The organism is Paenibacillus sp. MZ04-78.2 (genome assembly GCF_024213375.1).
Lineage (GTDB): Bacteria > Bacillota > Bacilli > Paenibacillales > NBRC-103111 > Paenibacillus_G.
Genome location: NZ_JANAVJ010000004.1, coordinates 1 through 57,671 on the forward strand (window position 1 = coordinate 1; position 57,671 = coordinate 57,671).

Here is a 57,671-nt window from a genome sequence, read left to right on the forward strand (position 1 = left end):
TTGGGTGACATGGCTTCGATACCCTTGAAGCCCCCCGGCTTAACGGGGAAAACTGATGCGCCTTATGGGCGCACAATACTTTGCTTGACGTCCCCAACCATAAACCGGTTGCCCGGCGCGTCCTTGGCGATCAGTTGGACAATCGCTTCCTGCACGCGGTTCGTATCCTGATACTCGTCCAGCAGCACCTCGGCGAACTGCTCCCGGTATTCCAGCGCTGCGTCGGAAGGAACAGGTTTCCCCGGCAGCGACTCGTCGGCGCTGAGGATCTTCAGGCAAAAATGCTCCAAGTCCGCAAAATCGACGAGCCGCTTGCTCATCTTGGCCGTCCGGTACCGCTCGCCGAAATCGATTACCAGACCGACGAGCGCCTCCATAAGCGGTCCCATCGTCCGCAGCTCCGCCTCGTACTGTTCCGGCGTCCGTCCGAACAATTCTTCCTTCAGCTCGCTCAGTCGGTCTTTAACCTCCCCCCGCATGTCCTTCACTTGCTCCTGAAGCGCTTTGTCGAAGCCATCTCCCCGGCAAGCCTTCAGCTTGCCGAAAGCGGCGCCCTGAAACGCTTGATACAGCGGTTCCCAAGAGCCTGCGTCGGCCAACTCCAGCAGCTCGCCGACGACCGCGCCGTCATCTTGAAGATTGGTCAAATACGGCGCCGGTCCTCCGGGCTGCTCTGCGATCCGCACCGCTTCCCGAAGCCTTGATACCATAGCCTGCAGCTCCAAGCGGACGTACGCAAGCAAGCTTGCCAGCCACGGATTATCGCCGGAAGCGACGGGCCGCTCGAACATGCGGACGCATTCGTTCAGCCAATGCTCCGGCCACGGGTGGCTCCGCGAATCGTCATACAGCCGCTGCACAAGCGAGAACAGTGCATCGTCGTTTTTGTCCCCGCTGAACGAATCCGCCAGCCGCCAGAACAAATCGCCTTCTCCGGCTTCGCCGTACCGCTCCTCCAGCAGCTCCTCCAACAAATCCTGCCGCAGCAGCGCGCTCTCCGTTTCATTGGCGATTCGGAAGTTCGGATCGAGTCCGATCCGCTGGTAATGCCGCTGAATAACCTCCATACAAAAAGAGTGCAGCGTCGTAATCGACGCCTGCGGCATCAGCGCAAGCTGCTTGCGCAGGTGATCCGAGCCCGGATTGTCCGCCAGCGCCTTCTCCAGCGCCTCGCTGATCCGGTGGCGCATTTCGGCGGCTGCCGCCTTGGTGAACGTAGCGACAAGCAGCCGGTCTACGTCAAGCGGCTCGCGCTCGTCCGAAATGCGGCGGATAATCCGTTCGACCAGCACGGCCGTTTTCCCGGAGCCCGCAGCGGCGGCGACGAGCGTAGAACAGCCGCGGACCGCGATGGCCTGCCATTGTTCGTCCGTCCAGGTGCTATTCTCCGGCTTGGGCATCGTTTCCGTCATTGTTCGTTCCCTCCATTCTCGTTATCCGGTTCTTCCAAGACGTTCCCTTCCCCCGGCTCCGCTATCCGGCTCTCTTCAGCAGTCGGCCGTTTTGCCGAAGCGCGCGGCCGGTAAGCCGCTCCGGCGGAGGGGGGAGCGGAAGCAGCCTTATGCTCCATCATTTCCCATATGCGGTCTTTGCCGATCGGCGTAAGCTGCTTGTACGCATTGCCGTCGAGCTGCGTATCGAATTGGCATACGGAACGGTACGCGCACATCGTGCAGGCCGTCGCTTGGCCCATCCGGTAAGGCGCAATCTCGATGGTACCGTCCGTCAGCGACGTCCCGATCTCGCGGATCGTCCGCTTGACGTACCGCCGAACGGTGTTCCACTGTTCTACGGAAGCAACTGACGACGTTTTATAGAAGCTGCCGTCCGTCTTAAGCGCTACCGGCAGCAGGTCGGAATGCCCTCCGGCTTCCGCCAGCCCTCTGTCCATCAGCCGGATCGTATCCGCGTCGGCACGAAGCAAACCTCTCATTTTGAACCGCTTCTTCAACTCGCTGTCGATCTCTTGAGCGGAAAGCCCGTTTCTTGCGTTCAAAACCGGATTATGTACATGGAAGTACAACACGCCCGCCGGCTGTGCTTCGTGTCCGAGCCAAATCGGCGCATGCGTCAGAATAACGTCCAAATACGTGAGCATTTGCAGCGATAACCCATAATACACTTCGGTCATATTCAGCGCCTTGGAGCTCGACTTGTAATCGATCACCCGCAGCAGCGTTCCTTGCTCGGTATCCGCCCGGTCGATCCGGTCGATTCTTCCCCGGAGCTCCATGCGTACGCCGTTGTCCAGATCGTAAAGCAGCGGCGGGATCGGCTGTCCGCTTCCGAAGCCGACTTCCAGTCCGATCGGCCGGAACTGCCCCCGCCGGGCGTGCTCGCCCAGCATCAGCGCCGCCCGTCCGATCACCTGCTTGAGCTTGCGCGCAATATACGAATACCGTTTGGAGCTGAGCAAAATTTCGCCCTGCAGCTTCGGCGCAAGCGCGTCGACGACAAGCGCCGCCCGCTGCTCGCATTCCGCGGCCGATAAGCCGCCCCAGTCGAACCCTTCGCGCTCCGCCTGCTCCGCAAACTTGGTCAAGGCGGCGTGAAACAGCTGCCCGATATCGGGCGCTTCCAAGCGAAAAATACGGCGTTCCTTCAGCCGCAGCCCGTGAGAGACGAACTGGGAGAACGGACACGCGACGAAGCGCTCCATCCGGGATACGCTCGTCTGGATGCTTTCTCCGTACAGCTCGCGGCTCGTTGCGGCGCTCAATTCCTTCGCCCCGTTCGAACAGAGCAGCGCCTGCACCATCCGCGACAGCTTCAGAGCATGTTCGGGTTGGCGGGCGAACCAGTTGTACACCGACCACCAGACGGCGTTCATCGGAGCCCCGCCCATCCACTGCTTTAGCTGTACCATTAGCAGGGACAACGCTTTATCCGGATGTGCGACATACTCCATTTGTTCGCCGGCGTGGCTGTCCGGGGTCGGATCGTTCAACAGCAGCCGCTCCTGCAGCGACGGGAACATCCGCTTCACCTGACGGATCACGTCCGAAGGCAGAAGCGACCTCCCTTCCTCGTCGGCCAACGGGTAGCTGAGCCATAATCCGTTCGAAGGCGCGCAAAACGCGCAGTAGATCAGGAACGACTCGTCAAGCAGCCGCCTCTGGCTCCCTTCAGCAGTTTGCAGCCCGTTTCCGGCCAACTGCTCGCGCTCCGCTTCCGACAAGACGCCGCTTTCGGGCATTTTGGCGGGCATGACTCCCTCGCTCACGCCAAGCACGAACATGTGCTTGACCTGGCCGGAACGGGTCCGGTCCATGCTGCCGACCAGCACTTGATCGAGAGTGGGCGGGACATGGCCGAGCTTGATGCTTTCAAGCCCCGTGTCCACCAGCTCCGCGAACGTCTCCGGCGTCATCGTCTCGTCTCCCATCAGCTCGGCGAGTTGATCGAACATATCCACGATCCGTTCCCATACTTGGGCGTGCTCCCGCGCTTTCTCCGCTCGTCCTTGCGTAAGGGCCGCTTGGCTCCAAGATTCCAGCCGCTCCGGCACCCGCAGCTGCTCCAGCAGGCCGTACAGCGCCTCAACCCGCTGAAGCACTGTCGCTTTCCGGCGCATGCGTTCCTGCAGCGCCCCGAGCGGCTCGGCCACCAGCCTGCGGCAGGCGTTGAGCTTTCGCAGAAACGCCTCGTCCGCCTCACTGGCTCGCGTATCGTCCTGCTCGAGCGTGGTCCGGTACGAATACGTCCAGTCCTTCGTCCATTTGTGTCCCTGAATGCCGAACGCCAGCGCATAGTTTTCGAGCTGGTCCATCGCATGCCGGTCGATGATCAAACCGTCCTCCCGCTCTCTCGCCTCGCCGAACGGCAGGAAAAATCCAGTTTTGACCGCGCGAAAAACCGCTTCGTATTTCCAATAACGGTTGACCGTTTCGAGCGCGGAACGAATCAATTCGACGAGCGGGTGATGCACGACCGGCCGCTTATGATCCAAAAAGTGCGGGATGCCGTAGTCGGCAAATGTGCCCGAGATCAGCTCGCCATACGATTCCATGTTGCGGACCGACACGGCGATGTCGCGCCATCTAAGCCCTTCGTCGCGGACGAGCTTGACGACGTCCCGGGCCAGCGCCTCCACCTCCGCCCTGCGGCTGACCGCCGCCGATATGCGAACGGCCGGCGGCCTGTTATCCCCCGCCTCGGGTCGGTAAGGCTTTTTCACCCGCTCCTCCCATTGCGCCTCCAAAAATCCGAGTGACGGCGTCTCCCGGAACCTTGCCGGAGGCGACGGCGGCAGGATGATCGAGGCTTCGGTTTCGACCTCCAAGGCATCCAGCCGCTCCCGCAGCGTCTTCATCGTCCGGGCGGTCGGATGGAACAAATCCAGCTCGTGCGGCTGCTCCCCGCCCGTGTACGGACGGTTCAGACAGAGCGTCATCGTAACCTGGCCAGCGTACAGCGCAAGCTGTTCCAGGACGGCAAGCTCCTGAGGGGTAAACCCGTGGAACCCGTCGACCCATAGTTCCGCGCCCCGTAAATACGCCGATTCGCCGACTTGGCGGGCCAGCAGCGTCAAATAATCTTCCCCGTCCAGATACAGCTTGGACAATTCGGCCTCGAATTCGCTGTACAGAAGCTGCAAATCGTGCAGCTTGTCCGGAAGCGTGCCGGAAGCATTGCCGCCGTCGGATGCAAAGCGCGACGAATAAAACTGCTCAAGCTGATCGGGGCTTATACAGTACCGTTTCAGCTCCGCAAACAGCTCGTTCAATTTATCCAGAAAGCCCGTTTGTCCCGCCGACGCTTGAAAACGGCGCAGACGTTCTTTTTGTTTATGTAAAATGCGGTGCAGCAGCAATTTTTTTCCTGTTTCATCAATCGGCAGGCGCGAGGCGCCGCCTACCTCCTGCATGACGCGCCAGGCAAGCCGCCGAAAGCTGAGCACTTGAGCGCGCAGCGTGCCTCCGAGTTCTGGAGAGGACACCAACGCGTATTCCGCCTGAAAGGTAGCCTGCTCCGGCACGAGCCAGATCAGCGGCGCACCGTCCGGCTGCTCCAGCAGCTTTTGCTTGATCGCGCTTAGGCAATACGTCGTTTTGCCGCTGCCCGCACGGCCGAGCACAAATTGAAAAGCCATAGTCGCTCCTCCAAATTTAACTTCAATTCACGTAACTCTATTATTCTACCAAAATGTCGGACATTGCGGAAAAGACAGGTTTTGGTATAGTATAGCACAATCGAATACACCGGAACACTCGTTCCGCCCCGGCGTATCCTTTGGCTGCGGCATTGGCTCGGCACAATAGGAAAAGCCAGGAAAAGGGCCGCCCTTTAGGACAGCGCGCTTTTCCCGGCTTTTTCCACAGAATCGAAGCTTGAAGTTTCCTACAGGCGTTCCCGCTTTTGCTGAAAACGGGCGATCGCCTCGTATTCTTCCTCCATGCTTCGCGCAATTTTAATGTAGATAGGCAGAAGCTCATGGTAGATTTCGGCATGCTCCCGTATCGGCTTATGCACATGCGTTGCGCCGACCATCCGGGAAACGATTTGCAGCGAATCCGCTCTCCCTGTCGCGTATAACCCAAGCACGACGGCCCCGAGACAAGAGCTTTCGAAGCTTTGGGGGACAACCACTTCCTGATCGAAAATATCCGCCATGATCTGACGCCAGAGAGAGGAGCGGGCAAAGCCGCCGGTAGCTTGAATTTTTTTGGGCCGCCCGATCCGCTCCCCCATCGCCAGCAAGACGGTGTACAGATTAAAAATAACCCCTTCCAGCACGGCGCGGATCATATGCTCCTTGCGGTGGTGCATCGTCAAGCCGAAAAAGGAGCCTCTCGCATTCGCATTCCATAAAGGGGCGCGTTCCCCAGTCATATAAGGATGAAAAATCAGGCCATCGGAGCCTGGGCTCACCTTCTCCACAATTTGCGTCAGCAGATCGTAGGCATCAATTCCAAGACGTTTGGCCGTTTCGACCTCCGATGCGGCAAACTCGTCCCTCGCCCACCGGAACAGCATGCCGCCATTGTTGACCGCTCCGCCGATGACCCAATGCTTTTCCGTCAGGGCATAGCAGAAGATTCTCCCCTTCGGATCGGTTGAAGGCCTGTCGATCACGGTGCGGATCGCGCCACTGGTGCCGATGGTCGCCGCCACAACTCCGGGCTCAATCGCATTCATGCCAAGGTTGGAAAGCACACCGTCGCTCGCGCCGACAATAAACGGAGTCGTTCCGGCAAGGCCCGTTTCTTCCGCAAACCCGGCTTTCATTCCTTTCAGCGCGTACGTCGTCGGGACGAGTCTGGACAATTGATTTCTCGATATCCCGGCAACGTCCAGCGCTTCCTCGTCCCAGTCCAGCTTCTGCAAATTCATCAGTCCTGTCGCCGAGGCAATGGAATAGTCGACCACGTATTCGTCGAACAGCTTGGCAAACACATATTCCTTGATCGAGATGAATTTGCTGGCGTTTTGAAACAACTCCTGATGATCATGGCGAAGCCACAGCAGCTTGGAAAGCGGCGACATCGGATGGATGGGCGTTCCCGTCCGCAAATAGATCTCATGGCCGTTCATGTCCCGTTTCAAGCGTTCCGTCCAGGCGGCGCTTCGGTTATCCCCCCATGTGATGCAGCGCGTTAGCGGCCTGCCTTCGGCATCAACCGCGATGACGCTGTGCATAGCCGAGCTGAAAGAGACAAACAGGACTTGCTCGGGCCTCGCGGCGCTTTGCGTCATTACGCGCTTCAGCGTTTGGATTACCGCGCGGAAGATGCGGTCCGGGTCCTGCTCGGCTATAGACGAAGTAGGCGTATACAAAGGATATTCCTCGTCCGCCTTGGTTACGACTTTTCCGCTTTCCTCGAATAAGACAGCTTTCGTGCTGGTCGTTCCGATGTCAACGCCAATCATATAGTAGGCTGGCTGGCTCAATGAAATAACCCTCTTTCTTAAACCACGGCGCTCTGGCAATCAGAACAACAAGAAAAATAATGGAAAGTAACGCCCATGATCAAGGTCAAGTTGGGATCGAGACCAAAATACGGTTCATAAGCACTCTCCTTATTATTCAAGCGAGCATGATTCGGTATCCAGAGTATGCCCTTTTTATAGTATGGCAATGAATTCATGTGTACTTGTCGACAAGTATGACAATGAAAAGCCTGCAAAGCAGTGGCCTTTTAAGGAAACCTGCTATGCAGCGTTTTATGTGAGTCGGCAAAATATTGCTGAACGACGGTTTGAATGACGGTGACATCCTTCGATTCGAGCCCGGCGACAAGCGAGCGGTGCTTATCGATGACGGACTTGAGTTTGTTTTCGCCTTTGGAGAATATCTCCGACGTCGTAAGGAACATGACGGTCAACACGATTTGGCGGATGCTTTTCCACAAATGCAAGATCCTTGTATGCTTGGCCTCCACGATGATCGCTTCGTGAAAAGAAAAGTCCAGATACGAAAATTCCTCGATATCGCGATGCTTCATCGCCAATTCCATCTTATCGATGTTCCGTTTCAGATTGGGGAGCAGCGACTCGTGGTTTCCTTCGGCCAATCGCTGCTGCGCAAAGCTCTCGATCAAAAACCGGACGTCATACAGCTCTTGGACATCCTGTGAGCTGAGACCGTTCACGACGGCGCCCATTCTTTCCAGACGAATGAGACCTTCGTTTGACAATGTTTTCAACGCTTCCCTGACCGGCGACCGGCTTGTTCCGAAATCCGCGGCCACCTTATTTTCGGATATGACTTCGCCCGGTTTTATGTTCCCGGCGATAATTTGCAATCTTAATTCGCAAGCCATTCTTTCTCCCAAAGACAACCCTTGCAACCATGCAGCAGGATAACGCATGAACAACTCTCCCATTCAGACCGTTTTTCGATAAGCGCGATAAGGTATCGTAGACAAGTATTTCTAGATTTTATCACATCGTTATGAAACGAATCCATCGGGAAAATCGATCTTACGAATTTCGTACGACTTCATGACCGCCAAACTCATTGCGCAGAGCGGCCACCACCTTGCCATGGAACGTATCGTCTTCCATCGACCGGTACCGCATCAGCAGGGACAACGCAATGACAGGCGTGCTGATTTCCATATCAAGCGCCGTCTGAACCGTCCATTTTCCTTCACCGGAGCTTTTCATAATTCCCCGAATCCCGTCCAGCTTGGGATCTTTGGAAAACGCGTTTTGGGTCAGCTCCATCAGCCATCCCCGAATCACCGAGCCGTTCGCCCACACCCGCGCAACCTCTTCGTAATTGAAATCAAACTGACTTTTCGATAAAATTTCAAAGCCTTCGGCAATCGATTGCATCATACCGTACTCGATGCCGTTATGGACCATCATGAGAAAATGCCCGCTGCCGTGGCCGCCGGCATACAAATAGCCTTGGTCGACCGCGATGCCTTGAAACAGCGGTTCAATGATTCCAAACGCGTCCTGGTCGCCGCCGATCATGAAGCAGCCGCCGCGAGCCGCGCCCTCCGTGCCTCCCGATGTTCCCACGTCGAAAAAATGGATGCCCCGCTCCTTCAGCTTATCCGCACGAGCCACCGATTGCTTGTAGTGGGAGTTCCCGCCGTCAATCACGATATCCCCTTGCTCCAGCAGCGGACCAAGCGTATCGATCACCTGATCTACAATCGGACCGGCCGGTACCATGATCCAGACGATGCGGGGAGCTTCCAGCTTCTCTACCAGCTCGTTGACGGAAGCGGAGAGCTCTGCGCCGCATTCTTGCAGTTTCTTTCCCGGTTCGGGATTGACGTCATACACCACCACCTCATGCTGCTGCTGAAGCAAATTTTGCACGAGGTTGAACCCCATTTTTCCAAGTCCGATCATTCCTAGCTTCATCATTATCACCCCAACAAATATTGTGTACTTGTATACAAGTATTCATGTGTTTAAAGATAATATACCTCTATCCTGCTTGTCTGTAAACTACGAATTGCTCTCCTCCTCTGTCTTGAGAGCATCGGATTTCGGAACAGCTTCGTCTTGCGCCGGAACAAATGCCTTGCCCGCAGAACGTATGTTTGGTAATATCGTGGTAAGATATAACAACGAAACGTTTGAAACGGAGGAATTTATTATGATGCCGCTTGCCGAACAAGACTGGACGCACGATGTGGCGGACGCCGCCTCCCGCGGCTCGGTTTCCGCCTTAACGGCTGTCTTGGGCCCGGTCCTCAGCACGCTGCCCGATAAACAGGCGCGCGCCGTCAAGCATCAAGCGCTGCAAGTGATCGAAGCCGCGCTGCCCGATCCGAAGCGGCTCGTCCGCTTGGCTTCCGGACTTGCGCAATCCGGGGACGAAACGGCGCAGGAGCTTGCCGTCTTTCTATTGTCCGGCCAGTACACAGCAGCTCCCGACGAGACAGCTGAACGGCTGCGCTTCTTGACCGAAAGCCCGCACGCTACCGTCCGGCGCTGGACGGGCGAGGCTTGCGGAACGCTGTTGGTCAAGCAATTTCACGCGTTTTATCCGCAGCTAACCGCATGGTCTACCTCGCCTCTACCGCACGAGATCACAGCCGTCGCTCACGCCGTCCGAATCGCGGCAAAAACCCGCAACCCGGCATGGAGCCGGCCGCTGCTGGATTTGACCGAGCTGCTGATGTCGGGCGCCCCGGTCTCCGCCGGAAAAGCAATAAGCCCGCTCACACTCGGTGAGGGGCTGCTCGCTTCGTATCCAGAGGAAACGGCTGCACGGCTTGACGTATGGATCGCCAGTGCGAACGAGGCGGTTCGCATCCACGCGACGAATATGTATGCCTCAGCCGCAGCGGCTGAGCATTGGGACCTGCTCGCGCCCGCTTTCACCAAGCTGGAGCAGGATGTATCGCCAGCGGTCCGAAGAGCCGTCACCCGGGCCCGCAAGCAGTTGCTGAAACGACTGCCTCCGGACCGTTCTGCCGGACTCGCTCTTTAAAAGATCGGCCGGCATCAGCCTTTCCAAACACGCCCGATCCGTTCAAATCCGAAGTCAGACGGATTCGGAAAAGCCCCTGCGAAGGTACGGGAAGCAGGTTACAGCTTGCTGTCGGCCTCGCCGGTCATCCATACCGTTTTATCCGCTGCCGGACGGCGCTTGCCCTCGGATGCCGTCGCCTCTGGAATACCAACGTACACTAGCCCTACGATGGCATCGGCATCGCCGAGACCGAACGCCTGCTTCATCCGCGGATGATAGGCCGGTTCCCCGGTCCGCCAGATCACTCCAAGTCCGAGCGAGTGCGCCATGAGCAGCATATTTTGCACGGCGGCATGCGCTGCGGCAAACTCCTCGATGCGGCTGACCCCTTTCGCCGCGGACGGAGACACGGCAACGGCGATTACCACCGGCGCACGGAATGCTTTTGCACCCTGCTTCGCCCGCAGTTCCTCCAGCTCTTGCCCCGACACGCCAGCGGCCCCTTCGGCTGCAATATCCGCATACGCGTCAGCCAACGCTTGCCGGCCGCCGCCGGTCATCACATAAAAGCGCCAGGGCTCAGTCGCATGGTGGCTGGGCGCCCAGTTGCCTGCTTCCAGCAGCTGCTCGATCAGCTCCCGCGCAATCGGATCGCTCTTAACGCGCCCTACGCTTCTCCGGCCACGAATCGCCTCGGTTAATGACATGTTCGAATTCATCTGACCAGCACCTCCGAAATCATCTTATGAAGAAGTTACCGCAAGGATCATAATACAACGGTCTCCCCGACGTCAAATCTATTGTTCAAAAATTCAAAAAAACCTTAATTCGGTGTGTACCGAACTAAGGCTTGTTCCATGCTGATTATCTTATCGCTTGCTTCGAACCTCAAAAATAGCGAACTTCAAATAGTTGCCTTCCTCCACCCCGAGAATACGGGGATGGTCCTTGCCGGCATTACGGAATTCGATCAGACGCAGCGTTTTGCCCGCATCGTAGGCGGCCGCGTTGATCGTTTCGAGGAACAACTCCGGCTTCATATGGTAAGAGCAGCTTGCCGTCACCAAGTATCCGCCTTCGTTCACCAGCTTCATGCCGTGCAGGTTAATATCCTTGTAGCCCCGGCAAGCCCCTTCGACCGCGCTCCGCGACTTGGCGAAGGCCGGCGGGTCCAAAATGACCACGTCCCACGTTCTGCCTTTCGCAGCAAGTGGCACCGACGTATCGACCTTCCGTTCGCCCGATTTTCCCCGCTCCTGCCGAAGCTCCAAGCCACGAGCCTGCTCACGCAGATAATCGAACGCGTCGGCGACAACGAACTCCACCCGATCGCTGAAACCGTTCAGCTCCACGTTCCGCTTGGCCGTTTCAACAGCATGCTCGGAAATGTCGAGGCACGTCACTTTTTTGGCGCCGAATTGGCATGCATGAAGCGTAAAGCTGCCGGTATGCGAGAAGCATTCCAGTACCGTCGCGCCATCCCAAAAAGGAAACGTCACTTCGCTGCCATTCCGGTTGACCGGCACGCGCTTTACCGTCCCGTCGTCCAGCACCCGCTCCTGCAGTTCAATGCCGCCCCGTTGGCCCCAGCCCTTCATGAGCGGTTCCAAGGCGGCCCGGTTTTCCCGCTGGTCGAAAAAATAACCGGTCTTCTGCCCCTGCGCAATATCCACTTCCAGAACGATCCCGTTCTCACGGATCGTGACATGCTGCGGGCATTCGCCGTACAGCACGCCGGTCCGCTGCTCCAGACCTTCGAGCTGCCGCACGGAGACGTCGCTGCGCTCGTAAATGCCAGCCGGCCTCATGACCTCCACCAACGCGGAGACGACCGCCTCCCGCACCCGCTCCATGCCAAGCGTTAAAATCTGTACCACCAGCACGTCCTCAAACTTGTCCACGATCAGGCCCGGCAGGAAATCCGCCTCGCCGTAAACGAGCCGGTACGACCCTGCGTTCGGCAAAAACCGTTCCCGGTGCTCCTTGCATTCTTGAATCCGGCGGACAAAGTAGGCGTGTGTCATTTCTTCCATCGGTTCGTAGGAAACAATCCGAACGGTCAATTGCGAAGCCGGATTATAATACCCGGTCGCTAAATATTGACCGGCGTGCGTATGTACGGATACGAGCCCTCCTACCGGCGCCTCGCCCTCCACGCGTTCGATTTCCGAGCGGTACACCCATGGGTGGCCTTCTTCCAACCGTTTTTTTCTTTTTTTCTGCAATACAACGACAGCCATGGCCGAAGTCCTCCCAATGTTTAGTACGGCGAGGTGCCGTTGAGCCCCCGCTTCAGTTGAATCCGGTCATTGTCCGTTCACTTCATAGCCCAACGCATTCAGCGCCTTTTGCAAAACGGAATCGTTGTTCCCGTATCCGGAATGCGTCTGCTGATGCCATGCCTCAAGCGGATGAAGCCATTCGACGCCGCGGATTTCCTCGACCTGCGCCTGCAAGGTGCCTCCGGTCGCTTCCACAAGAAAATAGTGGACCTCTTTGTCGATGAGCCCGCCGTTCATAGCGAATTGGTACGTGATCGTCTCCAGCGGACGCACGATGGTTCCCGTAATTCCCGTTTCTTCGAGAATTTCGCGCAGCGCCGTTTGCTCTATCGTTTCCCCGGCTTCCATCTTGCCTTTCGGCAGTGTAATTTTGCCGTACCGGTCCTGGATCATTTGCACCTGCACGTCGTTTCCGATTTTGCGAAACACTACGCCCCCTGCCGAAATTTCCTTCATCGACATCACCCTTTCCTATTGGAAATCGAAAGGACTTCACCCGTCGGAAGCAGGCGGTCTTACCGCGGCTTGAATCATGGATGCCGCAGGAAAACGCACTTGATTCTCGTCGAATGAAATCCTTCGTTCTTCAGCTTATACGATCGCTTTAGCCGCTTGTCCCGGAATCGTCTCGGCCGAAACGCCCGTGCCCGTCGCTCTGGACGACAGGTGAACGGCTCCCGCTTCGGGGGCGCGGACAAGCTGGCCGCGGCACTCGTTAACTCCGGCTTCGGTGACCTTCACCCGGCACACTTGGCCGATCCAGTCCTCGCTGCCTTCGAACACAAGCTGCAGGTAGTTGTCCGAATAGCCCATGAGCAGGCCGCTTCCCGGCTGACCCTTGTAGTCCCGCTCCGGAATGACCTCAAGCACTTGGCCGACAAACGTCTCCGCGTAGCTGAGCTGCATCCTTTCGGACAAATCGATCAGTTCGTGTACGTGGGCGTTTTTGATTTCCTCGTCAATCTGATCCTCCATCCGCGCGGCCGGCGTACCGGTCCGCTTGGAATACGGGAATACGTGCATTTCCGAAAATTTCATCTGCTCCATAAACCGGTAGCCGCGGCGGAACATCTCATCCGTCTCCCCAGGGAAACCGACGATAACGTCCGTCGTAATCGCAACGCCCGGCATAATCCGGTGAATATGCTCGATTTTGGAAGCAAATTGTTCCGTCGTATATTTCCGGCGCATCCGCTTGAGCACCTCGTCGTCTCCGGCCTGCAACGGAATGTGCAGATGACGACACATTTTGTCCGAGGCTTGCAGCACCTCAAGCACCTCGTCCGTAATTTGGCTCGCCTCGATCGAGCTGATGCGAATCCGCTTCAGGCCGTCGACCTTGTCCAGATCCCACAGCAGCTTGGCGAGGCTGTAATCCTCCATATCTTCCCCATAGCCGCCGGTATGAATCCCCGTCAGCACGATTTCCTGATAACCGGCGTCGACGAGCATGCGGGCTTGATTCAACACGCTTTGCGGCTCGCGGCTGCGCATCAGACCGCGCGACCACGGAATGATACAGAAGGTGCAGAAGTTGTTGCAGCCCTCCTGAATTTTCAGGAAGGCGCGCGTACGATCCGAAAAGTCCGGCACGTCCAGCTCTTCGAACGCACGTGTTTTCATAATATTGCGCACCGCGTTGATCGGCTGGCGCTCCTGCTCCAGCTGTTTCACGTAAGGCATGATTTTGTCCCGGTCCTGCGTTCCGATGACCAGATCGACGCCCGGAATCGCCAAGATTTCGGCCGGCGACGTTTGCGCGTAGCAGCCGGTCACCGCGACGATCGCTTCCGGGTTTCTCCGAATGGCGCGCCGAATCATCTGACGGCTTTTTTTATCCCCGGTGTTGGTCACCGTACAGGTATTGACGACGTAGACGTCGGCTGTCGATTCGAAATCAACCTGCTCGTAGCCTTCCTGTTTAAACAACTGCCAGATCGCTTCCGTATCGTAGAAGTTAACTTTGCATCCGAGCGTATGAAAAGCGACGGTTGCCATTTATTGTTCTCCCCCCATTTCTCCGGATTCGTATAAAATGCATGTGAGCCCGACCATGGCGGCCGTCTCCGTTCGTAAAATTCGTTTGCCCAAACCGACCGCCACGCAGCCGGCCGCCTCCGCCTCCGAGACTTCCCGCTCGCTGAACCCGCCCTCGGGTCCTACGATAAGCATCAGCTTGACGCGGCTTCCTTCGGTCCGGTCGTTTCTCCGCGAAACCGCTTCTCGTATCGCCCGGCGAAGCTGCTGCGCGTCCTGCTTCTCATAGCAGATCCAGGCGGCATCCGCCTCCGAAGCTATCCGCAGCAGCTCCTTCCACGAGAGCACGGGCTCGACCGCGGGAACGCGGTTGCGGTGGGCCTGCTCAGCCGCTTCTTTGGAAATTTTCTGCCAGCGTTCACGCCGCTTGCCTTCCTTTTTGCCGTCCAATTGAACAACCGTGCGCTCTGAAACGAACGGCAAAAAACGGACTGCGCCGATTTCCGTCCCTTTCTGGATGACAAGCTCCATCTTGTCTCCTTTGGGCAGGCTTTGAGCAATCCATACATCGACCGCCGCTTCGTTCTCCATCGGCAGACGGTCCACAATATCCGCCGTCACCTGCCGGTCTTCCAAAGAACGAATGCACACAAGCGCCTCCCGGCTTACGCCGTCGCTTACAATGAACGTATCTCCCGGCTTCGCCCGCATCACGCGAATCAAATGATGCGCATCGTCCCCGGTTATCGTAACCACAGCATCCGCAAATTCGTCCGGATGAATGAAATATCGCTGCATTTCGTATCCTTCACTTCCACAAAAATAGGTTGACCGCTTTTACGAAACGTAGAAACGGTCATCCTCCATCATACACTTTTTTCGTTCCAAACGCCAGTTTCCGATGAAAATTAACCGATTTTACCGAAAACGGTCACGCCCGGATGCCTACCCCGAAAATCAGCTGCGCTACGGAATCGAACGCCTCAAAAATCGGCCGCTGCAGGGCAAAGATCGGCCCGAGCGTAACGTTCCGGATCGGCGGTATGAAGAACATCAACAAAATCGCGTAAAACAGCCACTGCTCGTAAGGCTTGATCTTCATCATGATTTTTGGCGGCAGCAGATCCTCCACGATGCGGTAGCCGTCCAACGGAGGGAATGGAATCAGGTTGAGTATGAACAAGAAAATATTCATCAGGACCATCTGGGTGAAAAACAGTTGAATTGCCATGCTTACCCCTTGCGACGTTCCGGTTAACGCGCCCATACGGATCAGCGCATAGAACAGGATCAAGCTAACGAAAGCAAGCACCAGGTTGCTGAGCGGCCCGGCTAACGACACGATAATGCCCATCAGCCGGGGCTTTTTGAAATGGCTGCGGTTGACCAGAACCGGCTTCGCCCATCCGATGCCGACGACCAGAAAAAAGATCATCCCCAGCAGATCGAGGTGTACGCGCGGATTCAGCGTAAGCCGTCCCATCGACCGCGGCGTCGGATCGCCGAACCGGTCGGCGAAATAAGCGTGCGCGAATTCGTGCACGGTAAAGCTGAGCAACAGCACAAGGAAAACAAACGGCAATTGCTCCAACGGGTATGCGAAAAAATTCCAATTCATGTCCGCTCACCTACGGCTTTCTGACGACGAGCACAACCCAATCCTGCTCCTCGGTTTGCTCAATCAACTCGAAGCCGGCCGAGGTCAGCGCTTCTTCCACCGCCTGCTGCTTGCTCTTGATCACGCCGGATACGATATAGCGCCCGCCTGGCTCCAGCACCTCGTACACGTCTTGGACGAACAGCAATATAATTTCGGCCAAAATGTTCGCTACAACGACCTGCACAGGCAGCTTGACGCCGAGCGCGCCGCTTCCAGCCGCTTCCGCCTTGTGCTCGTTAAGCACCTGTAGCAGGTCACTCAGCTTCACGGTGATCTGCTGATCCAGCCCGTTCAGGTGCACGTTCTCCGTCGCGCTGGACACGGCCACCGGATCGAGGTCAAGCGCCAGCACATGCTTCGCGCCCAGCTTGGCGGCCGCAATGGCCAAAATGCCCGAGCCGGTGCCGACGTCGATCACGTCTTCGCCGCCTTGGATCACACGTTCGAGCGTGCGCAAGCAAAGCGACGTCGTCGCATGCGTGCCCGTGCCGAAGGCCATTCCGGGGTCCAGCTCCAGAATCAGCTCGTCCGCTTCCGGCGTATATTCTTCCCAGGTCGGCTTAATCGTCAGCCGGTCCGTTACGCGCAGCGGCTTGAAGTACTGCTTCCACGCGTTCGCCCAATCCTCGTCGTCCACATCGTTCAATTCGTAGACAGGATTCCCGGTATCGATATCGTATTCCGCAAGCTGATCGACGGACCGCTTCAGTTCCTCCAGAATTGCTTCCATGTCGGTCCCTTCGGCGAAATAGCCTTTAATGACGGCCCGGCCTTCCGGGATATCGTTCAGCGGCAGCTCATACCATTGCCCGAGCGACGTATCCCTCTTCTTGTTGAGCGTCCCGGACTCCTCGATCGACACGCCGCCTGCCCCAAACTCGTGTATAAAATTCGAAATCATCTCGATTGCTTCTTCTGTCGTATGTACCGTTAATTCATGCCAACGCACCGGGTATTCCCTCCCATATTTTGCTTATGCAAGCACACATAAGTCCTAGTATACAACAATTACGGGCGCGGGTAAAACGGCTCGGACGCATGCGAAAAACGGTTCCCTGCATGTCGGACATGCAAAGAACCGTTATCACTGGCTGCGAATGCCGCCTTTGCCGGGCTTCAAATGTTGCCGCCCGCCTCGCGGATGACCCGCAGCGCTTGGTCGTAGGTCGCTTCATCCAGAACGACCGTCAGCAGAATGTCCCGGCGCGTCATATCCTCCGGGTCCGCTGCCAACAGCTCTCTGCTGCCGTCGGCCATGCCGCTGGCATCCACATCGACGGCGGTCAATATCCGCGCATCCTGACTCATACCGGACCCGCCGAGCGTTAAATAGGCCAATCCCGGAAAATCGCTGTTGCTTAAAGGATTGAACGTTTCCTCCACGCCATGCCCCGGATACTCCCCGAATTGATCGATTTGAATATCGGCGGCACGCAAGGCTTTCAGCTTCGGCACGCAGCTCTCCGCTTGCTGCCTGGATTGGAAATAAGCCAAGATGCTTTTTTCAGCCATAAAAAATTACCCCGCTTCCCTACGCTTGCCCTTGTTGTCTCTCATCGGCATCCGCCGCACGCTCGCGCGCTTCGACGTCCGCTTGATCCGCCAACTCGGAAGCAAATTCGACGTCTTCGTTCGTGGCGATGGGAAGCTGCCGATTCGCTTGATTGGCCTGACGTTCATTTTCGCTCATGTCTGTATCCTCCTTCACTTTGTTCATTCGGTTTGAATAACCACCTCCTGTATTGTTCGCCAATGAAACGGAAAATATGCAAAAAGACACAGCAGCGAAAAAAAATCGCCGCCGTGCCTGCGTATGCCTGTTGAACTGCCTATTCGCCTAAAAAGGCCTTTTTCATCCGCTCGAAAATCGATTCATTTTGCTCGTGCGTATGCTCGCCGCTGTGCCGTGCGAATTCGCGCAGCAGCTCCCGCTGCTCGTCGTTCATGTTGGTCGGCGTCACGACGACCACCTTCACGTGCTGATCGCCTTGACCGTACCCGCGAAGCCGTGGAACGCCTTTGCCTTTCAGGCGGAAATACGTATCCGTCTGCGTACCGGCCGGAATTTTCAGCTTCACTTTCTCGGTCAGCGTCGGAATTTCGATCTCGTCCCCAAGCGCCGCTTGCGCGAACGTCAGAGGCACTTCGCAATAAATATCGTCGCCTTCCCGCTCGAAAAATTCATGCGATTTGACGCGAATCACGACGTACAGGTCTCCCGGAGGACCTCCCCGCGTCCCTGCTTCGCCTTCTCCCGTGACGCGAAGCTGTGCCCCATCGTCCACGCCCGCTGGAATGTTCAGGCTGATCGTGCGCTGCTTCTTGACTTTCCCCGAGCCATGGCACGTTCCGCATTTGTCTTTGATGATTCTTCCCTGCCCTTGACAAGCAGAGCACACCCGGCGGTTGACGATTCGCCCGAAAGCCGTATTTTGCACGACTTCCTGCTGTCCCGACCCGTGACAGACGCCGCACGTTTCAGGCTTCGTTCCCTGCTTCGCTCCGCTGCCGTGACACGTATCGCACGTTTCCGTGCGGGGAATGTTGATTTCGGTTTTTTTGCCGAATACCGCTTCCTTGAATTCGACGGTCAGCGTATATTGCAGGTCGTTACCCCGTTGCGGCGCGTTCGGGTTGCGCCGCTGGCCGCCGCCGAAGAACATGTCGAAAATATCGCCAAAGCCGCCGAAGTCGGCGCCGTTAAAACCGCCACCCATACCTTGATTCGGATCGACATGGCCGAAGCGGTCGTACTGCGCTTTCTTCTGATCGTCGCTCAGCACGTCGTACGCTTCCTTCGCTTCTTTGAACTTGGCCTCCGCATCGTCCGCCTTGTTCACGTCCGGGTGGTATTGGCGGGCGAGACTACGGTAAGCTTTCTTGATATCCTCTTGGGAAGCGTCCTTGCCTACGCCAAGCACTTCATAGTAATCGCGTTTACTCATCGTTCCACTCCCACTCCCCGGGCGACAAACGGAAAGTCAAAGCCGAATGCCGGCTTTGACTTCCTGCTAACCGCAAGGGTTATTACTTCTTCTTCTCGTCGACCACTTCGTAATCCGCGTCTACCACGTTGTCTTTGCCTTTGGCCGCTCCTTGCGCGCCTTCTGCGTCTGCGCCGCCGGCCGCTTGAGCCTGCTGTGCCGCCTGTTCGTACAGCTTCGTGGAAAGCTGCTGAACGATCTGCGTCAGCTCCTCGGTCGCTGCTTTGATCTCGTCAAGGTTGTTGCCTTCAAGCGCTGTTTTCACTTTGTCTTTCGCCGCATTCGCCTTGTCGATTTCAGCCTGATCGACTTTGTCGCCCAGATCTTTAATCGTCTTGTCGACGGAATAAACGAGCTGATCCGCCTGGTTGCGGGCTTCAACAAGATCCTTGCGCTTGCGGTCTTCGTCGGCATGCGATTCCGCGTCTTTCATCATGCGGTCGACTTCCTCTTCGGACAGACCGCTGGAAGACGTGATCGTAATTTTTTGGCTTTTGCCTGTGCCTTTATCCAGTGCGCTAACGTTGACGATACCGTTGGCATCGATGTCGAACGTAACTTCGATTTGCGGCACGCCGCGCGGCGCGAGCGGAATATCGCCCAGGATGAAGCGGCCCAGCGTTTTGTTGTCGGCCGCCATCGAGCGCTCCCCTTGCAAAACGTGGATTTCCACGCTCGGCTGGCTGTCTGCGTAAGTGGAGAACACCTGCGATTTCGTTGTCGGAATCGTCGTGTTGCGGTCGATCATTTTCGTAAATACGCCGCCTGCGGTTTCGATCCCCAAGGACAGCGGAGTCACGTCGAGCAGTACAACGTCTTTGACGTCGCCAGTGAGTACGCCCGCTTGCACGGCAGCGCCGAGCGCGACGACTTCGTCCGGGTTAACGCCTTTGTGCGGCTCTTTGCCTGTCAGCCGTTTCACGGCTTCTTGAACGGCCGGAATCCGCGTGGAACCGCCGACCAATACGATTTTGTCGATTTGGTTCGCGCTAAGGCCCGCATCGCTCAAAGCTTGACGGGTCGGTCCCATCGTTCTTTCCACCAGCTCGGCGGAAAGCTCTTCGAATTTGGCGCGGGTCAAGTTCATCTCCAAGTGCTGCGGCACGCCGTCCACAACCGTAATAAACGGAAGGGAAACTGTCGTCGTCACAACGCCAGACAGCTCTTTTTTCGCTTTTTCGGCAGCGTCTTTCAACCGTTGAACGGCCGCTTTATCTTTGCTCAAATCGATGCCTTGCTCTTTTTTGAACTCGGCCACGAGGTGGTCGATGACCACTTGGTCGAAATCGTCGCCGCCCAGACGGTTATCCCCGCTGGTCGCTTTAACTTCGAAGAAGCCGTCGCCAAGCTCCAGAATGGAGACGTCGAACGTACCGCCGCCAAGGTCGTATACGAGAATCGTTTGGTCTTCGCTTTTCTCCATCCCGTACGCGAGAGCGGCCGCCGTCGGCTCGTTCACGATCCGCAGCACTTCGAGGCCTGCAATTTTACCTGCGTCCTTCGTCGCTTGACGTTGACTGTCGTTGAAATAGGCCGGAACGGTAATAACGGCTTGCGTGACCGGCTGGCCGAGGTAAGCTTCCGCATCGGCTTTCAGCTTTTGCAGAATGATCGCCGAAATTTCTTGCGGCGTGTACTCTTTGCCGTCGATTACTTCTTTGTGGTTTGTCCCCATATGACGCTTGATGGAGATGACCGTACGGTCAGGGTTCGTAATGGCTTGGCGTTTCGCCGTTTCGCCGACGACGCGCTCGCCGTCTTTCTTTAAGCCTACGACGGAAGGAGTCGTACGGTTGCCTTCCGGGTTCGGGATCACGACGGCCTCGCCGCCCTCCATGACGGCTACGCAGGAGTTCGTTGTCCCAAGGTCGATACCAATTACTTTACTCATGAGGGTTAGCCTCCTTAATTTCGCTGTGCATTGTATGGGTATACGCTTATCGCGTTCATAATTTATGCTTTATGAGCTCACTTTGACCATGGCTGGTCGGATGACTTTGTCTTTCAGCAGGTAGCCCGCTTGCACTTCTTCCACGACGATGCCTTCCTCGTACTCATCGGATTCCACCTGCATGATGGCTTGATGGTACTCGGGATTGAAAGGTTGACCGACCGCTTCCATCTTTTGCAAGCCTTCGCTTGTCAGCACTTGCTCCAGCTGGCGGAAAATCATATCGATCCCTTTCGTCAAAGCTTCGTAATCACTGCTGTCCTTGCTGGCGGCAAGCGCCCGGTCGAAGTTGTCGACCACCGGAAGCAGCTGCTCGATCAGCTTGAACGAAGCATATTTGGCAAACTCTTCTTTTTCCTTTTGCGTGCGGCGTCTGAAGTTGTCAAAATCAGCCTGCGCCCTCAAAAAACGCTGGTGATTTTCCTCCGCTTGTTTTTTGAGCTCTTCCACTTCCAGATGGACTGCCTCCTGAGCCTCCGATTGGCTGGTTGCCTGTTCTGTATCGGCAGCGCCTTCGGTCGATGCTCCGTCGCCATATGTAGCTCCGGCTTCTTGCTCCTTAGTTTCGACGTCCGTCTCCGGCCGTCCGTTCGCTTGCTCTTTTTGTTCCGCGTTCAATTGTGTCACCTCCTTAACCGAATCGACCGTCCGGCCTGTCTATCTCTACTTATTGTAACCATCCCTTGCGGGCGGGAAACGCCCGGCATGCTTGGCCCCTACTCTTCCGTGCGCGGACGCATCTTAATGACCGTATGGATGCGAAGCACCGCGCACGCCACCTCGCCGGCAGCCTTCAACGCATGCAGCTTCACCTCCGCCGGGTCGACGACGCCGGCGGCCATCATATCCGCGACGCTTCCGGTATCGCAGTCGATACCGAGCGCGTCGTTGCCGGAAGCGATTTGCGCCGCCTTCACCTCTTCGACTTTCTCCAGAGGGTTGTAGCCCGCGTTCACGACGATTTGGGCCAGCGGCTTGCGCAGCGCCTGCGCGACGGCGGCAATGCCGAAACCCTCCATGCCCTGCACCGTCTCCCGGTGGCGGTCAAGCTCGTGGGCGACGGCCATTTCGGACGCCCCGCCGCCGGGCAAGCAGCCGCCTCGCAGCGCGGCCTGCACGCTTGAAGCCGCGTCACGAGCGATGCGCAGACGCTCGCCGACCACCTCGCTCGTGCTGGCGCCCACGACGATGGATACTTGCGTGCGGCCTTTGCCTTCGGCCATCCGTACGCTTTCCAGACGCTCGTCGTAAGCGACGTGCCCGGCGAAGCCGAGATAGCCCGCCAGCTCCGAGGCAGGCTTGCACAGCCCGCTGCGGCGGATCGGCCGCGCGCCGGTGTATTCGGCGATGCGGCGCAGCTCCGCGCGCGGCAGGCGCTGCAGCACCATGATCCCATGGTCGGTACAAAACTGCTCCGCCTCGGGGTCGACGCCCCGCTCCGAGGCCACGAAGCCGACGCGCAGCTCGACGAGCTTCTCCAAGAGGACACGGAACTGCTCCCGCAGCTGCGTCTGCTTGTGGAAGCCCGCATCGGTCATGAGCGCTTCCTCATCGACCGTCTCCGGCTCGAACGCATCCTGGAACAGCAGCACCTGCGCCGTATCCGGCGGAAAATCAAGCTGAGCATTGGCCGGCTTTTTGTTAATCAACAGGCCCGGCCACACTTCGTTCGCCGCTTTTCCGTGCGACATTACGACGTCGGAGAAGCGGAAGTGCGGCTCCCGCAGCTTCGCCGGGCCTAGACGCTTCGCTCCTTCGACGATCAGCTTGGCGAGGTCGGCGTGTTCCCGCCCGGCAACGTACGCGATCCGGTACAGCAGCGGATCGCTCATTCCTTCCAGAGGACGCGCCCGGCGGGCCAGCGACTCCAGCGCCGCGGCCACGCCGTTCTGCACCCCGCGGACGACCTTCGCCACCGGTACGCCCCGCGTGACCTGCGCCACGCCTTCGGTGACCAATGCGCCCGCTAGCACGGTAGCCGTCGTCGTGCCGTCCCCAACCTGATGCTGCTGGGAACGGGCGACTTGAATGAGCAGTCTCGCAGCGGGGTGGGTGACGTCCATCTTTTCCAAAATGGTCACGCCGTCATTCGTAATGACGACTTCCCCCTGCGTCCCGACCAGCATCGTATCGAGCCCCTTCGGTCCGAGGGTCCCTTCCACCGCGGAGCAAATGGCGCGGATCGCATTCGCGTTGTTCCGCAGCGTGGCAAACGCCTCTTCGCCTTCCTGACCTGTCGGCTTGATTTGGCTCATTTGTACCAACGCCCCATTAACTGATTCAAATCTTTCGTCAAATGATCGAGCAGCTTGATGACTTTACCGTAATCCATCCGCGTCGGTCCGAGGATGCCGATCGTCCCAAGCAGCTGCCCGTCTATCGAGTACGAAGCGGTGATCAGACTGCAATCGTTCACGGCTTCCAGCTTGTTCTCGCTGCCGATCCGCACCAGTATCCCGTTCGTTTCGCCGGTTCCGTCAAACAGCTGCACCAGCTTAGGCCCTTCGGCGAGCAAGTCCAGAATGCTTTTCACTTTATCGACATCCTTGAACTCGGGCTGCGTCAGCATGTTCGTCGTGCCGCCAAGGAAAATCCGCTCTTCCTCTCCGCGGTCCATCACGTGATCCAGCATGAGCAGCAGCTCTTCGTAGCCGGAGACGTAACTGCTCAGCTCCGAGGCGATCTCCGTGTAAAGCTTCGACTTGAAATGAAGCAGCGGCACGTTCTTGAGCCGGGCATTGAGCAGGTTGACGAACTTCTCGATCTCCGACATCGGAACGCCCTCGGGAATCGTGACGGTCTTGTTCTCCACCTGTCCGGTATTGGTCACGATAATCGCAACAGCCGCCCGCTCGTTGAGCGGAACGATCTGCAAATGCTTCATTGTCGTGCCCAGCATCTCCGGTCCCATGACGATGGACGTATAGTTCGTCAATTGAGACAAAATTTGCGCCACATGCTGGATGGTACGTTCCATCTCCTGCATTTTTTCGGCAAAAAACTGCTTGAGCATGTCGACATCCTGAACAGGAAGCTGGTTATAATGCATCAGATGATCGACGTAATATCGGTAGCCCTTGTGGGAAGGAATTCGGCCGGCCGACGTGTGCGGCTGCTCCAGAAAGCCCATTTCCTCCAGGTCGGACATTTCGTTGCGGATGGTGGCGGGGCTGAATCCCACGTTGCCGCGCTTGGATATGCTGCGGGAGCCGACCGGCTCAGCAGAACGGATGTAATCATCGACGATGGCACTTAAAATATGACGTTGTCGTTCGGTTAGCACACCAAGTCCCCCCTACTTTTTTCGGCCGAATGGAGGGTTGACTGCGTGAAAGGAACTGCAGCCTCCGGAAGCATAAGCCCCAACTGCAGTTCTTTCCTCCGTCAAAAACATATCAGCCGAAAAACAAATATATTTAAAAGAAAATAAACCAAGGCATACCTCGCTCGCCTTGTATCTCAACATTCAAACCGCTCTTTCGTTAGCACTCCGTGTTAGTGAGTGCTAAGCTAATACAAAAATAACAGACCCATAGGGTCTGTGTCAAGTCAGTCGAGCCGTTTCAGGACGGCGATTTCGTCGCAGCAATGCTGCTTTTTGCAGTGGATGCAGTCACGCCATACCTTCTCGGGGAAAATCTCCTTCTCAACAACGGCAAAGCCGTTTCTTTCGAAGAACGCCACCTCGTAGGTCAGCGCCATCACTTTCGGAATGCCCTGCTGCTTCGCTTCGTGCAGCAGCGAGTTGACGAGCGCCTTGCCGATACCTTGACCTTTATATCCGTCCGAAACGCCGAGCGACCGGATCTCGACCAGATCCTGCCCGAGCCTTGTGAGCGAGCCGCAGCCTACAAGCTGACCGTCGATTTCCGCTACGACGAACGTATCGAGTTGCACAGACAGCGTCTCCTTGGAACGCGGGAGCATAATTCCTTTTTCAGCATAGCCTTGAATAATGTCGTATAATGTGTCAATGTCCTGCGCGGTCGCTTTTCTGCAGGTCAAGGTCGTCGTCATAGCGGTTCCCACCTATCGCCTAGTAATATCTCATGGAGAAAATGATATGAATAAATATACAACAAGACGTATAAAGGATCAACCTATTTTGACGTATTTTTTACAGCTCCCAAAAATTCGCCGAACACTTCGTTTCCGAGCAGCACGCCGCGCTTACTCAGCTTATAGCCCCCGGCGCTCGCCTCCAGCAACCCGAGGCTGCATTGCCGCTGGAGCACGTGCCCGAACACGTCGTCCAGTTCCATGCCGAACTGCTCGTTAAAATCCGCCTTGCGCACGCCGCCGAGCATCCGCAGCCCGACCATCATGAAATCTTCCATCGCTTCATGAACTTCCACCGCGTTCTTCTCCAACAGCGGCAGCCCGCTGCGCGTCGCGTCGATATAAGGCTGAACGCCTTTAATATTCACGTGCCGCTGACCGTGGACATAACCGTGAGCCCCAGCTCCAAGGCCGTAATAGCTCTGATTGCGCCAGTACATCGCGTTATGCCGGCTCTCGTATCCGGGTCTGGCGAAGTTGCTGATCTCATACTGCCCGTAGCCAGCCGAGCACAGCCGTTCCATAATCAGCAGAAACATGCCGATTTCCTCATCTTCTTCGGGAAGCGGGAGCTGTCCGCGCTCATAGAGCGTGTGGAACAACGTATTCTCTTCCACCTTTAAGCTGTAGATCGAGTAGTGCGGCAGGTCCAGCGCGAGCGCTTCCTTCAGCGTCGCTTCCATTACCGTCTTGGTCTGCTTCGGCAGTCCGAACATCAGATCGATGGACAGATTCGTAAACCCGGCCTTCCGCGCGTTCTCCAAGCTCCGGTATACGTCGTCGGTATTGTGGATGCGCCCGATACCTTCAAGCAGCCCGTTGTCGAACGATTGCACCCCGAAGCTGATCCGGTTGACGCCTCCTTCTTTCATCGCTTGCAGCTTCTCCAGATCGGTTGTGCCCGGATTCGCCTCCATCGTGAATTCCAGCTGCGGCGACCAGGCCGGGAAATAAGCGCGGACACGGCGCAAAAATACTTCCATCTGCTCCGGCGTCAACACCGTCGGCGTTCCGCCTCCGACGAAGATCGTCTCGATCTCCCCCGGCGGGACCGTCTGCACCGTCCGTTCCATTTCGCGCTCAAGCGCATCCAGGTAATCCATGACAGGCTGGCCTTTCAACACGTAGGAATTGAAATCGCAATAGTGGCACTTGTTCGTGCAAAAAGGGATATGAATATACACCGCTTGGGGTGTCTGGGTTCGCTGCAGCATTTAGGTTCCCCCTAATGGCAAAAGCAGGCGTTCGGAACTCCGAAGCACCTGCCTGCTTTTTTCTTAGTTATCGTCGATCTTCAATACGGCCATAAACGCTTCCTGCGGCACTTCCACGCTGCCGACCTGCTTCATGCGCTTTTTGCCTTCCTTCTGCTTCTCCAGCAGCTTCCGCTTCCGCGAAATATCGCCGCCGTAGCATTTGGCAAGGACGTTCTTGCGCATCGCCTTCACCGTCTCACGCGCGATGACCTTCTGGCCGATCGCCGCCTGTACCGGCACCTCGAACATTTGGCGCGGAATGAGCTCCTTCAGCTTCTCACAAATGATGCGCCCGCGGTGGAACGCCCGGTCGCGGTGAACGATGAACGAGAGCGCATCAACTTGCTCCCCGTTCAGCAGAATGTCCATTTTCACCAGATTGGAACGCTTGTAGCCCGAAAGTTCATAATCGAATGAAGCGTAGCCTTTGGTGCTCGATTTCAATTGGTCAAAGAAGTCGTAGACGATCTCCGACAGCGGAATATCGTAAGTGAGCGTCACGCGGGTCGTGTCGAGATATTCCATATTGATATATTCGCCGCGCTTGGATTGGCACAGCTCCATGATGGCGCCGACATAATCGTTCGGGACAATGACGGACGCCTTGACGTAAGGCTCCTCAACGAAGTCGATTTTGCCCGGTTCCGGGAACAGCGACGGGTTCTCGATGTTCAGCTCTGTGCCGTTCGTCTGCGTCACGCGGAACACCACGCTCGGCGCGGTCGTAATGAGCGGAATGTTGAATTCGCGCTCGATCCGTTCTTGAATGATCTCCATGTGGAGCAGCCCCAAAAATCCGCAGCGGAAGCCGAAGCCGAGCGCCGTGGACGTCTCCGGCTCGAAGCTGAGCGACGCGTCGTTCAATTGCAGCTTCTCCAGCGCTTCGCGCAGATCGTTGTAATCGCTCGTTTCGATCGGATACAGTCCGCAGAATACCATCGGGTTGATTTTGCGGTAGCCCGGCAGCGGCTCGGTTGTCGGATTTTTGGCGTCCGTTACTGTATCCCCGACCCGGGTATCGCCGACGTTCTTGATCCCCGCGACGACGAAGCCGACATCGCCGACCTCCAGCGAAGGAACCGAGTCCATGCGCGGCTTGAATGCGCCGACTTCGATGACCTCGAACGTTTTATCCGTCGCCATGAATTTGATTTTCGAGCCCGCTTTGATCGAGCCGTCGATAACGCGGACGTACACGATAACGCCCTTGTACGGGTCGAAGTGCGAGTCGAAAATGAGCGCCTTGAGCGGGTTGTCCGGATTTCCTGTCGGTGCGGGGACCTTCTGTACGACCTGCTCAAGAATTTCCTTAATTCCGATTCCGGCTTTGGCAGAAGCCAACACCGCATCACTGGCGTCAAGTCCGATCACGTCCTCGACCTCCTGCTTCACCCGTTCCGGCTCCGCGCTTGGGAGGTCGATTTTGTTGATGACCGGCAAGATTTCCAGATTGTTGTCCAAAGCCAAGTAGACGTTGGCGAGCGTCTGCGCTTCAATCCCCTGCGCCGCGTCCACGACGAGCAGCGCGCCTTCACAGGCGGCAAGACTGCGGGAAACCTCGTACGTAAAGTCGACGTGTCCCGGCGTATCGATCAAATTCAATATATATTCTTCACCGTCGTCGGCCCGGTAGCTAAGGCGAACCGCCTGAAGCTTAATCGTGATGCCCCGCTCGCGCTCCAGATCCATCTGATCGAGCACCTGCTCCTGCATTTCACGCGACGTCAGCGCGCCGGTATATTCGAGGATGCGGTCTGCAAGCGTCGATTTCCCATGGTCGATATGGGCGATGATACAAAAATTTCTTATTTTCTTTTGTCTGGCTTGGATATCCATCGGCAGCTTTACCCTCACTAACCTGCAAATTTACAATACTTCTAATTATAGCAGTTGTGAAGGCAGGCAGCAATGGAAACCCCTAAAACTTCCAAGCCTGTTCCGTTGCCGAAGACGGCAGCGCTTATGGACTTAACGCTTCAAATAGAGAGACGACGAGGCGGATGCCGTAGTACGCCGCAATCTGCAGCAGTTCTCCCGTCTTGTTCCCGACACGGTTGATGCCCATGTTCGCAGCCGGGTCTTCCGGCATGGCCGGCTTCGCTTTGGCCTCCGCAGGCCGTTGCGCTTGCGGTTTAGGCGCCGGCCCCGCTGCATTCGCTCCGGCCGGTGGCGCGGCGACCGGTTTCCCTGTGGGCGCGGCGGTATACGCGTGCTGCTTCGCTTCCCCAGCCCCGGCCTGCGGCTTGGTCAGCGGGCCGTGAATCCGCTCAGTTCCTTGCGTGGCAAGCGCGACTCCGAAAAAGATGCAGAAGGCCATCGCCAACCCTACGGCGCCGACTTTGACGAACGTATTTCCTCTCACCGCGCTCTCCTCTCTTTCTCCCCGGGGGCCCGGTACCGGCCGTTACTTTTTCCCGTCTTTCCTGTCTGTGATCGGCGCATCGACCTTCTCCGCATTCAGGATGACTTCGGAAACAGCTTTGGCAAGAGCATCCACGGTGCGATAGCATTCCTCCAGGCTGTTGTCCACCCCGCCGACTTCGATCAGCACGTTGTTCGGGGAGAAGGTCTGATTGTAAACGCCGTTGCCTTCTCCGTTCTTGGCATGAATCCCCTTGGAGAGGCCAGGGTACTTCGCTTCGAGCACGCGGTCGACTTGTTCGGCGAACTGGTAGTTTTGCTTCCAATTCGGATTTTTGCCGCCGATGATAAAGTAGATTTGCGCGTAATCTTTTCCGTTGATCGTCGCCGTCGTCTTGTCGCGGCGCTGAGAGTCGCGGTGAATGTCAAAATAAAATTTCAAGTCCGGGTGTCCGGATACGGCCTCTTCCAGCGTTTTGAACGAATATTTGTAGGAGTAGTAATAGTTGAAGCTTTTTTCGATAGCCGGATAGTTTTTATCCGAATGCACGGCGCCGATGCCTTCCTTTTCCAGCATTTGGGCGAGCCGCAGCCCGACCAGCGTTACGTTCCGTTTCGGATCATACGCCTTGTCCGGATCTCGGACGCCCGGCAGCTCCGGCAAATAAGATTCCTGATTGTGCGATTGATAGACGAAAGCGACATTTTTGCCGGCCATTCTCGGTCCTTCGGCCGCAGGCAGCGGGATGGCCGGTCCCTGCACTTTCCCTTCATCGACGGATTTTGCTCTAGGATTAGCCGTAATCGAACCCGCTTCCCCCAGGTCCCCGCGCTGAAACACGTCCGATTTGGGACCGTAGTCCTCGGGAGAATCGACGACGAAGCCGTCGGCGCCGCTCAGCAGCACGGAGCGCTCCTGCGACAGTCCGGGCACTTCCCGGGAAATGAGCGTCTTCGGGTCCTTCGGATTCAGATCGGTGAACAGCGAGAACAGGAAGCCCGACACGTTCGATTGCGAAAACGTAAACGACTTGCGGTCCTGTTGAAGACCCGGCACCTCCATCCCCATCATATCCATGAAGAAACGGCTGGACACGGAAGCTGCAAGTCCCTTCATCGACGTGGAAGGAGAAGGGTTCGAGACGGTCGAATGCACGTACCCTAGCAATCCGATGGCTATAAAAAACAACAGACATCCTGTCACCAGGATAGTCAACGTCCTTGAATACATGCCGATGGCTTGTCCTATTTTCCGGTACTTGCTTAAATTGACGGTGACGGCCGGCCACTTCATGATCCATTCCTCCTTGTTCGGCTTCTGTTGCATCTTCGGCTGAGCAGGCACCTTCCGACGCTTTTATTACCGCCCGGAAGTCCCACTTCTCTATTACCAACTCTATGAAGCCGCGCTAGAAGATAGAACCTGAAAATCATAGCCATAAGGAAATTGACCGGCATAATCAAAAACGCCCGGGGCGGAGGATCGTCATCCTGCCGTGCCCGGACGTTCGTTCAGATTAATGCGTATACGCAGATACGTTGCTCGTATCGACCGCCTCATGCAGCGCGGCATTCAACCCGCTGGCAATCATATTGGCGATGTCTTCGATGAACTGATCGATCTCCTTCGGCGTGACGAGCAGATCGTGGCCGAGCGGGTTCAGCACTTCCTTCACCAGTTGCAGCCGCTCCTGCTCCTGCATATTGTCGAGAAGACCGAGAATATGTCCGGTGTTCGTCGTCTGCTTGCGGAAATGGTTATGCATCATATCGAACGCATTGTTCACGATCGTCGACGCATAGACGACGGTCGGCACGCCGATGGCGATAACGGGCACCCCAAGCGTATCCAGCGTTAAGCCTCTGCGCTTGTTGCCGATGCCCGACCCGGGATGAATGCCCGTGTCCGCAATCTGAATCGTCGTGTTGACGCGCTCAAGCGAACGGGACGCCAGCGCGTCGATGGCGATGACCAGATCGGGCTTCGCCTGCTTCACGATTCCCTCCACGATCTGGCTCGTTTCGATCCCGGTCGTCCCAAGCACGCCCGGCGCCACGGAACTGACCGGGCGATAGCCCGGACTGACCTGATCCGGCATCAGCTCGAAATAATGACGGGTCACCATGACATTCTCCACGACCATCGGTCCCAGCGCATCGGGGGTCACGTTCCAGTTGCCGAGTCCGATGATCAACACGCTCGCCTTCGGCCCGATATTCAACTTGTGCAGAAATTTCTCGAACTCCTGCGCGAATATCGTGGCTACCCGGTCCTGTAGATCGCTGTCTTTTTGACGCAGCGCCGGCACGTCCAAGGTTATATAATGACCCGGAAGCTTCCCGACCGCCTGGGAGCCCTCCTGGGAAGTAATATCGATCACGCTGACCCGGACGCCTTCCTGTTCGTACTGCGTCCGCTCAATGCCCGGTATCGTCATACCGCCGGCCGATGCCAAATCGTGCGCCTCAAGGGCGAGATCCGTCCGCACGGAGTAAGCGCTCAAATCCAATCCCATGCTCTCGTCTCCTTTCATTCTGGCTCGCCAAGTTATTGTGTGAAAAAGCCAAATTCGTTATGCAAAAGTTTTACAGGCTCCGGCCGGCCGTTTCTATTGCATTTTCATATGGCCCATGTTAGAATATTAAGAGTTGTCAACAAAACATGACCTATGTTTTTTTGCAAGTTGTGGTAGGAGGTGAACGTCATGCCAAACATTAAATCCGCGATTAAACGCGTGAAAGTAAGCGAGAAGCGCCGTCTTCGCAACGCTTCGCACAAATCCGCGCTCCGCACGGCTGTAAAAACAGCTGAAACTGCAATCGCAGGCACTAACGTGGACACGGCTAAAGCCGCTCTGATCGCTGCCAGCAAAAAGTTGGACAAAGCAGTGACCAAAGGATTAATCCATAAAAATGCCGCTGCCCGCAAAAAGTCCCGTCTCGCGAAAAGACTTAACGTGCTTTCCGCACAATCGTAAGGTACTTAAGCGGCGTTGCAGCAGGTACGAGACTTTGTTTCCGTACCCGTTGTCAACAACATACATGCGATCAAGAAAGACCTTCAGGCCATTCGTCCTGTCGGTCTTTTTTATTTGCATTAGCGGCATGACCGTCCCTTTCCGGAACGATCATGCTCACCAATTGTATCCTCAAGATGCCAGCCGCAGCAGAAACATTTCCAAGCCCAGCACCTTGTCGATTTTCCCGCTCTTCATCTGGTAATCGAGATCCGCCAGCTGCCGCAAAATGTCAGCAAGCTGCTTCAATTCGAACTTGTTCGCCTGACCCGCCGCAACCTTTACACCGTACGGATGGAGACCGAGCTGGCCGGCGATTTGCTGCTGCGAATAGCCCTGCTGCATTAAATCCTTCACTTGGAACATGATGCGGAACTGCCGGGCGATCAGCATCACGATTTTGATCGGCTCCTCCTTGCGGCGGATGAGCTCGCTCAGCATCGTAAATGCCTGATCCAGCTTGACCTGAACAATATGCTCAATTAGCAGAAAGATGTTCTGCTCGATGCTTCTCGTGACGAGCTGCTCCAAATCTTCGGCTTGAAGCGTCCCGCCCTGACCGACGTAGAGGGCGCATTTCTCCACTTCCTTGACGAGCGCCTGAAGGCTGGTGCCCGTGTACAGAATGAGCCGCTCCGCGACCCCGGGACCGAACGAGAAACCGGCTTTCCCCGCTTCCTGATTGACCCATCCCGTCAATTCGTCCGCAGACAGCATGGCGCACGGGACGAGCGCATCGGCTTCCTTCAGCGCCTTGACGATCTTTTTGCGCTCGTCCAGCTTGTCCGCCTCAACCGTAAAGACGATGATGGAGAAATCCACCGGGTCTTTTAAATAGTTCGCAAGCCGTTCGAGTGAATGCTCCACTTTGCCGCTTTCCTTGGCGCCTGTCAGAAAAAGCGCATTCGTTGCGACGACCAACTTGCTCGGCACCATAAAAGGCAGCGTTTCCGCCTCCTCGATGACGACTTCGACCGGCGTCTCCGTCAGATCGTATCGCGATACGGCAAACGCTTTATGCTCCGGCGCGACCAGCTTGTCCGTCAACCGGGCGATCAGCTCCCGAATCAAATAGCTTTCCGCCCCGTAGGCTATATATACGGGCTTAAACTGCCCCTTGTTGATGTGCTTCATCGCCGTTTTGTAATCCATTGTGCCGCCCACCGTTCCTTCCCGCTCTGCTTACGTCCTTCATGATACCAACAACAAAGGGATTACGTCAAAGCCCTGAGGCCCGACCTAATCCCTTTGTCCGAAACGCATCTATATAAACACCTGCCGGCAGGCTCTAGAAACCGGCCGGCAGATGGTCATACGACGTGAATCGTCTTCCGTCTTCATCTGTTGTATATATACGTGAATGTACGCTGCGGGGTGCAACAGTTCCCTGTACCAAATACGTTAAACTTTCATGAACTTGCTGAAATCCGCTTTCGGTTATGGCTTGCTTGGCTTGACTTCCGTTTCGGTCTTGGCTTTGAGGTCGATGACGAACGTCCTGGACTGTTCGGCCATCATAACCCGGTACGTCAATTTCCCATCGCCGGACAATTCCACAAGCTCGATGCGATCCGCGTCCTTCCAATTGTAGCCGGACGCATACAGTTCCTTGTCGTCTTTATCAAAAATAACAATTTTCTCTTCCCGGACCGATGCCTTGTACTTCTCGTCCGGGGATGCAAGCTCGTGGGCTGCGGGCTTCGAGTCCGGCTTCGTGGCATTGCCCATATTCGAGCCGTCATTCTTCTTAGCAAAGTTTTCCGGCCGCGGCTGCCCCGTCGCTCCGGCACCGCCCATGTCGGCCGACTCAGAGGCGACCGCTTCTTCTGAAAGCTGGGACGGCTCCGAGGCGATGAAGCCCTTGGCTTGCTCGCCATTGCCGTTCATCGGAGCCCCGGACCGAATCCCTTTGTCTTCTCCCGGAGGAGACGCAGGCTGCTGAGAAGGCACCGCTGCACTATTGTGTTTCTCTACCGGAGCCTTCGGCAGCTTCTCCCGAACGGGCTGCTCCGGTTCTACCGTCTTGTTCCCGCCTCCGGGCGTCTGCTGCCGCGGTGCGGCCGTCTGACTTGCGCTACGGTCTACATCCGCTGCATCGGAGCTTCTCGATTGGGCAGAGGCTTCTTTGTTTGTGTCGCCGCTTCCTGCCGACGAATTTTGGGGCTTGTGCTCCTGGGTGGCCGCTTTGTTATTGGGGCCGCCTGCGGGAAGAGTCTGCGCCGCCGGCTTGCTTTTGGCCGCTTCAGTCGCTTGGCCGGCCGCCGGCAGACCTTCGCTGTCCGTTTTCTTATCCGTCATCGAGAGCAGCAATCTTCCCGCATCCGACTCGGGATTGGACTGCTGGCTCTGGAACAGGAAAAATCCGAGTACGAGCCCGACCGCTACAACACCGCCGAACACGGGGAAGGAAATCCATTCCCGCACATTTTTGCGCCAGCTTCCCCAAGCTGGACGCTCGTCTGCCGGATCGGCGGTGGCCCTTGCCCGCAGCGCTTCCGTCTCGCGCTCTAACTTTCCGGAAGCGGCATACGCGGCATCCGGTGCGGCTCCAGCCGCCTCAAGCTGCTCCAGCTTCGGCAATATGGCGTCGACCAAGCTGAATGGCGGCGTTACCTTAGGCAAGCACTCCAGCTCGTTCGATAAATTAACAAGACGTTCGAACAATCCCGTGCAATCCGGGCACTGCTGCAGATGCTGAAGCATCCGGCCGTACTCCGTTTCATCGAGATCCCGGTCCAGGTATCTCTGCATCAGTTCGATCACCTCTTGACACATCATCCCCGTACACTACCTTTCCGTAACGATTCGTATATCCTCTTCATGCTGCGCCGCTTACCCTCGAACCGCGTCTCCGCTTGGCTTTTTGTACTCCCTAAGGATGGTTTGGAGCTGCTGTCTTGCCCGAAACAAATAAGATTTCACCGTGTTAATCGGCAAATCGAGCGATTCCGCTATTTCATTATAGGAAAAATCCTGCAAGTATCGAAGCACGACGACGGACCGATGGTGCTCGGGGAGCTTGTAGATTGCATCTCGGATGTCCTGAGCGATATACGAGGACATCACTTCGTCTTCCACCGTCTTATGGTCGGTAAAGCTCAAATCGTGCTGCTCGATCGAAACCGTAGGCTTGGCCCGGCGGAATTTATCGATGCACAAGTTGGTCACGATGCGCTGCACCCACGTTTTAAACTGTGCCTTTTCTTCGTAGGAGTTAATCTTTGTATAAATTCGGATTAACGCTTCCTGAGCCGCGTCCATCGCATCCTGCTCATTGTTCAAAATGTAATAAGCGGTACGGTAGACGTGGTTTTCAATCTCGCGCAATAGGGTAATTAGAGCGTCGCGATCGCCCGACTGGGCAGCCTTGATAACTTCAGGCGCTACCACTGGGACCCCCCTCTCTTGCAACCTTATAAACGAGTGCGTGGGGCGAAATGTTGCAGCCCGGGACACAATTCTATCAGCATATCAAATTTTGACTTCGAGGTACATAGAAGTTTTCGCCTTTAACAGCCGACTTATGTCGTTGAATTATACGTGAAAGGGGCTTTTTTGTTTCGTGGCAAAAAAAGACCGGATTCCCCGCGGCTCCCCGGCTGACGATGTCCCGTTTAACGGCTCGTGCCCGGTGATTATCTCGTTAAATACAAGTTATTTTTGAATGAGATGAAGAATCGCTTTCTAATGCCTGACGGTCCCGGCCAGCCATCTTCATTTGAGATGACGGGTATCGGCTATTCCGATTTCACTTGACAAAACAGATGGGTTATGATGAGAACATAGCAGGCTTAGATATGCCATTATAATGTTGGAAGGAGTGCTGTACTATGTTTACTACTCCCATGACAGACATCGTCGGATGTTCCTATCCCATCCTACAAGCCGGCATGGCCGGGGGGCCGACGACTCCGCAGCTCGTTGCCGCCGTGTCGGAAGCCGGCGGTCTGGGAACGATTGGCGCCGGATATCTCCCGCCCGAGCAAATCAAACGCGCCATCGAAGAAGTCCGCCGTCTGACAGATCGCCCTTTTGCCGTCAATTTATTCGCTCCCGAGTCGTTCGGTCCGCCCGACGAGACCGCAGCGCGCATGAACGAATGGTTAAACCGTTACCGGGAACGGCTGAACCTTGCGCCGGGGACAATGCCCGCTAAGTTTCAAGAAACGTTTGAAGAGCAGCTTCAAGTCGTTCTGGACGAACGCGTGCCCGTATTCAGCTTTACCTTCGGCATCCCTGCACCAGAGCTTATCGACAAGCTGAAAAGCCGAGGCATTAAGCTCATCGGGACCGCGACCACGGTGCGCGAAGCGCTGGCGCTTGAGGAGGCCGGGATCGATCTTATTGTCGCCCAAGGCAGCGAAGCCGGCGGACACCGTGGCACGTTCTTGGGCCATTACCAGGACGGACTGGTGGGAACGATGGCGCTGGTCCCTCAAATCGTCGCTAAAGTCCGCACTCCCGTCATCGCCTCGGGAGGCATTATGGATGGCCGCGGGATCGTCGCCAGTCTGGCGCTGGGCGCTTCCGGCGTGCAGATGGGCACCGCTTTTCTGACCTGCGACGAAAGCGGCGCCCACGAGCAGCACAAGCGTGCGATCCTTCAAAGCGGCGAAGAGGACACGACGGTGACCGTTGCTTTTTCGGGGAAAGCGGCTCGGGGGATCAAAAATGATTTTATTTCGGAGATGAAGCAATATCCGGGCTCCATTCCCGAGTACCCTATTCAACATAAATTAACGCAAGACATCCGCAAGGCCGCGGCGAACGAAAATAACCCGCAATATATGTCGCTCTGGGCCGGGCAAGCGCTGCGCTTGCATAGGACTCGGCCCGCAGGCAAGCTGATCGCCGAGCTGATGAGCGAAGCAAGCGATACGCTGCAGCGGCTAAGTCAATACCGGGAAGGATGATCGTTCCCGGTATACAAAAAAGAGGCTTCTTTTCAAGCAGCTTTTGGTCTACTTGGAAGAATGCCTCTTTTTGATTTACATAAAACGGTTGATGCCGGTCGCTTATCGCGGCCTGTCCATTTCGGGGGCCTCAAGCTTCCGTTCGCTTTGGCTGGCGCGCTTGCTTTTCCATTCGGATACGACGACGCCAGCAAAAATAAGGCCGATGCCGAGCCACTGGAGCAAGCCGGTCTGCTCTTGAAGCAGCAGGCTGGAGCACACAATGACGACGGGCAGCTCAATCGCCCCGATGATGGAGGCTAGGCCGGTACTGAGGTGCGGAGCGCCCTTGGCAAACAAGTACGACGGAAGGACCATGCCGAACAGGCTGAGAATGACCGCCCATCCCCACAGGCCGTTCGTCAGCGCGCCGCTCCACAGAAACGTCGGCGGATAAATAAGCGACACGACGATAACCGCCCCCGTCAACATCCAGGAGCTGCGCAAAATCGCAGGCACCTCCGTCGCGACTCTACCGCTGAAATAGAGGGTTATCGTATAGCTTGCGGCCGCAAGCAGCCCAAGCCCGATACCGGTCCAACTGAGCTGAGGGATGCTGCCTTTGAGAAAACCGGAGGCCAACAGCGTACCGGCCAGCACAACGACAACGCCGATGAGCTGAAACCGATTCGGCGCTTTTTTCTGCAGCAGCCAGTCCGCGAGCAGCCCCATCCAGGTGAATTGGAACAGCAGCAGCACCGCGAACGACGCGCTCAACGTCTGCAGCGCGTAGTAGTAAAAGACGCCGGTCAGGCCCGTAAACACCCCGCTGCCGAGCAGCTTCAGAAAGACGATCCTCGGCATCTTCTTCATGTAGCCCCAGCATGGAATGCCCAGAAGCCATAGAACCACAAAGCCGAACAACACTTGGCTGCCCGTCACTTCGGCGGGCGAAAAACCGTCCTTATACGCCAGCTTGACGAAAGTGGACAATATCCCGTACGATGCAGCGCCGGTCAATACCAATAGGGTTGCTTTTAATCGTTGCGAAACAATCATGACTGATCCTCGGTTCTAGTTAACCCTCACCCACCCGCGGCGGCTCCGGCTGTTAAAACCGGAAGCCCCACAAACAAAAAATATAGCAGAACCCGGGCCGAGTTTCAAGACTTGTTTTAATATCGATAAACTGACTGAAGTAAGTTTTTTGTTTGAAAATGGCTGGAAATGTGATAATATTACAGATGTGTTTGCCTGACTCTAGTAAGGTAAACAAAGTTATAAGAAGCCAAGGTGGGTACGATGAGCCGAAGAGAAGAGATCAAGAAAACCGCCGTGGGACATCTTCTGCAATACGGTTACGAGGGCACGAAGCTGGCGGATATTGCCCGAGAGGTAGGAATTAAGAAGCAGTCGATGTACGCTCATTTTGAGAACAAAAAAAATCTGGTTGTGGAAATCCACGAGAACGCAACGAAGCAGGAAATCGCCTATTTGACCACGTTTTTTCACGAGCATAAGGGAGAGCCGTTGCGGACGCTGCTGCGCACTTTCGTTGAGGAGATGAAAGACCGCTACGCGACCAACCGGAATGTGAAGCTGATGTTTCTAATGGCGTTTATGCCCCCCGAGCCGCTGCAGGAGTTATGCATCACGATGTACGAATTGTATTCGCATCATTTGCTTCATCAGTTGGAGCTTGCTTTTCAGCTCGATTCGACCCTTCGGGTCAATCCGAAGGAAGGCGCGCTCGCCGTGCATACAATTTACGAAGGCTTGACCACCAAACTGATTTTCGACAGCCCCGATTATTTTATCGAAGCGGCCGAAACAACCTTTTCCTTGTTGTGGAAAGGAATACTTTATAGAGAAGATAGCTAGAGGTGTATTATGCAAAATGAAAACAGCAAGCTGACAGCCCTGGAATCCGATTCCGTAGGCAAAGTATTCGTCCGTTATTTGGTCCCGTCGATTGTCGGTATGTTTATGATGTCCATTAACGTCGTGGTCGACGGCATTTTCGTCGGGCGGCGGCTCGGCGAAGTCGCACTGGCGGGGGTTAACGTCGCCTTTCCCTTATTTTCGATTTATTTAGCCATATCGCTATGGGTCGGCATCGGCGGCGCGGCTCTGTACTCCAGATCGTTAGGCGCCAAAGATGCGGAGCAGGCACGCTCGATCTTTACTCATTCGCTTACGCTCATCTTCAGCTTGACGCTCGTCGTGGCAGGGATTGCTTATTTGTTCCGGGAAAATCTGGCGTTGTTTCTTGGAGCCAACAACGAGACGATGCCTTATGCGATGGAATTTATGAACGTGCTGCTGACCTTCGGTTTCGTCATCACCGTTCAAAATGCGTTCAGCATCTTTGTCCGCAATGACGGCAATCCGAATCTGGCGATGATTTCTCTGATCGCCAACGCCCTCAGCAATATCGTGCTGAATTACGTGTTCTTATTTGTTCTCGACTTCGGCGTAGCCGGGTCCGCATGGGCGCTCATTGGCGCATCGGCCATCGGGGCATGCGTGCTGTTCACGCATTTTCTGCGCAAGGACAGAACGCTCCGCTTCGTCAAGCTGCGTTTATCGTGGAAGCTGGCCAAAAGCACGTTCACAATCGGCTTTCCGAGCTTCGTCGCGGAATTGGGCATCGCCGTATTTACGGCAGGCTACAACATGGCGATGGTCCGGTGGGCAGGCACGTTAGGTGTTTCGGCCTTCTCCATTGTAAATTATGTGCACGGCGTGATGCTGATGTTGTTCATCGGCATGGGATCGGGCATTCAGCCGCTGATCAGCTACTATCGGGGCGCGAAGCAGCAGGCCCGGGAGCGGGAAACGATCCGCCTCGCGGTAAAAACGTCGATCGGCATCGGGGTGGGCGTATTTCTGATCGGCTTGATTACGGCAGACGGCATCGTCTCGTTGTTCGGCTCGTTTACCCGAGAGGTTCATGAATTAGCCGTTACCGGTATACGTCTGTTTTTCACCGCCTATTTGTTCATGGGCGTCAACTTTGTCATGATGACGTACTTTCAATCGACCGACCAAGTCAAAATGGCGACTTGGATTACCATAGCGCGTGAGATGCTGATCATGGTCGCCCTGCTGTTCACCCTGCCCCATGTCATGGGAACGGCCGGAATTTGGCTCTCCATTCCGCTTTCGGAGCTGATTGTCGTCCTTACCGTGTATGCTTATATCCGCAGGCGTTCCCGCAGTGTCGCTTCGGTCAATGCCGCCTCGTAACGGAGGCCACACTTCTAACAGCTTTTCCGCAGCGAATCAGCCGCTCGGCCCCATCATCGCATGGACCGGGCGGCTTTCCTCGCGTTATGGCGTACAGTGGGCGGGCCCGTCCCGCTCTACCTTCAGGGCCGGAGCTTCGTTCGCGTATAAATTTTACCGCCACGCACGGTCATCTGCACCTCCCCGTCCCTGTCCGTCCGCTGCACGCTTATACCGTACGACGTCAACCGATCCAGCACCTGCCGGTTCGGATGCCCGTAAATATTATTCACCCCGGCGGAGACGACCGCGTGCTTCGGCCTCCAGGCGTTCAGCCACTCTCCGGTCGTGGACGACTTGCTTCCGTGGTGGGCCACCTTCAGCACATCAACAGGCTTGTATACTACCGGTACCGGCGCTGCCGCCCCCGGCGACGACGCAGGTTCACGGGCGACAGGAGCCAGTGCGTCCTCTTGAGCCAGTTCCCGCGATACCGCCGACCATCGGTCGAGCAGATTTCGCTCCTCGGCCCGCCCGATATCGCCTGTAAACAGCCAGCGAGTACCCGCCATCTCCATTAAAAACACGATGGAGCTCGGATTTTGATCCCGCTCTACCCGTACTCCCTCCCGCTCCCCCTCCGGCAGCGGGTACAAGAAATGAAGCGTCGTGCCGGCGTCGACTTGCAGCGTATCTCCCGCCTCCACCTCGACCAGCTCCGTTCCCTTTTCCAGCGCGGTTTGAAACAGCTTTTCCACGGACGGCAGCGGCTTTAAAGTCCCGTTAAACAAAAATCGCCGCACCGGAATGTGCTCGAGCACCGCCTGTAAGCCGCCGAAGTGATCGGCATCCTGATGCGTCAAAATCAGCTCGTCGATTTGCTGCACGCCGCGTTTTTTGAGCAGCGGCACCAGCAGCTTCCGGCCTACTTCGTACGGGTTTTTCCTTTCCTTCCACGCATCCTCCGGTTTGCGGAAGGAGACGGTTCCTCCCCCGTCCACCAAGATCGTATGGCCTCCCGGGAGCGTCTGGATCAGGATGCTATCCCCCTGCCCCACATCTAAAAACTGCACGCGCCCTTCGGCTGCTCCGCGTTCGGGATCATAGCCGTACCAGAGCAGTCCCGCAAAGCCAAGCAAGCTGGCGGGCAGCAGGACGTACCGGTTCATCGTTTGCCGGGTTAGAAACGGCAGCTTGTTGGTTTTGACCCCATAAAGCATCGGTTCGGGCGCAGCCGACTCATCCTTGGCCGCAAACGGCTGCAGCAGCACAAGCGCCGCGCACAGCAGCCCGTAATAAGCCAATATCCATACCGGCGAAGGGCTCGGCCAAATCGTTTGGAAAGCATCCAGCTTGCTCGCTTGCTCTATCACGTAAAACAGCAGCTCGTTCGTCTTGGCAATTAACCACCCGAGCCAGCCCGCTCCTGTCCTCCAAAGAAACCCAAGCAGCATGGCGGCCGTCCCGCCCGGCATCACCCATACGCTGAACGCTGGAACCAGCGCAAAATTGGCAGCGAATGACATCAGGGAAAATTGATTGAAATAATAAATCGACAGCGGGAACGAGATCAACTGCGCGACAACCGTAATCGAAAGCGCGTCCCTCAGCTTCGCGCGCTTTATCGGCAGCAGCTTGTTCATTTGCGGAACGCCGAGAATGAGCCCCAACGTCACGAGAAACGAAAGCTGAAAGCTGACATCCAGCAAATAATACGGATTCCAGACGAGCATGCCGACTCCTGCGATCAGCGCGATGTGGAGCCCGTCCTTGAGCCGGTTCCGGTAAGCGGCATACAAGCCGATCATCGCCATTATGCCGGCGCGGACGATTGAAGGCGAAGCCCCGGTGACGGCGATATACAGCGGCATGAGCGCCAGCGCGGTAAGCAGAACCGTTTCCCTCGTCAATCCGAAGCGGCGCAGCAGCCAGATCAAGCACCCCAGAAAAATAGCGACATTGAGGCCGGAGATTGCGATAATATGGGTTAAGCCCAGCCGGGAAAACTGCTCGAATTGCTTCGGTTCGATCTCATCCGTCAGGCCGATCAGCATGCCTTTCATAAAGCCGCTTTGATCCGGAGGGAACAATTGGTCGATCTGTCCCGCCAGCCGGTCCCGAAAGCGGTCAATGCCGCGCATGGCAAGCCAGCCGCCCCACTCGCCGGAGTCCGGTGGCGTTACAATGAGTTCCGCTGTCCCTTTTGCCGTCATCTGCCAATGAATATGCTGCAGCCGCAAATAGTTCCGGTAATCGAAGCCGCCAAAGTTACGCGCTTCCGCCGGGCGGCGCAGCGTTCCGTCCAGCTCGATCCGGTGGCCCCGCTCCCAACGTCTGGCCGTTTCCTGCTCCTCCCGGGCAAGCAAGCGGATCGAAAACTGCATCCGCTCGCCCTTGCCGCCATTCCGTGGTACACCAAGGTCGGGAATCGCTACGGACTCGGCTTCGGCCTGAAAGGAAACGCGGTCTCCGTTTACCGAAACCGGCGTCACGATCCGCCCTTGAAAATGCACGCTGCTTACTTCATCGGTCTGCAATTCGACCAAGCTCCGGTTTCGGGCATCATGGTCGCCGTATACGCCCGCCGCTGCCGCGACGATCAACAGACTGCGGAGCCAAACGGTCCCCTTTGGTCTTAAGATCATCGCGGCGCAATACAGCATTCCTGCAGCCATAGCCAGCCACAGATTCATCCATGGCAGCCGCACGATCACCGCAATGGCATAGCCTATACCCCAGCATACCGCGAACGCTACGATCGGTCTTTGAGACATCCGCTCCTCCTTCCAGCAAACAAAAAAAGAACCTCTTCCGGGCGCATGCATGACGCACGCCCAAAAAGAGGTTCTTCCTCCTAAGCTTTGGATCGCTCTAATTTTTCACTTCGCTGACCGTTCCGACCGGAGGCTCGTAGTTTTCAAGCTGCCGGAACGTCATTTCGCGCTGCTCCATCAGCGCTCGCACCTTGTCGGTGTCTTTCGGATACGGCCGATGGAACACGATTTCCGACACGCCGCTGTTCGCGAGCATATTCGCGCACGTCCAGCACGGCTGATCGGTCACATAAACGACGGACCCTTCGCGGTCCTCCCGGTCCGTAAACAACAGCAGGTTTTGCTCCGCATGGATCGTCCGGATGCAGCGCTGCTTCTTGACCACCTGCTCCTTGCCGTCCGATGCGACCAATTCGTACTCTTCCACGAGCATGCAGCCCGCTTCCGAGCAATCCGGCACGCCCATCGGAGCACCGTTATACGCCGTGCCGAGCAGCTTCTTCCCCTGCACCAGGACGGCCCCAACATGCCTTCGGCTGCATTGGGAGCGGGTGGAAGCCATATAGGCGATGTCCATAAAATACGTATCCCAATCTTTACGCGCCATCATGCTGCTCAAGCTCCTTTATGTTTTGCGGCTCTATTTCTTGCTTGCCTGGATCGCTTGATCCAGGTCGTAAATAATGTCGTCAATCGCTTCCGTCCCGATGGACAGACGAATCATCCCCGGCGTTACGCCTGCCGCCGCCTGCTCCTGCTCGCTAAGCTGCTGATGTGTGGTGCTGGCCGGATGAATGATGAGCGACTTCGAATCGCCGACGTTCGCCAAATGGGAGAACAGCTTTACCGCATTGATCACTTTGCGCCCTGCTTCCACACCGCCTTTGATGCCGAACGTCATGATGGCGCCCTGGCCTTGAGGCAAATACTTTTTCGCCAGCTCATGCGACGAATGGCTCGGAAGGCCGGCGTAGCTCACCCAATCCACAGCTTCGTGCTTTTCCAGGAATTCGGCAACCTTTTGCGCATTCGAGCTGTGGCGCTCCATACGAAGATGAAGCGTTTCGAGACCTTGCAGCAGGAGGAACGCGTTGAACGGCGAGATCGTAGCGCCCATGTCGCGCAGAAGCTGCACACGCGCCTTGATAATGTAAGCGATCGGCCCGACGGCGTCGGTATACACGACTCCGTTGTAGCTCGGGTCCGGTTCGGTCAGGCCGGCAAATTTGCCGCTGGCCTTCCAGTCGAAACGGCCGCCGTCGATGATAATGCCCCCGATCGAGGTGCCGTGTCCGCCGATAAATTTAGTCGCGGAATGAACGACAATGTCTGCCCCGTGTTCGATCGGACGGCAAAGATACGGGCTTGGGAACGTATTGTCGATGATCAATGGAACGCCGTTCTCATGCGCAATAGCCGCTACGGCAGCAATGTCGAGCACATCGCCCTTAGGATTGCCGATCGCCTCCGCGAACACGGCTTTCGTCTTCGGCGTAATGGCTTTCCGGAAATTTTCCGGATTGCTCGCATCGACGAAATGCACTTTAATTCCGATTTTCGCCAGTGTATTTGCAAACAAATTGTAGGTACCGCCGTACAGGGTGGACGATGAGACGATCTCGTCGCCCGCTCCGGCAATGTTAAGGATCGAGTACGTGATGGCCGCTTGACCGGATGCTGTCGCCAGAGCTGCGGCCCCGCCTTCGAGCGCAGCAACGCGTTTTTCGAACACGTCGGTCGTCGGATTCATAATGCGCGTGTAGATGTTGCCGGACTCTTTGAGAGCAAATAAATCGGCGGCGTGATCCGTATCGCGAAATCCATAGGACGTCGTCTGGTACAAAGGAACTGCTCGGGACATCGTCGTCGGGTCAATCTCCTGTCCTGCGTGAACGGCCAACGTTTCCAAAGAAAGCTTGCGCTCTTCTGACATACTGCATCCTCCTTATAATCAACAGAAATGATGGATAATCGTACCTATTTTCGCACATTCCGCTGCAAAACGAAAGCTTTCTCCGCAAAACAATTTCAGACATAATTGCATGGCTTGGCCGACTCAAGGCTCCAAAGTGACGAGAGGCCTTATTTTTTGCAGCGTTTTTTTGCCGATTCCCTTCACTTCCAGCAGTTGGTCCACGGATTTGAACGAGCCGCCGAGCTTCTTGCGAAGCGCGACGATCGCTTGGGCCCGGCTGGGTCCGATCCCCGGGAGCTCGTCAAACTGTTCGGCGGTAGCCGTGTTCAAATTGATTTTGCCCGTAGCGCTCTCCGCCGGCTTCCCGGCAGCCGCCTTCGCCGGTTCGGAAGCCGTCCCGGCGGCAGAAGCTTCTTGCTGCGGAACGTCCGCTGCAGGAGGCTTTGCCGATGACTCTGCGGCAGCCTTCTCCGCGACCGGACTCCCTTTCGGCTCCGCCGTAGCGGTTTTTTCTCCTTTCTGTGACTTCGCATCGTCCGGAAGCGCGCTCGCCTGCCTTGCTTCGTTCTGCTCCTGAAGCAATTTTCTCATTTCCTCGTCCGCCGCCTTAAAGCCCGCCGGTACGCCGTTCGAGGTCCAAGGACGCCAAAGCAGCAGTAGAATGACAACGCCAGCGGCGAGCGCCAGACCGGCAAGACGAACCAAAGCTTTTTCTGAAAAATGGGGCATGGCTCCACCTCGTTTCTTCATCGAATCTTGGTCGAAAAATCGAATGCATGGTTTTACGCACCGCCTCATATCCATGTAGAAGGCTGCAATCCAGTCAGGGGGGATCGTCATGCAAATAGGATTTATCGGAACAGGCAGCATGGGCAGTATTCTCATCGAAGCGTTCATTCAATCCGGCGCAGTCAGTCCGGAGCAGCTCGTTGTGACCAATCGCACCGCCCGCAAAGCGGAACAGTTAGCGGAAAGCTACCCGGGCCTGCAAACAACCCGTTCCAATAGAGAAGCTGCAGCCGGAGCCCGGATTCTTTTTCTGTGCGTCAAGCCGATGGAATTCAAAGCCGTCATCGATGACATCCGGGATGCGGTCGCTCCCGAAACGGTCATCGTTTCCATTACAAGCCCGGTGCAAATTCGTCATTTGGAAACACTGCTTCCCTGCAAAATCGCCAAGGTCATTCCAAGCATTACCAACTATGTGCTCAGCGGCGCGACACTGTGCATTTACGGAGAGCGGATGACCGACGAGGATCAAGCGCGGCTGGAGCTGCTGCTGTCCCATATTAGCGCCCCCATTCGCATCCGCGAGGAGCATACGCGCGTCTCTTCGGACATTACAAGCTGCGGCCCGGCGTTTCTGGCCTTTTTCGTGCAAAAATTCGTCGAGGCCGCCGTTGCCGCCACCGGCATCTCCGAGACGGAGGCCACGCAGCTTGCGGCCGAAATGACGCTCGGCACCGGCAGGCTGCTGACCACCGGAGGCTTTACGCCCGCTACCCTGCAGCAGCGGGTATCCGTTCCCGGCGGCATTACCGCGGAAGGTCTCCGCATCATGCAAAAAGAGTTGTGCGGGGTCTTTGACGACCTGATCCGCACAACTCATGCTAAATACGATGAAGATGTGGAAAAGGTGAAAGCCCGTTTTTTCGGCCCGTAAGCCGAACAGAACGCGATGCTTTCACGTCCTTTTCCGATATGAATCGCCGTGCTCCGATTCCGGAGGGCGGTTTTTTGTTTTCCCGAACGATGTTGCTTCTTACCCTACGACGATATTGACAAGCTTGCCTTTGACGGCTATCACCTTGCGGACGGTTTTACCCGCCATCGCTTCCTTGACTTTGGCCAAGCCAAGCGCCAGCTCCTGCATCGTCGCTTCGTCGGCATCCGCCGCGATCGTGGCGCGGTCGGCGATTTTGCCGTTCACTTGGATGACGATTTCCACTTCGTTGTCGACCGTCCACGCTTCATCGTATACAGGCCATGCCTCATAAGCGACGGTACCGGAACGACCGAGCTTCTCCCACAGCTCTTCCGCCAAGTGCGGCGCGATCGGAGACAGCATTTGCACGAAGTTTTCCATCGCCGCTTTCGGCAAACGGTCCGTCTTGTACGCTTCGTTGACGAAGATCATCAGCTGGCTGATCGCCGTATTGAAGCGCAGCGCATCATGGTCTTCGGTTACTTTTTTAATGGTACGGTGCCAGGTCCGTTTGAAGGCTTCGCTGCCCGCATCACCGTCTTCTGTAATTTTCGCGCTCAGCCCTCCGTCTTCGCCGACGAACAAGCGCCAAACGCGGCTCAGGAAGCGGAATGTGCCTTCTACGCCGTTCACGTTCCAAGGCTTCGTCGCTTCGAGCGGCCCCATGAACATTTCGTACATGCGCAGCGTATCCGCGCCGTACTCGCCTACGATTTCGTCCGGATTGATGACGTTGCCGCGCGATTTGCTCATTTTCTCCATGTTCTCGCCGAGAATCATGCCTTGGTTGACCAGCTTGTAGAAAGGTTCTTTCGTTTCCACAACGCCGAGGTCGTACAATACTTTGTGCCAGAAACGGGCATACAGCAGATGAAGTACGGCATGCTCCGCGCCTCCGATATACAGGTCGACCGGCAGCCATTTGCGCTGCAGCTCTTTGGAACAAATCTCGTCCTTGTTCTTCGGATCGATAAAGCGCAGGTAGTACCAGCAGCTTCCCGCCCATTGCGGCATCGTGTTCGTCTCGCGGCGCGCTTTGAGACCGGTTTCCGGATCTACCGTGTTCACCCAATCCGTCACATTGGCCAGCGGCGATTCGCCCGTGCCGGAAGGCTTGATTTCGTCCACTTCCGGCAGAAGCAGCGGCAGCTGATCTTCCGGAACGGTTTTCATCGTGCCGTCCTCCAGATGGAGGATTGGAATCGGCTCGCCCCAGTACCGTTGACGGCTGAACAGCCAGTCGCGGAGACGATAGGTTACTTTGCCGTGGCCTTTGCCATTGCTTTCAAGGTGCTCGATCATTCGCGCGATAGCCTGCTCGTTATTTAAGCCGTTCAGGAAATCGGAATTGACGTGCGGGCCATCGCCGGCGTATGCTTCTTTGGTTACATCGCCGCCCTGCACCACTTCCACAATCGGCAGGTCGAACTGCTTCGCGAATTCCCAGTCGCGCTGGTCGTGCCCCGGCACCGCCATGATCGCGCCTGTTCCGTATCCGGCCAGCACATAGTCGGCGATCCAGATCGGCACTTTGCTGCCGTTCACCGGATTGATCGCATAAGCGCCGGTAAAGACGCCCGTTTTTTCCTTCGCAAGATCGGTACGCTCCAAGTCGCTTTTGCGGGCTGCGCGTTCCTGATAATCTTTCACCGCTTGAGCCTGCTCTGGTATCGTAATACTTGCTACAAGCTCATGCTCGGGTGCCAATACGCAATAAGTCGCCCCAAACAGCGTATCCGGACGGGTCGTGAATACTTTCAGACTATCATTCCCGTGTCCGTCGATCGCAAACGTCACTTCGGCGCCCGTAGACTTGCCGATCCAGTTGCGCTGCATATCCTTGATGCTTTCGGACCAATCGAGCTCTTCGAGATCCTCCAGCAGGCGCTCCGCATACTCGGTAATCTTCAGTACCCATTGACGCATCGGCTTGCGGATGACCGGATGGCCGCCGCGCTCGCTCAAGCCGTCGATGACTTCTTCGTTGGCCAGCACCGTACCGAGCGCCGGGCACCAGTTCACCGGCACCTCATCCACGTAGGCGAGACCTTTTTTATACAATTGAACGAAAATCCATTGCGTCCATTTATAATATTCGGGATCGGTCGTGCTGAATTCGCGGTCCCAATCGTAAGAGAAGCCGAGCGACTTGATCTGTCTGCGGAAATTATCGATATTGCGGAACGTGATATCGCGCGGGTGCTGTCCCGTATCGAGCGCATGCTGCTCCGCCGGCAAACCGAAGGCGTCCCATCCCATCGGATGCAGAACATTGTAGCCGCGCATCCGTTTATAGCGGGATACGATGTCCGTTGCTGTGTAGCCTTCCGGGTGCCCGACGTGAAGGCCTGCGCCGGAAGGATACGGGAACATGTCAAGCGCGTAAAACTTCGGCTTGCTCTCGTCGTCCAGCACCTTGAACGTTTTATTTTTCTCCCAATATTGCTGCCATTTCGGCTCAATCGCCAAGGGGTTGTACCCTTGCTGTTCTTTGGCTTCCTGTGCCATCTTGTGTAGACCTCCTTCGATTCAAACAAAAAAGCCCTCATCGCTAGCGCAACGCTAGGGACGAGAGGCTTATTTCCCGTGGTACCACCCTAGTTGACTCAGGCATGCTTTGCCCGGGTCCACTCTCCCCTTAACGCGGGGGACGTTTGCGGCTGTGACCGGTGAAGCTTGCGCTCGGTTACGGTCTTTTGGCCTAACGGCTCGAAGATGAGTTCGCTGCCTGCTTCTACCGGTTCCCACCTGCCACCGGCTCTCTGAAAAAAAGCGCTGCAGTTACTAGTTCTTGTCACGGCCTTTTGCATATATGATCCAATTAGGTCTCATTATATGAAAAACGATTCCTCCGTGTCAAGCCGGGCCCCCCGACTTTCCCGAAGCTGCCGGATAAAACACCGCCGACCCCATCGCAAACGGCCGCCTCCCGGTTACATCCTCCGCAACTTGGCCATACTTTCTAATAAATGTATTCTAATTCGAAGCTTATTACGGAGGTTGAGCCGCATGAAAGGATTCGTCAACGGGGTCATGCTGTCGCTCCCGCTATGGGGGATGATCCTGTGCCTGCTGCAACTGATTATCCATTTATCACGTTAACGAAATAACCCGCCTCCGTTTCCCCCAACATCAAGCTCAATCCAGCGGTTTCACTGCCACAAAAAACGCCCGCTGCGTATCGTCCGTCGGCGCTTTGAACATAAAATCGGCATAGCATGCCGTCTCGGAAAATCCGGCCGCACGTAACCGCTCCTGCACCCAATCGAGTCGATACGCCCGCTGCACATGAAGCTCCTCAATCCGGTGATACCGCTCCGTCATGGCGTCGTCAGACCCTTCCGCCCAAGCGTCTCCTTCCCGCACGAACAATGTCAACTCATGCTCGATTTCGCAGCGGCCTGGATCAAAATCACAGGTCCAGATGTAGGCGACATCGTCATCGTTCAAGAAAAACGGCTGCGATTCCGCATAGCTCTGAAGCTGGCTCTGCGTATGCATGTCGAACACGAACCCGCCGCCCGGAGCAAGCCCGTCGTATACCTGCTTGAAGGTCCGCTCGATGTCTTCTTCTTCCAGCAAATAGTTCAAGCAATCGCAAAACGAGATGACCGCGTCGACCTGGCGGCCAAGCTCCCATTCGCGCATGTCCTGCTGGAGCCACATCACGCTTCCGCCCGCAGGAAAAGGCTTGCTCCGCTGGGCGCTTTCCGATTTTTGACTGGCCATAGACAGCATATCCTCCGACAGATCGATGCCGACGACTTCGTAGCCGAGCTGCGCCAAAGGGACCGCTATGCTCCCGGTGCCGCAGCCCAAATCGACCACGCTTCGGGGCGTTCCGAACTTGTCCCAGCATTCCCGCGCAAAGCGGAGCCAATCGTCATAGGGCATATCCTCCATCAGCCGGTCGTATAAATACGAAAATTGTTCGTAAGCCACGGCTTGCTCCTCCTTCACCGAACAGACAAAGGCCGGCTCCGAAGGGTCTTTATTCGGATGCCGGCTGCGATGCCGCTTCTTTTTTCAAATAAGTCCAGCTGCCTTCCTGATAAACCAGACCTTCCTTCATCAGCTTGCCGATGGCGCGCTTGAAGGCGGATTTGCTCATGCCGAACCGCTGGCTAATCAAATCGGCCGGGGTTTCGTCCGAATACGGCATCGCCTGATTCGGGCGCTCTTTCAGGAAGGCCAGCAGCTTCTCCGAATCGGTGTCGCGTCCGACTTCCTTACGCTCGCGCATCGAGCAGTTGACGTTGCCGTCCTCGCGTACGAACGTGACGCGCACCTTCACCTGTTCGCCGAGACGAAGCAACTGGGTTCTTTCGGACGCATGAATAAAGCCGATGACGCCGAACCCGATCACACCGCCGTCGCAAACGATGAACGAGCCCATTTGCAGCGGCTTGTAGACGCGGGCGTCGACCCAGGTGTTGCGCCAGCTTGCTGGAGCATCGAAGCACAGCTGCTTAAGCCGGTCTTCTCCGGCCACTTTGGCGACGAGCCGTCCTTGCCGGTCGTGAGCGAGTACGACGAATACGCGGTCTCCGACTTCAGGACGCAGCTCCTTGAGCTCAGGCAGCTCTTTAAAAGGAAGCAGCAAATGACGTCCGAGCCCCATTTCGAGAAAGCATCCGAAGCGCGGATGGATGTCGACCACTTCGAGAAGCGCGACTTCTCCGAGCGTTACGAGCGGCTTTCGCATCGTCGCCGCCAGTCGATCCTCGGTGTCGTGAAACAAGAATACCTCGACCTGCTCCCCCGGCTTCACTTCTCCAATGGCTTCGCTGTAATGGAGCAGCACGTCCTGCGTGCCGTCCGTCAAAAAATAGCCATGCGGCGAGATTTCTCTCGCCACGTCCAAACGTCGGATCGTTCCGGCTTCCAGCCTCATACCCGTTCGACCACTTTCGCGTCGGACCACAGCCGCTCGATGTTGTAATATTCGCGGTCGTCGCGGTGGAACACGTGAACGACGACGTCGCCCAAGTCGACAAGCACCCAACGGGCCGTTTCCATGCCTTCGAGGCCGCGAGTTCGTGCGCCGCGCTCTTCCGAACGTTTCTTAATCTCGGTCGCGATTGCTTGCACCTGCGTTTCGGAATTGCCGTGGCAAATGACGAAGTAATCCGCAATCAAAGAAATACCGCGCAGGTTCAATGCCGTTACGTCCATCGCTTTCTTATCTTCGGCCGCATCGACCACGAGCTGCATAAGCTCATCCGGTTGAATCGTCATATCGTTTCCTCCTGTAAGTAAATCATACCGTTTCTCCCCGCTCCTCCAACTCCCGGATCAGTCCGTTGCGAGCTTCGAAGGTCAGCGGGTAAATCCTCTTGCCTTTCTCCAATAAAAAACGGATCGTTCCGTCAAATCCGGCTATAAGTGCCTTCTCTAAACTATGTTCGGCGTTTTGGCGAATATTATGCACGCCCGGAAAATCCCGGCCCGGCTCCATGTAATCCGCCAGACAAACGACCTTGTCCAGCAGCGTCATCCGCCCGCGTCCCGAGGTGTGAAAACGGATCGCATCCAATACTTCCTCGTCGCTTACGCCGTACTGCTCCCGAGCAATCCACGCGCCCGCGTGGGCATGCCACAGCTCTTTGTCGTAATCGAGCAAATCCTGAGGCAGTTCGTTCTCCCGGATGATGCGCGCTTGCTCGTCCACGCGCCAATATTTGCAGACGTCGTGAAGGATAGCGGCCAGTTCGGCCTTTTCCGGGTCCGCCCCATAGCGCTCCGCCAGTTGCACCGCCGTTTCCATCACGCCAAGCGTATGGTTCCAGCGCTTCTCCGGCATCTGGGTGCGAACCGATTCGATCATTTCCTCACGCTTCATACAAACGGTTCACCTCGATATAATGATTTACCCGGTCCGGGACCATGTAACGCACCGATCGCCCCGAAGCCCGCCGCTGCCGGATTAACGTGGACGACAGCTCGATTTGCGGCATCGGCACAAGCTTTACCGATTGCCGGATGGCATCGGGAAGCCCCTCGTAGCCCGTTTCGTAGCCCGGCCGCTGCAATCCGGCGAACGAAACCAGCCGGGCCAGCTCGTCGATCTTGTACCACTTCGGCAAATATCGGACCATATCGGCTCCGATAATATAAGTAAACCGATAGCCGGGATGCTGCGCCCGAAGCATCGTTACCGTCTCGATGCTGTACGATACGCCGCCTTTGCGCAGCTCCATATCCGAAGCCCGGAAGTTCGGGTGCCCCTCGACGGCAAGCTTGACCATCTCCAGCCGCTGCCGCGGGGAAGCTCCGGGCGCTTGTTCTTTATGCGGAGGAACGTTTGTCGGCATAAACCATACTTCGTCGAGTTCGAGCCTCTCGCAAACGCTTTGGGCGGCAATCAAATGCCCGATATGAACGGGATCGAAGGTGCCGCCCATCAGACCGACCTTCATCCGGCATCCCCCTCTTTTTAGCTGAAATGCCGCTTCCGACGCCGTAGGCTTAGACCGGAAGCTCGATCGTTTTATGCTCGCGGGATTCCTTGTAGAGCACGACGATTTTGCCGATCACTTGAACCAGCTCTGCGCCGGAACCTTTCGACAGCTGCTCGGCTACTTCGCTCCGGTCCTCCATACAGTTGTTAAGCACCGTTACTTTGATCAGCTCGCGGACTTCCAACGCCTCGCTGATATGCCGGATCAGATGATCGTTTACGCCGCCTTTGCCGACCTGAAAGATCGGGTTCAGATGATGCGCCAATGAGCGCAAATACCGTTTTTGTTTGCCTGTTAACATGGTGGTTGTCCCTCCTAAAGTAGCACCCTCCTAAATCCTCCCTTGTAGGGAGGACCCCAAAGGGCTGCGCCCTCTGGACACCCGAAAGGAGCGTGCCTGCTGCGGGGCCGGCGTTGAAGATGCGTCGGCGCAGGAACGCTTTCGTCCCTTCGGGACACGCTCGCATGCGGCGTTCTCTCCATACGTTATGCCCAGGGTGCGCTGCGTTGCGTCGTGCGGTTTTTCATTTATTGCGGGGAAGGAGCCGCCTCATGACGCTGTCATGAAGCTCTCTGTCGGCGCAAGGCGCAAACCGGGCGTCAGGGGCTCATGACCTTGTCATGAAGCGCCCTGGAATGCAACATCTCGAACCCCAAAACCCACAAAGTAAACCCTTGCCAAATCCGTGCCTAACCCAAACATGGGCGTTCTTCCAATTGTTTCAAAAGTTCATTAATTCATTCTAATGCTCCGGCTCCGAAAAAGATTGTTCCACCACTTCGCGCATGGCGGCGATCGGAGCTGGCTGGCCGGTCCAATATTCGAACGCGTAAGCGCCTTGGTAAATGAACATGCCGAGGCCGCTGTGAATGATAGCGCCGCGCTGGTCGCGGGCTTCGCGCAGGAAACGGGTGATCAGCGGGTTATACACCAGATCGCTGACGACCGTCTCAGGGCGAATTAGCGAAATGTCCATCGGCACTTCGTCCACGTTCGGATGCATGCCCAGCAGCGTATTATTGACGATCAAAGCGGCCTCTCCGGCCAGCTTCGGAATCTCGTCGAGGCCGTGGCCGGAGACGCTGCCGAATTCACTCATCGACGAAGCGAGGTCCAGCGCCTTCTCCTTCGTGCGGTTCGCGATGTAGATATGCTCCGCGCCTTCGCGGGCCAGTGCGTAACCGACGCCGCGCGCCGCTCCCCCTGCGCCGATCATCAGCACCTTGCGCCCCTTCAGCGAGATGCCCGTCTCTTCGCGGAGCGAACGCATATACCCGATGCCGTCGGTATTGTAGCCGATCAGGCGGCCGCCTTCGTTGACGATGGTGTTCACCGCTCCGATGGCGCGGGCTCCTTCGTCGATCTCGTCCAAATAGGACATGACTTCGACCTTGTGCGGAATGGTTACGTTGACTCCGCGGAATTGCAGCGCCCGGATGCCGGCCACCGCGTCCTTCAACGTGCCGGGCAAGATGTGAAACGCTCCGTATGCCGCGTTGATTCCCGCCGCTTCGAATGCCCGGTTCAGCATGATCGGCGATTTGGAATGCCGGATCGGATCGCCGAACACTCCGTACAAAATGGTGTGGCTATCCAGTTTATGCTTGCTCATTCTCGTCCGTTCCTCCCGCTCCCCGCTAAATGACCGATTCGCGAACCGCGACCTTCACGCCTTTGGGGACGTGGATAGCCAGTTCCGCCCCGGCGGCGCCGTTGACTTTGATCCAGCCGAGACCCGAGATCGAAACGTCCAGATTCGCATTCTTCGGAATGCGGATCGGATGCTTGGTCAGCTTGGGCAGATCCTCCAGCTCTTCCCGGGTTGGCGGCGTCAAAAGCACGCCCCGGTGCTCCTCATACAGCTCGTCCGCCCGCTCCAGCTTCGTCCGGTGGGCCTCAAGCGCGTTGGAGACGTAGAACGTGAACGACTGCCGTTCGCCCTGCACGAAATCGAAGCGCGCCAAGCTGCCGAAAAAGATCGTCTGCCGGTCGTTCAACTGGAACACCAGCGGCTTGATCGGCCTGTCCGGCATGACCTTCATCAAATCCTTCTTGCTGACGAGCTCCGTCAGACGATGCTTGTACACGATGCCCGGCGTATCGATGATCGAGGCGCCGTCGTCCAGCGGAATGCGCACGAGATCGAGCGTCGTGCCCGGATATTGCGAAACCGTCAGCTCGGCGTCCAAATCGCTGTAATCGCGAATAAGCCGGTTGATGAGCGTCGATTTGCCGACGTTTGTCGCCCCGACGACATAGATGTCGCGCCCTTTGCGGTGCAGCTCCAACGCTTCGATGACCCGCTCGAAGCCCATATTTTTTTTCGCCGAGCACAGAACGACTTCCACGACCCGGAGTCCCGCTTCCTTCGCCTGTCTCTGCACCCAGTTCACGATCCGGTTGTAGTTCGTCACTTTGGGGAGCAGATCGATTTTGTTCACGACCAGAATGACCGGATTCGTGCCGACAAACCGCGCCAGACCGGAAATCATGCTGCCCTCGAAATCGAAAATATCGACAATGTTCACGACCAGCGAGTCCGTTCCCCCGACATGGGTGAGCAGCCGCAGGAAATCGTCCTGATTAAGCGTAATGCCCGAAGCTTCATTGTAATTTTTGATGCGGAAACACCGCTGGCAAATGATCGGCGTGCGTGCAAGGGCTTGAGCCGGGACATAGCCGAGCTGATTCGGCTGCTCCGTTTGGAGCGCTACGCCGCAGCCCGCACAGTGGTTGTTTTCGGAATGTTGATTATGGGCCGTCATACGTTCCCTACCTTTTCATTATAGTTAATGCGGCCTTTTCGATCCTTCGGTTTACCTTCGTAAAAAAGCCCTCGTCCGCAAGAGAGATCGGCTGGACGAGGATGGTATAAAGCCCCATCCGGTTGCCTCCCAGCACGTCGGTCAGCATCTGATCCCCGATGACCACCGTCTGCTCCGCCCGCAGATTCATGATGCCCATGGCTCGCCGGAACGCGGCGCTTGTCGGCTTACGGGCGCGATAAATGAAAGGCAGGGACAACGGCTCGGCGAACTTGGTTACCCGGTTGCGCTGGTTGTTCGACACAATGACGACCTGAAAGCCGAGTTGCCCCACGACTTTCAGCCAATCCAGCAACTCCGGCGTGGCAAGAGGCGCTTTGGCTCCTACCAGCGTATTGTCCAAGTCCGTTATGATGCCGCGATATCCCTGCTCCCATAACGCTTGAAGATCTATGTCAAATATCGTGTTGACTTGTTGACGCGGAATCAGCTTTTTCAGCAAAGAATTCACCTCGAGAGACATTAGGCTGTATACGTCAAACTATACCATAACTGTCCATTTTGTTGCAAAATGGCGAACAAAAAAAAGCAAACCGCCCTCCGCAAAGGCGCGGTCCGCCGATCGTGTAGCATTTACAGCTGCGAACGCAAGCGTTCGACGATTTGGTTCGTTTTCTTCCAGTCTTCCTCGGTGATCTCCGCTTTACCGTACTTCGCCTTCTCGAATACGTGAAGCACGGCCTCCAGCTCTTCGCTCATTCCCCGGCTCTGAAGGGACCAGCGGCGCACCGCCTCGCGCAGCGTCTCGTGCTCCTCGCGCACATAGCCTTTGCGCCGGAAAATGCGCAGCAGGCGTTCGCATTCCACAATGACTTTCTGCTTCAGCAGCGAAGCCCGGCGGCGGCGCGCGCGTTCCTTCAACAGCTCGACAACCTGCAGCTTCCATACAAGAAATGCGGCAACGGCGATCGCGGCGGCGGTAATGCTCCAAGCTGCCGCATGATGCGTTTCGACAGGCTCTGCCGGCTTCGTCTCCGGCTGTGGAGCAGGTTGAGGCTCCACCGGCGAAGCGGACGTTTCTTCCAGCAGCACGGCGCGCGGCATCGCGAAGCCTGCCGTCGGCTCGAACGGAATCCATCCGTAGCCGTCGAAATAGATCTCAACCCACGAGTGGGCGTCAGAGTTGCGTACCGTGTAGACTCCGCCGCCGTCGGGGTCCATCAGCAGCTCGTTGGGGGCGAAGCCTTGCGGCTCCGTCTGCTGAAAATCGGGCGTGCCCGACGCATAGCCTTTGACCCAGCGCGCCGGCAGCCCGATGGAGCGGGACAGCACCACCATCGCGGTAGAGTAATAATCGCAATAGCCTTCTTTGATCTCAAACAGGAACCGGTCGACAAAATCCTCGCTTTGACCCTTGCTGATATCGGGTTTATTCGTATACGGAAAGCTCGTCCGCAAGTATTGCTCCAGCTTCTTCGCTTTGTCATACGGAGTGGCCACATCCTTCGTCAGATCCGCGGCCAGCTTGCGGACCCGCTCCGGCACGCTGCCCGGCAGCTGTACGAATTCCGCCATATCCGGCCCCAGAGGAGCAAGAAGCAGCTTCCGCAGCGCTTCTTCATTGACAACCGGCATTTGCGAGACGATCGTGTACGTTTGCGGATACGGCTGGCGCTCGCTGTAGCGGATCTCGGATTGAGGAGCCGACCATTGCAGCGGCTCGAAGCCGTTTTTCGCGCCGTTCAGCCCCATTACTTTCTGGATGGAGAAGGCTCCGAACAGTACGGGATACGGCTGTTCCGACATCAGAGTGACGGTTTGCTTGACCTCCACCGTCTTCGCCTTGGAGCCGGCCAACCGGGGGTCCGCCGGAAGCGAAGCTTCAGGCCTGATCGCGTTCCACGGATCGCGCCGCTCGCTGTCGCTTTCCTCCCAGCCTTTGCCGGTATAGTGCGATCGCGTCTCGCCCCGCCAATAAGCGCGGTGATTCGTTTCCACCTTCATGACCGGCGTGTAGTCGAAACGGAAGCCGCCTCCCAGATTCGCATCGCTCCGGCTATAGCCGGACGAGGTATCCATCGCCTCGCTGGGGGGCACGGTGACGCCTTTGCCCGTGGTGAAGGCCATCGACTCTCCCCGGGACGCGCGCCAAGCGGTATACGGGTCGGTCAGCATCGGTCCGACCTCGGGCATGAGCGATCCGGCGAGCACCGTCACCCCGATTAAAGAGGCGACCGTCATGGCGATGGAAGCCGGATATTCCGCCAAGTGCCGCCAAGCGGTCGGATCTTTGCGCCGCAGCTGCGCGAAATGATTGAGAATGAGCAGCAGCAGCCCGCAGCCGACGATCACGGCCACTTGCGGCCACAGATAGATGGACGAGAACGAATCGCGGATACAGAGCGCAAGCACGCTGACCACCAGCAGAATATAGACCCGCCACTTGACTTCCACCCACCAAATAACCGTCACGTAAACGACCCAGGCGCCCATGCCGAAC

49 protein-coding genes, 1 pseudogene and 1 other annotated feature (1 of these 51 running past the window's edge) are annotated in these 57,671 nt (G+C 56.6%); of the genes and pseudogenes, 6 read left to right on the plus strand and 44 right to left on the minus strand.

All coding sequences use genetic code 11. The features are described from left to right. Positions 1–68 precede the first annotated feature (68 nt). The 5 genes and pseudogenes from NLX71_RS04495 to gnd form a co-directional block, all read right to left on the minus strand. Positions 69–1,412, minus strand: a pseudogene (locus NLX71_RS04495) (UvrD-helicase domain-containing protein); the annotation flags it as partial. Beyond that, entirely contained in the window at positions 1,409–5,092 is a 3,684-nt protein-coding gene (gene addB / locus NLX71_RS04500) for a helicase-exonuclease AddAB subunit AddB (protein WP_254362301.1), read from the minus strand. The pseudogene NLX71_RS04495 and the gene addB, both read right to left, overlap by 4 nt. A 248-nt stretch (positions 5,093–5,340) precedes the next feature. Continuing rightward, positions 5,341–6,870 (minus strand): gluconokinase, encoded by a 1,530-nt coding sequence (gntK, locus tag NLX71_RS04505; protein WP_254362491.1) that lies wholly within the window; start codon positions 6,868–6,870, stop codon positions 5,341–5,343. Positions 6,871–7,139: 269 nt separating this feature from the next. Then, the gene (locus tag NLX71_RS04510; RefSeq protein WP_254362302.1) at positions 7,140–7,811 is read right to left on the minus strand and encodes a GntR family transcriptional regulator; all 672 of its coding nucleotides are present in this window, start codon (positions 7,809–7,811) and stop codon (positions 7,140–7,142) included. A 112-nt stretch (positions 7,812–7,923) separates the two neighbouring features. Beyond that, positions 7,924–8,823 (minus strand): phosphogluconate dehydrogenase (NAD(+)-dependent, decarboxylating), encoded by a 900-nt coding sequence (gene gnd, locus NLX71_RS04515; protein WP_254362303.1) that lies wholly within the window; start codon positions 8,821–8,823, stop codon positions 7,924–7,926. A 238-nt stretch (positions 8,824–9,061) separates the two neighbouring features. On the opposite strand from gnd, the gene NLX71_RS04520 reads away from it, so the two are divergent. After that, positions 9,062–9,901 carry a hypothetical protein gene (locus NLX71_RS04520; protein WP_254362304.1) on the plus strand — a complete coding sequence of 280 codons (840 nt, stop codon included), beginning with the start codon at positions 9,062–9,064 and terminating at the stop codon, positions 9,899–9,901. A gap of 98 nt (positions 9,902–9,999) precedes the next feature. On the opposite strand, the gene NLX71_RS04525 is transcribed toward NLX71_RS04520, so the two are convergent. The 20 genes from NLX71_RS04525 to gpr all read right to left on the minus strand — a co-directional run bounded on the left by NLX71_RS04525 (position 10,000) and on the right by gpr (position 30,929). Then, positions 10,000–10,602, minus strand: coding sequence for a nitroreductase family protein (locus tag NLX71_RS04525; protein WP_254362305.1), 603 nt, complete (start codon positions 10,600–10,602; stop codon positions 10,000–10,002). A 150-nt stretch (positions 10,603–10,752) separates the two neighbouring features. Next, a complete protein-coding gene (locus tag NLX71_RS04530) occupies positions 10,753–12,123 on the minus strand; it encodes a class I SAM-dependent rRNA methyltransferase (protein ID WP_254362306.1) in 1,371 nt (456 codons plus the stop codon). 66 nt (positions 12,124–12,189) lie between these two features. Next, complete coding sequence (locus tag NLX71_RS04535) at positions 12,190–12,621, minus strand: NUDIX hydrolase (RefSeq protein ID WP_254362307.1); 432 nt, start codon at positions 12,619–12,621, stop codon at positions 12,190–12,192. A 135-nt stretch (positions 12,622–12,756) separates the two neighbouring features. Beyond that, the gene (gene mtaB / locus NLX71_RS04540; protein ID WP_254362308.1) at positions 12,757–14,163 is read right to left on the minus strand and encodes a tRNA (N(6)-L-threonylcarbamoyladenosine(37)-C(2))-methylthiotransferase MtaB; all 1,407 of its coding nucleotides are present in this window, start codon (positions 14,161–14,163) and stop codon (positions 12,757–12,759) included. Further along, the gene (locus NLX71_RS04545; protein WP_254362309.1) at positions 14,164–14,940 is read right to left on the minus strand and encodes a 16S rRNA (uracil(1498)-N(3))-methyltransferase; all 777 of its coding nucleotides are present in this window, start codon (positions 14,938–14,940) and stop codon (positions 14,164–14,166) included. It abuts the gene before it with no gap. Positions 14,941–15,073: 133 nt separating this feature from the next. Further along, positions 15,074–15,760: a site-2 protease family protein gene (locus tag NLX71_RS04550; RefSeq protein WP_254362310.1), complete on the minus strand. Its 687-nt coding sequence runs from the start codon at positions 15,758–15,760 to the stop codon at positions 15,074–15,076. 10 nt (positions 15,761–15,770) lie between these two features. Beyond that, on the minus strand, positions 15,771–16,751 hold the full coding sequence (gene prmA / locus NLX71_RS04555; RefSeq protein WP_254362311.1) for a 50S ribosomal protein L11 methyltransferase: 981 nt from the start codon (positions 16,749–16,751) through the stop codon (positions 15,771–15,773). A gap of 167 nt (positions 16,752–16,918) precedes the next feature. Next, entirely contained in the window at positions 16,919–17,314 is a 396-nt protein-coding gene (locus NLX71_RS04560) for a hypothetical protein (RefSeq protein ID WP_254362312.1), read from the minus strand. Between the two features lie 19 nt (positions 17,315–17,333). Further along, positions 17,334–17,519, minus strand: coding sequence for a YfhD family protein (locus tag NLX71_RS04565; RefSeq protein WP_302058080.1), 186 nt, complete (start codon positions 17,517–17,519; stop codon positions 17,334–17,336). Between the two features lie 112 nt (positions 17,520–17,631). Beyond that, on the minus strand, positions 17,632–18,747 hold the full coding sequence (gene dnaJ / locus NLX71_RS04570) for a molecular chaperone DnaJ (protein WP_254362314.1): 1,116 nt from the start codon (positions 18,745–18,747) through the stop codon (positions 17,632–17,634). A gap of 82 nt (positions 18,748–18,829) precedes the next feature. Further along, complete coding sequence (gene dnaK / locus NLX71_RS04575; protein WP_254362315.1) at positions 18,830–20,677, minus strand: molecular chaperone DnaK; 1,848 nt, start codon at positions 20,675–20,677, stop codon at positions 18,830–18,832. Positions 20,678–20,746: 69 nt separating this feature from the next. Then, a complete protein-coding gene (gene grpE, locus NLX71_RS04580) occupies positions 20,747–21,355 on the minus strand; it encodes a nucleotide exchange factor GrpE (protein WP_254362316.1) in 609 nt (202 codons plus the stop codon). 98 nt (positions 21,356–21,453) lie between these two features. Beyond that, positions 21,454–22,992 (minus strand): TCP-1/cpn60 chaperonin family protein, encoded by a 1,539-nt coding sequence (locus NLX71_RS04585; RefSeq protein ID WP_254362317.1) that lies wholly within the window; start codon positions 22,990–22,992, stop codon positions 21,454–21,456. Beyond that, positions 22,989–24,020 carry a heat-inducible transcriptional repressor HrcA gene (gene hrcA, locus NLX71_RS04590; RefSeq protein WP_254362318.1) on the minus strand — a complete coding sequence of 344 codons (1,032 nt, stop codon included), beginning with the start codon at positions 24,018–24,020 and terminating at the stop codon, positions 22,989–22,991. The genes NLX71_RS04585 and hrcA overlap by 4 nt, the downstream gene beginning before the upstream one ends. A gap of 266 nt (positions 24,021–24,286) precedes the next feature. After that, positions 24,287–24,754 carry an N-acetyltransferase gene (locus NLX71_RS04595; protein ID WP_254362319.1) on the minus strand — a complete coding sequence of 156 codons (468 nt, stop codon included), beginning with the start codon at positions 24,752–24,754 and terminating at the stop codon, positions 24,287–24,289. Between the two features lie 83 nt (positions 24,755–24,837). Then, the gene (hemW, locus tag NLX71_RS04600) at positions 24,838–26,010 is read right to left on the minus strand and encodes a radical SAM family heme chaperone HemW (protein WP_254362320.1); all 1,173 of its coding nucleotides are present in this window, start codon (positions 26,008–26,010) and stop codon (positions 24,838–24,840) included. Positions 26,011–26,073: 63 nt separating this feature from the next. Further along, positions 26,074–27,888, minus strand: a complete 1,815-nt coding sequence (gene lepA, locus NLX71_RS04605; RefSeq protein WP_302058081.1) for a translation elongation factor 4 — start codon at positions 27,886–27,888, stop codon at positions 26,074–26,076. A gap of 124 nt (positions 27,889–28,012) precedes the next feature. Next, positions 28,013–28,414: a hypothetical protein gene (locus NLX71_RS04610; RefSeq protein WP_254362321.1), complete on the minus strand. Its 402-nt coding sequence runs from the start codon at positions 28,412–28,414 to the stop codon at positions 28,013–28,015. A gap of 42 nt (positions 28,415–28,456) precedes the next feature. Beyond that, on the minus strand, positions 28,457–29,707 hold the full coding sequence (gene spoIIP, locus NLX71_RS04615; RefSeq protein ID WP_254362322.1) for a stage II sporulation protein P: 1,251 nt from the start codon (positions 29,705–29,707) through the stop codon (positions 28,457–28,459). Positions 29,708–29,930: 223 nt separating this feature from the next. After that, the gene (gene gpr, locus NLX71_RS04620; protein ID WP_254362323.1) at positions 29,931–30,929 is read right to left on the minus strand and encodes a GPR endopeptidase; all 999 of its coding nucleotides are present in this window, start codon (positions 30,927–30,929) and stop codon (positions 29,931–29,933) included. A 189-nt stretch (positions 30,930–31,118) separates the two neighbouring features. Between gpr and rpsT the strand changes: the two genes are divergently transcribed. After that, complete coding sequence (rpsT, locus tag NLX71_RS04625) at positions 31,119–31,391, plus strand: 30S ribosomal protein S20 (protein ID WP_254362324.1); 273 nt, start codon at positions 31,119–31,121, stop codon at positions 31,389–31,391. A 171-nt stretch (positions 31,392–31,562) separates the two neighbouring features. Here the strand turns inward: rpsT and holA are convergent, their stop codons facing one another. The 3 genes from holA to NLX71_RS04640 form a co-directional block, all read right to left on the minus strand. After that, on the minus strand, positions 31,563–32,582 hold the full coding sequence (holA, locus tag NLX71_RS04630; protein WP_254362325.1) for a DNA polymerase III subunit delta: 1,020 nt from the start codon (positions 32,580–32,582) through the stop codon (positions 31,563–31,565). A gap of 285 nt (positions 32,583–32,867) precedes the next feature. Continuing rightward, positions 32,868–34,208 carry a zf-HC2 domain-containing protein gene (locus NLX71_RS04635; RefSeq protein WP_309248918.1) on the minus strand — a complete coding sequence of 447 codons (1,341 nt, stop codon included), beginning with the start codon at positions 34,206–34,208 and terminating at the stop codon, positions 32,868–32,870. A 54-nt stretch (positions 34,209–34,262) separates the two neighbouring features. Then, positions 34,263–34,820, minus strand: coding sequence for an RNA polymerase sigma factor (locus tag NLX71_RS04640; RefSeq protein WP_254362327.1), 558 nt, complete (start codon positions 34,818–34,820; stop codon positions 34,263–34,265). Positions 34,821–35,260: 440 nt separating this feature from the next. Between NLX71_RS04640 and NLX71_RS04645 the strand changes: the two genes are divergently transcribed. Beyond that, entirely contained in the window at positions 35,261–36,343 is a 1,083-nt protein-coding gene (locus tag NLX71_RS04645) for an NAD(P)H-dependent flavin oxidoreductase (RefSeq protein WP_254362328.1), read from the plus strand. Positions 36,344–36,445: 102 nt separating this feature from the next. Here NLX71_RS04645 and NLX71_RS04650 read toward each other — a convergent pair whose 3' ends face one another. Further along, positions 36,446–37,381 carry an EamA family transporter gene (locus NLX71_RS04650; RefSeq protein ID WP_254362329.1) on the minus strand — a complete coding sequence of 312 codons (936 nt, stop codon included), beginning with the start codon at positions 37,379–37,381 and terminating at the stop codon, positions 36,446–36,448. Positions 37,382–37,624: 243 nt separating this feature from the next. On the opposite strand from NLX71_RS04650, the gene NLX71_RS04655 reads away from it, so the two are divergent. Then, on the plus strand, positions 37,625–38,203 hold the full coding sequence (locus NLX71_RS04655; protein WP_254362330.1) for a TetR/AcrR family transcriptional regulator: 579 nt from the start codon (positions 37,625–37,627) through the stop codon (positions 38,201–38,203). A gap of 9 nt (positions 38,204–38,212) precedes the next feature. Beyond that, a complete protein-coding gene (locus NLX71_RS04660) occupies positions 38,213–39,571 on the plus strand; it encodes an MATE family efflux transporter (protein ID WP_254362331.1) in 1,359 nt (452 codons plus the stop codon). A gap of 122 nt (positions 39,572–39,693) precedes the next feature. Here NLX71_RS04660 and NLX71_RS04665 read toward each other — a convergent pair whose 3' ends face one another. From NLX71_RS04665 to NLX71_RS04680, 4 genes are all read right to left on the minus strand, one after another. Then, the gene (locus NLX71_RS04665) at positions 39,694–42,324 is read right to left on the minus strand and encodes a DNA internalization-related competence protein ComEC/Rec2 (RefSeq protein ID WP_254362332.1); all 2,631 of its coding nucleotides are present in this window, start codon (positions 42,322–42,324) and stop codon (positions 39,694–39,696) included. Positions 42,325–42,421: 97 nt separating this feature from the next. Next, positions 42,422–42,934 (minus strand): deoxycytidylate deaminase, encoded by a 513-nt coding sequence (locus NLX71_RS04670; RefSeq protein ID WP_254362333.1) that lies wholly within the window; start codon positions 42,932–42,934, stop codon positions 42,422–42,424. Between the two features lie 30 nt (positions 42,935–42,964). Next, positions 42,965–44,257, minus strand: a complete 1,293-nt coding sequence (locus tag NLX71_RS04675) for a homocysteine synthase (protein WP_254362334.1) — start codon at positions 44,255–44,257, stop codon at positions 42,965–42,967. A gap of 123 nt (positions 44,258–44,380) precedes the next feature. After that, on the minus strand, positions 44,381–44,968 hold the full coding sequence (locus tag NLX71_RS04680; RefSeq protein WP_254362335.1) for a ComEA family DNA-binding protein: 588 nt from the start codon (positions 44,966–44,968) through the stop codon (positions 44,381–44,383). Between the two features lie 109 nt (positions 44,969–45,077). On the opposite strand from NLX71_RS04680, the gene comER reads away from it, so the two are divergent. Then, entirely contained in the window at positions 45,078–45,902 is an 825-nt protein-coding gene (gene comER / locus NLX71_RS04685) for a late competence protein ComER (RefSeq protein WP_254362336.1), read from the plus strand. 99 nt (positions 45,903–46,001) lie between these two features. Here comER and leuS read toward each other — a convergent pair whose 3' ends face one another. From leuS to NLX71_RS04740, 11 genes are all read right to left on the minus strand, one after another. Continuing rightward, entirely contained in the window at positions 46,002–48,452 is a 2,451-nt protein-coding gene (leuS, locus tag NLX71_RS04690; RefSeq protein WP_254362337.1) for a leucine--tRNA ligase, read from the minus strand. A gap of 53 nt (positions 48,453–48,505) precedes the next feature. Next, positions 48,506–48,751: a binding site (T-box leader), on the minus strand. Between the two features lie 331 nt (positions 48,752–49,082). Next, positions 49,083–49,886: a class I SAM-dependent DNA methyltransferase gene (locus NLX71_RS04695; RefSeq protein WP_254362338.1), complete on the minus strand. Its 804-nt coding sequence runs from the start codon at positions 49,884–49,886 to the stop codon at positions 49,083–49,085. A gap of 49 nt (positions 49,887–49,935) precedes the next feature. After that, on the minus strand, positions 49,936–50,838 hold the full coding sequence (locus NLX71_RS04700) for a CvfB family protein (protein ID WP_254362339.1): 903 nt from the start codon (positions 50,836–50,838) through the stop codon (positions 49,936–49,938). Then, positions 50,835–51,182, minus strand: coding sequence for a ribosome silencing factor (gene rsfS, locus NLX71_RS04705; RefSeq protein ID WP_254362340.1), 348 nt, complete (start codon positions 51,180–51,182; stop codon positions 50,835–50,837). Before rsfS ends, NLX71_RS04700 begins: the two co-directional genes overlap by 4 nt. Before the next feature lie 22 nt (positions 51,183–51,204). After that, complete coding sequence (yqeK, locus tag NLX71_RS04710; RefSeq protein WP_254362341.1) at positions 51,205–51,786, minus strand: bis(5'-nucleosyl)-tetraphosphatase (symmetrical) YqeK; 582 nt, start codon at positions 51,784–51,786, stop codon at positions 51,205–51,207. After that, the gene (locus NLX71_RS04715; protein WP_254362342.1) at positions 51,776–52,363 is read right to left on the minus strand and encodes a nicotinate-nucleotide adenylyltransferase; all 588 of its coding nucleotides are present in this window, start codon (positions 52,361–52,363) and stop codon (positions 51,776–51,778) included. The genes yqeK and NLX71_RS04715 overlap by 11 nt, the downstream gene beginning before the upstream one ends. 49 nt (positions 52,364–52,412) lie before the next feature. Next, a complete protein-coding gene (yhbY, locus tag NLX71_RS04720) occupies positions 52,413–52,706 on the minus strand; it encodes a ribosome assembly RNA-binding protein YhbY (protein ID WP_254362343.1) in 294 nt (97 codons plus the stop codon). A gap of 442 nt (positions 52,707–53,148) precedes the next feature. Further along, positions 53,149–54,018 carry a shikimate dehydrogenase gene (locus NLX71_RS04725; RefSeq protein ID WP_254362344.1) on the minus strand — a complete coding sequence of 290 codons (870 nt, stop codon included), beginning with the start codon at positions 54,016–54,018 and terminating at the stop codon, positions 53,149–53,151. A gap of 25 nt (positions 54,019–54,043) precedes the next feature. Then, positions 54,044–55,171 carry a ribosome biogenesis GTPase YqeH gene (yqeH, locus tag NLX71_RS04730; RefSeq protein ID WP_254362345.1) on the minus strand — a complete coding sequence of 376 codons (1,128 nt, stop codon included), beginning with the start codon at positions 55,169–55,171 and terminating at the stop codon, positions 54,044–54,046. Between the two features lie 7 nt (positions 55,172–55,178). Next, the gene (locus NLX71_RS04735; protein WP_302058082.1) at positions 55,179–55,694 is read right to left on the minus strand and encodes a YqeG family HAD IIIA-type phosphatase; all 516 of its coding nucleotides are present in this window, start codon (positions 55,692–55,694) and stop codon (positions 55,179–55,181) included. A 110-nt stretch (positions 55,695–55,804) separates the two neighbouring features. Continuing rightward, positions 55,805–57,671, minus strand: the 3' portion of a protein-coding gene (locus NLX71_RS04740; RefSeq protein ID WP_254362347.1) for a transglutaminase TgpA family protein. Its footprint extends 356 nt past the window's final position; only the last 1,867 of its 2,223 coding nucleotides appear in the window; its start codon lies off the right edge, out of view — the gene reads right to left on this strand; the stop codon is at positions 55,805–55,807.

Excerpts from the sequence above, each read along its gene's own strand:
- rpsT (WP_254362324.1), top strand. The coding sequence starts at position 31,119 with ATGCCAAACATTAAATCCGCGATTAAACGCGTGAAAGTAAGCGAGAAG.
- yqeK (WP_254362341.1), bottom strand. The coding sequence starts at position 51,786 with ATGAAGCGTGAGGAAATGATCGAATCGGTTCGCACCCAGATGCCGGAG.
- NLX71_RS04675 (WP_254362334.1), bottom strand. The coding sequence starts at position 44,257 with ATGTCAGAAGAGCGCAAGCTTTCTTTGGAAACGTTGGCCGTTCACGCA.
- NLX71_RS04670 (WP_254362333.1), bottom strand. The coding sequence starts at position 42,934 with ATGATGGCGCGTAAAGATTGGGATACGTATTTTATGGACATCGCCTAT.
- NLX71_RS04525 (WP_254362305.1), bottom strand. The coding sequence starts at position 10,602 with ATGAATTCGAACATGTCATTAACCGAGGCGATTCGTGGCCGGAGAAGC.
- NLX71_RS04715 (WP_254362342.1), bottom strand. The coding sequence starts at position 52,363 with ATGAAGGTCGGTCTGATGGGCGGCACCTTCGATCCCGTTCATATCGGG.
- NLX71_RS04660 (WP_254362331.1), top strand. The coding sequence starts at position 38,213 with ATGCAAAATGAAAACAGCAAGCTGACAGCCCTGGAATCCGATTCCGTA.
- hemW (WP_254362320.1), bottom strand. The coding sequence starts at position 26,010 with ATGCTGCAGCGAACCCAGACACCCCAAGCGGTGTATATTCATATCCCT.
- lepA (WP_302058081.1), bottom strand. The coding sequence starts at position 27,888 with ATGGATATCCAAGCCAGACAAAAGAAAATAAGAAATTTTTGTATCATC.
- holA (WP_254362325.1), bottom strand. The coding sequence starts at position 32,582 with ATGGATTACAAAACGGCGATGAAGCACATCAACAAGGGGCAGTTTAAG.
- NLX71_RS04665 (WP_254362332.1), bottom strand. The coding sequence starts at position 42,324 with ATGTCTCAAAGACCGATCGTAGCGTTCGCGGTATGCTGGGGTATAGGC.
- NLX71_RS04595 (WP_254362319.1), bottom strand. The coding sequence starts at position 24,754 with ATGACGACGACCTTGACCTGCAGAAAAGCGACCGCGCAGGACATTGAC.
- NLX71_RS04735 (WP_302058082.1), bottom strand. The coding sequence starts at position 55,694 with ATGTCTCTCGAGGTGAATTCTTTGCTGAAAAAGCTGATTCCGCGTCAA.
- leuS (WP_254362337.1), bottom strand. The coding sequence starts at position 48,452 with ATGGCACAGGAAGCCAAAGAACAGCAAGGGTACAACCCCTTGGCGATT.
- NLX71_RS04725 (WP_254362344.1), bottom strand. The coding sequence starts at position 54,018 with ATGAGCAAGCATAAACTGGATAGCCACACCATTTTGTACGGAGTGTTC.
- gntK (WP_254362491.1), bottom strand. The coding sequence starts at position 6,870 with ATGATTGGCGTTGACATCGGAACGACCAGCACGAAAGCTGTCTTATTC.
- yqeH (WP_254362345.1), bottom strand. The coding sequence starts at position 55,171 with ATGACGGCCCATAATCAACATTCCGAAAACAACCACTGTGCGGGCTGC.
- NLX71_RS04565 (WP_302058080.1), bottom strand. The coding sequence starts at position 17,519 with ATGAACAAAGTGAAGGAGGATACAGACATGAGCGAAAATGAACGTCAG.
- gnd (WP_254362303.1), bottom strand. The coding sequence starts at position 8,823 with ATGAAGCTAGGAATGATCGGACTTGGAAAAATGGGGTTCAACCTCGTG.
- NLX71_RS04650 (WP_254362329.1), bottom strand. The coding sequence starts at position 37,381 with ATGATTGTTTCGCAACGATTAAAAGCAACCCTATTGGTATTGACCGGC.
- rsfS (WP_254362340.1), bottom strand. The coding sequence starts at position 51,182 with ATGACGATTCAACCGGATGAGCTTATGCAGCTCGTGGTCGATGCGGCC.
- NLX71_RS04535 (WP_254362307.1), bottom strand. The coding sequence starts at position 12,621 with ATGAAGGAAATTTCGGCAGGGGGCGTAGTGTTTCGCAAAATCGGAAAC.
- comER (WP_254362336.1), top strand. The coding sequence starts at position 45,078 with ATGCAAATAGGATTTATCGGAACAGGCAGCATGGGCAGTATTCTCATC.
- NLX71_RS04700 (WP_254362339.1), bottom strand. The coding sequence starts at position 50,838 with ATGAGGCTGGAAGCCGGAACGATCCGACGTTTGGACGTGGCGAGAGAA.
- NLX71_RS04655 (WP_254362330.1), top strand. The coding sequence starts at position 37,625 with ATGAGCCGAAGAGAAGAGATCAAGAAAACCGCCGTGGGACATCTTCTG.
- NLX71_RS04645 (WP_254362328.1), top strand. The coding sequence starts at position 35,261 with ATGTTTACTACTCCCATGACAGACATCGTCGGATGTTCCTATCCCATC.
- NLX71_RS04510 (WP_254362302.1), bottom strand. The coding sequence starts at position 7,811 with ATGCGTTATCCTGCTGCATGGTTGCAAGGGTTGTCTTTGGGAGAAAGA.
- mtaB (WP_254362308.1), bottom strand. The coding sequence starts at position 14,163 with ATGGCAACCGTCGCTTTTCATACGCTCGGATGCAAAGTTAACTTCTAC.
- dnaJ (WP_254362314.1), bottom strand. The coding sequence starts at position 18,747 with ATGAGTAAACGCGATTACTATGAAGTGCTTGGCGTAGGCAAGGACGCT.
- NLX71_RS04545 (WP_254362309.1), bottom strand. The coding sequence starts at position 14,940 with ATGCAGCGATATTTCATTCATCCGGACGAATTTGCGGATGCTGTGGTT.
- NLX71_RS04585 (WP_254362317.1), bottom strand. The coding sequence starts at position 22,992 with ATGAGCCAAATCAAGCCGACAGGTCAGGAAGGCGAAGAGGCGTTTGCC.
- NLX71_RS04560 (WP_254362312.1), bottom strand. The coding sequence starts at position 17,314 with ATGGCTGAAAAAAGCATCTTGGCTTATTTCCAATCCAGGCAGCAAGCG.
- NLX71_RS04635 (WP_309248918.1), bottom strand. The coding sequence starts at position 34,208 with ATGATGTGTCAAGAGGTGATCGAACTGATGCAGAGATACCTGGACCGG.
- NLX71_RS04520 (WP_254362304.1), top strand. The coding sequence starts at position 9,062 with ATGATGCCGCTTGCCGAACAAGACTGGACGCACGATGTGGCGGACGCC.
- gpr (WP_254362323.1), bottom strand. The coding sequence starts at position 30,929 with ATGGGATTGGATTTGAGCGCTTACTCCGTGCGGACGGATCTCGCCCTT.
- addB (WP_254362301.1), bottom strand. The coding sequence starts at position 5,092 with ATGGCTTTTCAATTTGTGCTCGGCCGTGCGGGCAGCGGCAAAACGACG.
- yhbY (WP_254362343.1), bottom strand. The coding sequence starts at position 52,706 with ATGTTAACAGGCAAACAAAAACGGTATTTGCGCTCATTGGCGCATCAT.
- NLX71_RS04530 (WP_254362306.1), bottom strand. The coding sequence starts at position 12,123 with ATGGCTGTCGTTGTATTGCAGAAAAAAAGAAAAAAACGGTTGGAAGAA.
- dnaK (WP_254362315.1), bottom strand. The coding sequence starts at position 20,677 with ATGAGTAAAGTAATTGGTATCGACCTTGGGACAACGAACTCCTGCGTA.
- NLX71_RS04680 (WP_254362335.1), bottom strand. The coding sequence starts at position 44,968 with ATGCCCCATTTTTCAGAAAAAGCTTTGGTTCGTCTTGCCGGTCTGGCG.
- spoIIP (WP_254362322.1), bottom strand. The coding sequence starts at position 29,707 with ATGAAGTGGCCGGCCGTCACCGTCAATTTAAGCAAGTACCGGAAAATA.
- NLX71_RS04550 (WP_254362310.1), bottom strand. The coding sequence starts at position 15,760 with ATGAATTGGAATTTTTTCGCATACCCGTTGGAGCAATTGCCGTTTGTT.